This window comes from Streptomyces sp. NPDC006602 (assembly GCF_042870385.1).
Taxonomy (GTDB): domain Bacteria; phylum Actinomycetota; class Actinomycetes; order Streptomycetales; family Streptomycetaceae; genus Streptomyces.
Map to the genome: position 1 here is coordinate 227,485 of NZ_JBIAHG010000007.1, position 57,671 is coordinate 285,155.

At 70.8% G+C, this 57,671-nt stretch carries 46 protein-coding genes (2 of these 46 only partly in view); 32 read left to right on the forward strand and 14 right to left on the reverse strand.

What is annotated here, in order from left to right:
• Positions 1–335 carry the 3' portion of a hypothetical protein gene (locus tag ACFYO2_RS20930; RefSeq protein WP_388350913.1) on the forward strand. 202 nt of this gene lie to the left of the window's left edge, so the window shows 335 of its 537 coding nt (coding positions 203–537); its start codon lies off the left edge, out of view; the stop codon is at positions 333–335.
• On the opposite strand, the gene ACFYO2_RS20935 is transcribed toward ACFYO2_RS20930, so the two are convergent.
• Entirely contained in the window at positions 325–1,479 is a 1,155-nt protein-coding gene (locus ACFYO2_RS20935; RefSeq protein WP_388350916.1) for a serine hydrolase domain-containing protein, read from the reverse strand. The two genes, ACFYO2_RS20930 and ACFYO2_RS20935, sit on opposite strands and share 11 nt — an antisense overlap.
• A gap of 24 nt (positions 1,480–1,503) precedes the next feature.
• Between ACFYO2_RS20935 and ACFYO2_RS20940 the strand changes: the two genes are divergently transcribed.
• Positions 1,504–1,629, forward strand: a complete 126-nt coding sequence (locus tag ACFYO2_RS20940) for a hypothetical protein (RefSeq protein ID WP_388350919.1) — start codon at positions 1,504–1,506, stop codon at positions 1,627–1,629.
• Positions 1,630–1,790: 161 nt separating this feature from the next.
• Positions 1,791–3,446, forward strand: coding sequence for an RNA polymerase sigma factor (locus ACFYO2_RS20945; RefSeq protein ID WP_388350922.1), 1,656 nt, complete (start codon positions 1,791–1,793; stop codon positions 3,444–3,446).
• A gap of 60 nt (positions 3,447–3,506) precedes the next feature.
• Here the strand turns inward: ACFYO2_RS20945 and ACFYO2_RS20950 are convergent, their stop codons facing one another.
• Positions 3,507–4,193: a glycerophosphodiester phosphodiesterase gene (locus ACFYO2_RS20950; RefSeq protein ID WP_388350925.1), complete on the reverse strand. Its 687-nt coding sequence runs from the start codon at positions 4,191–4,193 to the stop codon at positions 3,507–3,509.
• An 18-nt stretch (positions 4,194–4,211) separates the two neighbouring features.
• Positions 4,212–5,369, reverse strand: a complete 1,158-nt coding sequence (locus ACFYO2_RS20955; RefSeq protein WP_388350927.1) for an adenosine deaminase — start codon at positions 5,367–5,369, stop codon at positions 4,212–4,214.
• 57 nt (positions 5,370–5,426) lie between these two features.
• Here ACFYO2_RS20955 and ACFYO2_RS20960 point away from each other — a divergent pair, with 57 nt between their 5' ends.
• Positions 5,427–6,317, forward strand: coding sequence for a DUF4190 domain-containing protein (locus ACFYO2_RS20960; protein ID WP_388350930.1), 891 nt, complete (start codon positions 5,427–5,429; stop codon positions 6,315–6,317).
• Between the two features lie 58 nt (positions 6,318–6,375).
• Here ACFYO2_RS20960 and ACFYO2_RS20965 read toward each other — a convergent pair whose 3' ends face one another.
• Complete coding sequence (locus tag ACFYO2_RS20965; RefSeq protein ID WP_388350933.1) at positions 6,376–6,942, reverse strand: NADAR family protein; 567 nt, start codon at positions 6,940–6,942, stop codon at positions 6,376–6,378.
• Positions 6,943–7,160: 218 nt separating this feature from the next.
• On the opposite strand from ACFYO2_RS20965, the gene ACFYO2_RS20970 reads away from it, so the two are divergent.
• From ACFYO2_RS20970 to ACFYO2_RS20995, 6 genes are all read left to right on the forward strand, one after another.
• Positions 7,161–8,699 (forward strand): gamma-aminobutyraldehyde dehydrogenase, encoded by a 1,539-nt coding sequence (locus ACFYO2_RS20970; protein WP_388350936.1) that lies wholly within the window; start codon positions 7,161–7,163, stop codon positions 8,697–8,699.
• 85 nt (positions 8,700–8,784) lie between these two features.
• Complete coding sequence (locus ACFYO2_RS20975) at positions 8,785–10,032, forward strand: PotD/PotF family extracellular solute-binding protein (protein ID WP_388350939.1); 1,248 nt, start codon at positions 8,785–8,787, stop codon at positions 10,030–10,032.
• The gene (locus ACFYO2_RS20980) at positions 10,029–11,219 is read left to right on the forward strand and encodes an ABC transporter ATP-binding protein (protein ID WP_388350942.1); all 1,191 of its coding nucleotides are present in this window, start codon (positions 10,029–10,031) and stop codon (positions 11,217–11,219) included. Before ACFYO2_RS20975 ends, ACFYO2_RS20980 begins: the two co-directional genes overlap by 4 nt.
• Positions 11,219–12,148: an ABC transporter permease gene (locus ACFYO2_RS20985; protein WP_388350945.1), complete on the forward strand. Its 930-nt coding sequence runs from the start codon at positions 11,219–11,221 to the stop codon at positions 12,146–12,148. Before ACFYO2_RS20980 ends, ACFYO2_RS20985 begins: the two co-directional genes overlap by 1 nt.
• Positions 12,149–12,949 (forward strand): ABC transporter permease, encoded by an 801-nt coding sequence (locus tag ACFYO2_RS20990; protein ID WP_388350947.1) that lies wholly within the window; start codon positions 12,149–12,151, stop codon positions 12,947–12,949.
• Between the two features lie 27 nt (positions 12,950–12,976).
• Positions 12,977–14,344, forward strand: a complete 1,368-nt coding sequence (locus tag ACFYO2_RS20995; protein WP_388350950.1) for an NAD(P)/FAD-dependent oxidoreductase — start codon at positions 12,977–12,979, stop codon at positions 14,342–14,344.
• 35 nt (positions 14,345–14,379) lie between these two features.
• On the opposite strand, the gene ACFYO2_RS21000 is transcribed toward ACFYO2_RS20995, so the two are convergent.
• Both ACFYO2_RS21000 and gabT read right to left on the reverse strand, forming a co-directional pair.
• Complete coding sequence (locus ACFYO2_RS21000; RefSeq protein ID WP_388350953.1) at positions 14,380–15,222, reverse strand: phosphatase PAP2 family protein; 843 nt, start codon at positions 15,220–15,222, stop codon at positions 14,380–14,382.
• 120 nt (positions 15,223–15,342) lie between these two features.
• Positions 15,343–16,677: a 4-aminobutyrate--2-oxoglutarate transaminase gene (gene gabT, locus ACFYO2_RS21005; protein ID WP_388350956.1), complete on the reverse strand. Its 1,335-nt coding sequence runs from the start codon at positions 16,675–16,677 to the stop codon at positions 15,343–15,345.
• 246 nt (positions 16,678–16,923) lie between these two features.
• Between gabT and ACFYO2_RS21010 the strand changes: the two genes are divergently transcribed.
• Positions 16,924–19,056: an ATP-binding protein gene (locus tag ACFYO2_RS21010; protein WP_388350959.1), complete on the forward strand. Its 2,133-nt coding sequence runs from the start codon at positions 16,924–16,926 to the stop codon at positions 19,054–19,056.
• Between the two features lie 118 nt (positions 19,057–19,174).
• Positions 19,175–20,860 (forward strand): PucR family transcriptional regulator, encoded by a 1,686-nt coding sequence (locus ACFYO2_RS21015; RefSeq protein ID WP_388350962.1) that lies wholly within the window; start codon positions 19,175–19,177, stop codon positions 20,858–20,860.
• A gap of 72 nt (positions 20,861–20,932) precedes the next feature.
• Here ACFYO2_RS21015 and ACFYO2_RS21020 read toward each other — a convergent pair whose 3' ends face one another.
• Complete coding sequence (locus ACFYO2_RS21020; protein ID WP_388350965.1) at positions 20,933–21,211, reverse strand: hypothetical protein; 279 nt, start codon at positions 21,209–21,211, stop codon at positions 20,933–20,935.
• Positions 21,208–21,978 carry a PspA/IM30 family protein gene (locus ACFYO2_RS21025; RefSeq protein ID WP_388350967.1) on the reverse strand — a complete coding sequence of 257 codons (771 nt, stop codon included), beginning with the start codon at positions 21,976–21,978 and terminating at the stop codon, positions 21,208–21,210. Before ACFYO2_RS21025 ends, ACFYO2_RS21020 begins: the two co-directional genes overlap by 4 nt.
• 417 nt (positions 21,979–22,395) lie before the next feature.
• Between ACFYO2_RS21025 and ACFYO2_RS21030 the strand changes: the two genes are divergently transcribed.
• From ACFYO2_RS21030 to ACFYO2_RS21045, 4 genes are all read left to right on the forward strand, one after another.
• On the forward strand, positions 22,396–22,863 hold the full coding sequence (locus tag ACFYO2_RS21030; RefSeq protein WP_388351289.1) for an SPW repeat protein: 468 nt from the start codon (positions 22,396–22,398) through the stop codon (positions 22,861–22,863).
• 57 nt (positions 22,864–22,920) lie between these two features.
• Positions 22,921–23,697: a YsnF/AvaK domain-containing protein gene (locus ACFYO2_RS21035; protein ID WP_388350969.1), complete on the forward strand. Its 777-nt coding sequence runs from the start codon at positions 22,921–22,923 to the stop codon at positions 23,695–23,697.
• 151 nt (positions 23,698–23,848) lie between these two features.
• Positions 23,849–24,931, forward strand: coding sequence for a YihY/virulence factor BrkB family protein (locus tag ACFYO2_RS21040; protein WP_388350972.1), 1,083 nt, complete (start codon positions 23,849–23,851; stop codon positions 24,929–24,931).
• Between the two features lie 193 nt (positions 24,932–25,124).
• Positions 25,125–26,570: an aldehyde dehydrogenase family protein gene (locus ACFYO2_RS21045; protein WP_388350975.1), complete on the forward strand. Its 1,446-nt coding sequence runs from the start codon at positions 25,125–25,127 to the stop codon at positions 26,568–26,570.
• A 116-nt stretch (positions 26,571–26,686) separates the two neighbouring features.
• Here the strand turns inward: ACFYO2_RS21045 and ACFYO2_RS21050 are convergent, their stop codons facing one another.
• Positions 26,687–29,524, reverse strand: coding sequence for a glycoside hydrolase family 3 C-terminal domain-containing protein (locus tag ACFYO2_RS21050; RefSeq protein ID WP_388350978.1), 2,838 nt, complete (start codon positions 29,522–29,524; stop codon positions 26,687–26,689).
• 397 nt (positions 29,525–29,921) lie between these two features.
• Between ACFYO2_RS21050 and ACFYO2_RS21055 the strand changes: the two genes are divergently transcribed.
• The 7 genes from ACFYO2_RS21055 (at position 29,922) to ACFYO2_RS21085 (ending at position 40,873) form a co-directional block, all read left to right on the forward strand.
• Positions 29,922–31,601, forward strand: coding sequence for an extracellular solute-binding protein (locus ACFYO2_RS21055; RefSeq protein ID WP_388350981.1), 1,680 nt, complete (start codon positions 29,922–29,924; stop codon positions 31,599–31,601).
• Positions 31,601–32,653 (forward strand): ABC transporter permease, encoded by a 1,053-nt coding sequence (locus ACFYO2_RS21060; protein WP_388350984.1) that lies wholly within the window; start codon positions 31,601–31,603, stop codon positions 32,651–32,653. Before ACFYO2_RS21055 ends, ACFYO2_RS21060 begins: the two co-directional genes overlap by 1 nt.
• Positions 32,650–33,576, forward strand: coding sequence for a carbohydrate ABC transporter permease (locus tag ACFYO2_RS21065; protein ID WP_388350987.1), 927 nt, complete (start codon positions 32,650–32,652; stop codon positions 33,574–33,576). The genes ACFYO2_RS21060 and ACFYO2_RS21065 overlap by 4 nt, the downstream gene beginning before the upstream one ends.
• A 126-nt stretch (positions 33,577–33,702) precedes the next feature.
• A complete protein-coding gene (locus tag ACFYO2_RS21070; protein WP_388350990.1) occupies positions 33,703–35,904 on the forward strand; it encodes a WD40/YVTN/BNR-like repeat-containing protein in 2,202 nt (733 codons plus the stop codon).
• The gene (locus ACFYO2_RS21075; RefSeq protein ID WP_388350993.1) at positions 35,904–37,886 is read left to right on the forward strand and encodes a beta-galactosidase; all 1,983 of its coding nucleotides are present in this window, start codon (positions 35,904–35,906) and stop codon (positions 37,884–37,886) included. Before ACFYO2_RS21070 ends, ACFYO2_RS21075 begins: the two co-directional genes overlap by 1 nt.
• Positions 37,883–40,102, forward strand: a complete 2,220-nt coding sequence (locus ACFYO2_RS21080; RefSeq protein ID WP_388350996.1) for a glycoside hydrolase N-terminal domain-containing protein — start codon at positions 37,883–37,885, stop codon at positions 40,100–40,102. The genes ACFYO2_RS21075 and ACFYO2_RS21080 overlap by 4 nt, the downstream gene beginning before the upstream one ends.
• A 45-nt stretch (positions 40,103–40,147) precedes the next feature.
• Positions 40,148–40,873 (forward strand): hypothetical protein, encoded by a 726-nt coding sequence (locus ACFYO2_RS21085; RefSeq protein ID WP_388350999.1) that lies wholly within the window; start codon positions 40,148–40,150, stop codon positions 40,871–40,873.
• A gap of 72 nt (positions 40,874–40,945) precedes the next feature.
• Here the strand turns inward: ACFYO2_RS21085 and ACFYO2_RS21090 are convergent, their stop codons facing one another.
• Entirely contained in the window at positions 40,946–43,006 is a 2,061-nt protein-coding gene (locus tag ACFYO2_RS21090) for a TIM-barrel domain-containing protein (RefSeq protein WP_388351002.1), read from the reverse strand.
• A 74-nt stretch (positions 43,007–43,080) separates the two neighbouring features.
• A complete protein-coding gene (locus ACFYO2_RS21095) occupies positions 43,081–44,097 on the reverse strand; it encodes a LacI family DNA-binding transcriptional regulator (RefSeq protein WP_388351005.1) in 1,017 nt (338 codons plus the stop codon).
• Between the two features lie 339 nt (positions 44,098–44,436).
• On the opposite strand from ACFYO2_RS21095, the gene ACFYO2_RS21100 reads away from it, so the two are divergent.
• The 8 genes from ACFYO2_RS21100 to ACFYO2_RS21135 all read left to right on the forward strand — a co-directional run bounded on the left by ACFYO2_RS21100 (position 44,437) and on the right by ACFYO2_RS21135 (position 54,868).
• Positions 44,437–45,246 (forward strand): endo-1,4-beta-glucanase, encoded by an 810-nt coding sequence (locus ACFYO2_RS21100; protein WP_388351008.1) that lies wholly within the window; start codon positions 44,437–44,439, stop codon positions 45,244–45,246.
• Between the two features lie 182 nt (positions 45,247–45,428).
• The gene (locus tag ACFYO2_RS21105; protein ID WP_388351011.1) at positions 45,429–47,360 is read left to right on the forward strand and encodes an acyl-CoA dehydrogenase family protein; all 1,932 of its coding nucleotides are present in this window, start codon (positions 45,429–45,431) and stop codon (positions 47,358–47,360) included.
• Positions 47,361–47,462: 102 nt separating this feature from the next.
• Positions 47,463–48,719 carry a 1-deoxy-D-xylulose-5-phosphate reductoisomerase gene (gene dxr, locus ACFYO2_RS21110; protein WP_388351014.1) on the forward strand — a complete coding sequence of 419 codons (1,257 nt, stop codon included), beginning with the start codon at positions 47,463–47,465 and terminating at the stop codon, positions 48,717–48,719.
• Between the two features lie 8 nt (positions 48,720–48,727).
• Entirely contained in the window at positions 48,728–50,020 is a 1,293-nt protein-coding gene (locus tag ACFYO2_RS21115) for a M50 family metallopeptidase (protein ID WP_388351292.1), read from the forward strand.
• A 214-nt stretch (positions 50,021–50,234) separates the two neighbouring features.
• Positions 50,235–51,392 carry a flavodoxin-dependent (E)-4-hydroxy-3-methylbut-2-enyl-diphosphate synthase gene (ispG, locus tag ACFYO2_RS21120; RefSeq protein WP_388351016.1) on the forward strand — a complete coding sequence of 386 codons (1,158 nt, stop codon included), beginning with the start codon at positions 50,235–50,237 and terminating at the stop codon, positions 51,390–51,392.
• 274 nt (positions 51,393–51,666) lie between these two features.
• Complete coding sequence (locus ACFYO2_RS21125; protein WP_388351019.1) at positions 51,667–52,515, forward strand: GNAT family N-acetyltransferase; 849 nt, start codon at positions 51,667–51,669, stop codon at positions 52,513–52,515.
• A 43-nt stretch (positions 52,516–52,558) separates the two neighbouring features.
• Positions 52,559–53,089: a GNAT family N-acetyltransferase gene (locus ACFYO2_RS21130; RefSeq protein ID WP_388351022.1), complete on the forward strand. Its 531-nt coding sequence runs from the start codon at positions 52,559–52,561 to the stop codon at positions 53,087–53,089.
• Positions 53,090–53,161: 72 nt separating this feature from the next.
• On the forward strand, positions 53,162–54,868 hold the full coding sequence (locus ACFYO2_RS21135) for a proline--tRNA ligase (RefSeq protein WP_388351025.1): 1,707 nt from the start codon (positions 53,162–53,164) through the stop codon (positions 54,866–54,868).
• A 203-nt stretch (positions 54,869–55,071) separates the two neighbouring features.
• Here the strand turns inward: ACFYO2_RS21135 and ACFYO2_RS21140 are convergent, their stop codons facing one another.
• The 3 genes from ACFYO2_RS21140 to ACFYO2_RS21150 are packed head-to-tail and all read right to left on the reverse strand — an operon-like array spanning position 55,072 to position 57,011.
• Positions 55,072–55,980 (reverse strand): aminoglycoside phosphotransferase family protein, encoded by a 909-nt coding sequence (locus ACFYO2_RS21140; protein ID WP_388351038.1) that lies wholly within the window; start codon positions 55,978–55,980, stop codon positions 55,072–55,074.
• A 27-nt stretch (positions 55,981–56,007) separates the two neighbouring features.
• The gene (locus tag ACFYO2_RS21145; protein ID WP_388351041.1) at positions 56,008–56,475 is read right to left on the reverse strand and encodes a ferritin-like domain-containing protein; all 468 of its coding nucleotides are present in this window, start codon (positions 56,473–56,475) and stop codon (positions 56,008–56,010) included.
• Positions 56,472–57,011 (reverse strand): hypothetical protein, encoded by a 540-nt coding sequence (locus ACFYO2_RS21150; RefSeq protein ID WP_388351043.1) that lies wholly within the window; start codon positions 57,009–57,011, stop codon positions 56,472–56,474. The genes ACFYO2_RS21145 and ACFYO2_RS21150 overlap by 4 nt, the downstream gene beginning before the upstream one ends.
• A 203-nt stretch (positions 57,012–57,214) precedes the next feature.
• On the opposite strand from ACFYO2_RS21150, the gene rimP reads away from it, so the two are divergent.
• A protein-coding gene (rimP, locus tag ACFYO2_RS21155) for a ribosome maturation factor RimP (protein WP_388351046.1) crosses the window boundary here: on the forward strand, positions 57,215–57,671 show its 5' portion. The gene runs 53 nt beyond the window's last position; 457 of the gene's 510 nt are visible here — the first part of the coding sequence; its start codon is at positions 57,215–57,217; its stop codon lies beyond the right edge, outside the window.

Sequence of the window (57,671 nt, forward strand, 5' to 3'; positions counted from 1 at the left end):
TGGTCGACGCCGAATACCCCTTCGTGCTGTACGGCACGGACTGGCTGGCCTTCGCGCACCTCGTCATCGCGGTCGCCTTCTACGGCCCCTACCGCGACCCGGTCCGCAACATCTGGGTCGTCGAGTTCGGGATGATCGCCTGCGCCGGGATCGTGCCGCTCGCGCTGATCTGCGGACCGATCCGGGGGATCCCCTTCTGGTGGAGCCTGATCGACACGGCGTTCGGGGTCTTCGGGGTGGTCCCGCTGTATGTCGTGCGCAAGAGGATCAAGCGGCTGGAGGCGCTGACGGCCGCGGTGCCGGCAGCGCCTGCCGGTGCCGTCGTCAGCGGTTGAACGCAGGGAAGGCGAAGCGTCGGGCGATGGCCTCGCCGTCGCCCCGCGCGTCGGTCGAGTTGACGGAGTAGACCACGGTCCGGGACAGGTCGCGGGTGGCCGCGACGACCGTGTGGTAACCGGGACGGGATCCCGTCTTGGCCCAGACGGTCCGGCCGTTCAGCTTGAACGGCGAGAACGGCGCGCCCATCGTGGCGCCCGGCACGTCCGGCACCGCGAACATCTCGTTCAGCTGCGGCTCGGGCACGACACGCCCGCTGAACACGCCCACCAGCAGCCGTTCGAGGTCCGCGGTCGTCGAGATCATGTCGCCGGCCGCCCACCGGTCGGACATGTTCCAGTCGGTCACGTCCACCAGCTCGCCGTCGATCCAGTCGTATCCGCGGTTGTGCGGTCCGTGCACGCGGGGGTCGGGGCCGTCGGGGAACGTCGTGTGCCGCATGCCGAGCGGCCGGAAGATCCGCACGTCCGCCTGGTGGGCGTACGAGTCGCCGGTGATCTTCTCGATCAGCATGCCGAGCACGGTGTAGTGGATGTTGCCGTACTCCTGCCGTTCGCCGGGTGCGTGGTCGGGATCCGGGCCCTTGGCGACCGACGCGGCCACGACCTTCTCGGGCGTCAGCGTCTCGAAGCGGTGCGGGTACATCTCCTCGGTGCTGTCGCCGAGGGCCGCCCCGGGCCGCAGGCCGCTCGTGAAGTTCAGCAGCTGCCGCACGGTGATGGGCGCGAAGTCCTCGGTGAGCAGGCCGGGCAGGTACTGCTGCACCGTGCCGTCCAGGGAGATCCGCCCCTCGGCGGCGAGTCGCAGCACGATCGCCGCGGTCACGACTTTCGTCGTCGATCCGGCCCGGAACCGCGCGTTCTCCAGCGCGGGCGCCCCGGTTCGCAGGTCGCGCACCCCGGCTGTCCCACGCCAGCTCCCCTTGCCGCCCACCCGCACGAGGGCCGCGGTGGCGTCCTGGTCGGGGAGGCCCTCGATCGCGGCCTCCAGGGCTTTGGTGTCCGGGCCGGCCGGCGTGGTGTGCGCCAAGGCCGGTAAGGAGGCCGGTCCGGACGCGGCGAACGCGGGGGCTGCCAGGGGGACGGCGCTCAGGGCGAGGACGAGAGAGGCGGCGAGGACGGTCGTACGGCGGCGGGCGCGCATATGTTGCTCCAGAGGTCGACGTATGTGTTTGTGATCATCCTGCGGGCGTACGACGACCTCTGGATCGTCTCCGAGGAGGGCGCCCTCCCCTGGTCGAACCCCGAGCAAGTGCCGTGCAAGGGGAGGGAGTTGTCAGGGGAGGCCCCCTAGGGGGACCGGCCGCGAGCAAAAACTGTTATCCCCGCGGCCTTCACGCCGTCTCCGCACTGTGATCCCGGACATAGCCAACAGCCCCGGCCTGCCTGAGAGGGTGCGTGCAGAAGACCACTGACCTCAGCCGTCACTTAAGTCACCGCCACCGAAAGGGCCCCGTGGACACCCAGCACTGGCGCTCCACCATCGCCGCCGCCCAGGCCGGCGACCGGCGGGCGCTGGACGAGCTCGTCGCGGGCTGGCTGCCGCTGGTGTACAACATCGTCGGCCGGGCCCTGAACGGTCACGCCGACGTCGACGACGTCGTCCAGGAGACGATGCTGCGGGCCGTTGACAACCTCGGCTCGCTGCGCGACCCGGACAGCTTCCGGTCCTGGCTGGTGGCGATCGCCATGCGGCAGATCCGGGACCGGGCCCGCCGCAGGACCACCGACCGGCTGGACGAGTCGGCACCCCAGGACGCCGCCGACTTCGCCGAACTGACCGTCCTCAGGCTCCAGTTGGAGGGGCAGCGGCGCGAGGTCGCGGAGGCGGTGCGCTGGCTCGACGACGAGGACCGCCAGCTGCTCTCCCTGTGGTGGCTGGAGGTCGCCGGCGAACTGACCCGGCGCGAGCTCGCCGCGGCCGTCGGCATCAGCCGGCAGCACGCCGCCGTGCGCGTCCAGCGGATGAAGGAGCGCCTGGAGACCTCGCGCGGCATCGTGCGCGCCCTCGACGGGGCCTGCCCGGACCTGCGTGAACGGACCGCCCGCTGGAACGGCCGCCCCGACTCGGTCTGGCGCAAGCGGCTGGCCCGGCACCTGCGGGGCTGCGGCTACTGCGGCGACGCCCGTGAGCCGGTCGTACCGGCGGAGCGCCTGCTCGTCGGGATCGCGCTCGTCCCGGTTCCCGTCGGCTTCACCCTCGCGCTGGCCTTCGGCGGCAAGACGGCGGCCGCCGCCACCGCCGCGAGCACCTCCGTCGGCTGGTCCGCCAAGGTGCTGGGCGCGCTCACCAAACCGGCCGTCGCCATGACGGCGAGCGCGACCATCGTCGCGGGCGGCGCGTACGTCGTCACGCAGAACCCCGACCCGGTACCGCCGCCGCGCGCGGCCGTCACCAGCTCCGCCCCGGCGGCCACCTCCGCCCCGCCGCCCGTTCCGGCCACCCCGTCCCCCTCCCCGTCGGCGACGAAGAAGGCCGACCTGTACGGCACCGTCGTCGACGCCGTGGACCAGGCACCGGACCCGGACGCCAAGCCCGCGGAGCTGCCGCACCGGCCCGAGTCCGGGATCACCAGCACGGGCGGGCGGCAGGCCGTGATGCAGCACCGCGGCGACGGCGTGACGCTCAGCGGCCAGGGGTACGTGCTGGTCCGTTGGCAGATATCGCCGCACTCACGGCCGGGCTCGCTGGTCATGCCGACCTGGACCGGCCTGAAGGGCAAGCTCTTCCACGTCGCCTCGGGCGGCGGCCGCCGCATGGACGATCCCCTCCCCGGCAGCCCGGGCGGCTATGCCACCGGCATGGGCGGCCCGGACATCGGATACGCGGTCCTGCCGGACGGCACGCAGCAGATGTGGCAGAACGAGTACTTCTACGTCGACGGCAGCGTCACCCTCACCGTGAACGAGCGGGGCGCCGACTACGGCCTGAGCGTCTTCCCGACGACCTGGGACAAGGTGACCGAGGACATCACGGCCGGACCTCCCCAGGGCGTGATCCGCTACGGGCTGGTCCGCGACACCGGCGAGGACGACACCCCCGTACCCCAGTACGTCACGCGCGAGACCCCGGCCGACCCGGCGACCGTCCCTCAGGAGTCGCGCGTGTAGCGCCCCGCGTGCCGGCCGGGCGCGTGTAGCGCCCCATGTGCCGGCCGCGCTCCTGCGAGGTCAGACGCCGTCCCGCAGGGCGCACAGGAGCTCGACGCGGTTGGTGGTGATCGAGTCGACGCCGATGTCGATGAGGCGGCGCATGGAGCGGCGGGTGTCGGGGGTCCAGACGGAGAGCAGGTAGCCGTCGGTGTGGACGCGTTCGGCGAGGGCGCGGTCGACCAGTGTGAAGCGGTAGTTGAGCCAGCGCGGCCGGACCGCGTCCAGCAGCGCGGGCCGCGGCGGCGCCAGGGTCGTCCAAGTCAGCGCGATCTCGGCGGCCGGGTCGGCGGCGCGCACGGCGAGCATGGCCGTGGCGTCCGCGCAGTAGTACACGCGCTCCTCGGCCCCGCACTCGCGCACGACGTCCACGACCCGTCGCGCCACCCGCACGTCGCGCGTTCCCGGCAGGTCGAGCATCACCCGGCTGTCGCCGGTCGCGGCCAGCGCCCGGGCCAGCGTCGGCACCTTGTCGTCGGTGAGCCCGCGCACCTCGTCCGACGACAGTGACAGCAGCGGGCGGTCGTGCTCCCACAGCCGCTTCAGCGTCTCGTCGTGCAGCAGTACGGGCACGCCGTCCCGGGTGAGCCGTACGTCGATCTCGACCGCGTCCGCGCCCAGTCGAAGTGCGGAACGCAGCGAGTCGATCGTGTTCTCACGGACGCGGTAGGGGTCGCCGCGGTGGGCCACGGCGGTCAGCTTCTGCATGCGCCCATTGTGCTGGGATCAGGGAGCGAGCCACGCCCCGGTGTAGGTGTCGATCTCGTCCTTGATACGGGCCTTGCCGGCCGCGTCCAGGAAGGACGCCTCCACCGCGTTCTTGGCCAGGTCGGCCAGGCCCCGCTCGTCGAGCTCCAGCAGCCGGGCGGCGACGGCGTACTCGTTGTTGAGGTCCGTACCGAACATCGGCGGGTCGTCGGAGTTGATCGTGACCAGGACGCCGGCCCGCACGAACTCCTTGATCGGGTGCTCGTCGAGGGTGCGGACCGCGCGCGTGGCGATGTTGGAGGTCGGGCACACCTCCAGGGCGATCCGCTGCTCGGCGAGGTGGGCGAGAAGCTTCTCGTCCTGCACGGAACTGGTGCCGTGCCCGATCCGCTCGGCGCGCAGATGGGTCAGCGCGTCCCACACCGTCTCGGGTCCGGTGGTCTCGCCGGCGTGCGGCACCGACCGCAGGCCCGCGGCGATCGCCCGGTCGAAGTACGGCTTGAACTGCGGCCGCGCTACGCCGATCTCGGGCCCGCCGAGCCCGAACGACACCAGCCCCTCCGGCCGCACCCGGTCCTCGGTGGCCAGCCGCGTCGTCTCCTCGGCGGCCTCGAGACCAGCCTCGCCGGGAATGTCGAAGCACCAGCGCAGTACGGTCCCGAAGTCGGCCTCGGCCGCCTTGCGGGCGTCTTCGATCGCCTCCATGAAGGCGCCCTCGTCGATACCGCGCCGGGTCGAGGAGAACGGCGTGAGGGTCAGCTCGGCGTACCGCACCTGCTGCCGGGCGAGGTCCCGGGCCACCTCGTACGTCAGCAGCCGTACGTCCTCCGGGGTGCGGATCAGGTCGACGACCGACAGGTACACCTGGATGAAGTGGGCGAAGTCCGTGAACGTGAAGTAGTCGACCAGGGCCTCGGGGTCGGTGGGCACCTTGGAGTCGGGGTGGCGGGCGGCGAGCTCCGAGACGATCCGCGGGGAGGCGGAGCCTACGTGGTGCACATGCAGTTCGGCCTTCGGCAGCGACGCGATGAAGGCGTGCAGGTCGCGCGGGACACGGGGGTCGATGAGGCGGTCGGTCAAGGTTCCTCCCCGGGAACGGCGCCCTGGGCCGGTGTGCGGCGGGACGCGGGTGATCGGCTGATCGATGACTCGGGGATCATCGTAGGCCGGGGTCACGCCGGACGGGTCCGGGCCTTAACATGACGGCACGTTCATACAGAGGGGGGCCCGCGCATGTCCGACGACGCGCAGACGCCGGAAGCGCAGGGAAATGCCGCTCCGGGGCCGACGCCGAGCGGTGGGAGCGGTGAGCCCGCCGACGCCGTCCCCGACCCGTGGGCCGCGCCGGCCGACCAGCAGCCCGACCGGCCCGATGCCGGGTCGAAGCCGTGGCCGACCCCGCCGCAGGACTCTCCCGCCGGCCCCGGTGCCACCGTCGCCGACACGGGGTCCCTGACCCCGCCGACGGTCTCGTCGACCTCCTCCGTGCACGATCAGCAGACGGTCACGTCGATGCCGCCCGTCGGCGGCCCCGAAGCGCCCAAGCCCTGGTCCTCGCCCTTCACCCCGGCGGCCTCGTCGCCGGGCCAGGGGAACGGCTCGGACAACCCCTTCGCCCCGCCCAACCCGACCGCACCCGTGCCCCCCGGCCCTGCGGGCGCCTTTCCCGCCCCGGCCCCCGTCGCCTCCTTCCCGGCCGCTCCCCACGGACAGGAGCAGGTGCCCCCGCCGCCCATCGCTCCCGGCGGACCGGGCCAGGCCCCGTACGGCTACCCCGGCGGCTACGGCCACCCGGCCCCGCCCGGACCCGGCTACGGCGCGCACGCCCCGTATTCCCAGGGCCCCGGCGCCTACTACGGCTGGCCCGGCATGCCGCCCACCCCGAACAACGGGATGGGTACGGCCTCGCTGATCATCGGCATCATCTCCGCCGTCGGCTTCTGCATGTGGCCGATCGCCATCGTCGGCGGCATCGTCGCCGTGGTCCTCGGCGTGCTCGCCCGGCAGAAGGCGCGGCGCGGCGAAGCCACGAACGCCGGCCAGGCCCTGGCCGGGATCATCTGCGGCTCGGTGGGTCTGGCCCTGGCCATCGGGATGATCGCGGTACTGGTCTTCGTGTCCTGAGCCCAGCCGCGCGGGAGGGAGCCCATTTCCGCCGCCGGCCCGACGCACCCGACCAGCGCTACGTCCGCAACCGCTCCCGCGCCTCCATCAACGCGAACCCCAGCAGGTTCGGCCCCCGCCACAGCTCCGGGTTCCCGGCCCGCTCGTCGTCCGCCGCGAGTCCGATGCCCCAGATGCGGTCCACGGGGCTGGCCTCGACCAGTACCCGGTTCCCGGTGCGCAGCAGGAAATCCCGCAGATCGGTGTGTGCGGCGAACTTGTGGACGCTGCCCTCGACCACGATCCGGTACCGCTCGCGCTCCCATACGGTGTCGTCGAATCCGCGCACGAGCCGCCCGGCCTTCTTGGCCTGGGCCGGGCTCCGCGCCTCGACTGCGGCGCGTTCGGCCTCCGGGTCGCCGAAGAGGCGCGCCTTGGACGCCATCATCCAGTGCTCGGCCGTCCGGTACGCCACGCCGTCCACGGTGAACGGCGACGGCCACCACTGACTCAGGCAGCTCGCGCCCACCTGGCCGTCCGGGCGCGGCCGATGCCCCCAGAAGTGCAGGTACTTCACCTTCGCCCCGGAACGGACTTTCCTCGTCAGGGCCTCCCGGGAAGTGATCTCCCCCGTCGTTCTCTCCATGCACCCGAGTCTGGCAGCCACCACGGACACTCCGTCCTGCCTTTTCCATGTCGACTCGACACCCGGTCGACAGATTCCGTCGCGTAACCAAAAGGCAACAACGGAATCACTTGTTGAGTGCCCTTAGCTCTGTCAGGATCGGCACTCAAATCGAGCTGGAGCTACGCCACCCGCCTCCGACGAAGCGCGGGGCGACGGCGGAGGAGAGCGAGAGCGACATGCACAACCCGGGCAGTGCCACCCCGGAACGATTTCCGGCCCAGGACCGCTTCGTGGACGGCGCGCAGTTCATCGCGGGGCGCCTGACCAAGGGCACCTCCGGCCGTACCCACGTGGTCGTCGACCCGTCGACCGGGGAGGACGTGTACACGTACGAGCTGGCGGGCGCCGCCGACGTGGACGCGGCCGTCGCCGCCGCCCGCGCGGCGTTCCCCGGCTGGTCCTCGGCCACCCCGGGTGAGCGCTCCGACGCCCTGCACCGCTTCGCCGCGGTGCTCGCCGAGCGCGCGGAGGACTTCGCCCGGGCCGAGTCCCTCCAGTGCGGCAAGCCGCTCAAACTGACCCGCGAGTTCGACGTCCCGGGCACCATCGACAACACCGCCTTCTTCGCCGGTGCCGCCCGCCACCTCCAGGGGCAGTCGGCCGGCGAGTACTCCGGCGACCACACCTCCTATGTGCGCCGTGAACCCATCGGCGTCGTCGGCTCCATCGCGCCCTGGAACTACCCCCTCCAGATGGCCGCCTGGAAGATCCTCCCGGCCATCGCCGCGGGCAACACGATCGTCCTGAAGCCCGCCGAGCTCACCCCGCTCACCTCGCTGCTCTTCGCCCAGGCGGCCACCGACGCCGGGATCCCGGACGGCGTGATCAACATCGTCACCGGCACCGGCAAGGAGGCCGGCGAGCACCTCGTCGGCCACCCGGACGTGGCCATGACCTCCTTCACCGGCTCCACCGCGGTCGGCAAGCGGGTCGCCGAGGTCGCCACCGCGACCGTCAAGCGCCTCCACCTGGAGCTGGGTGGCAAGGCACCCTTCGTGGTCTTCGACGACGCCGACCTGGAGGCGGCCGTCCACGGCGCGGTCGCGGGCGCGCTCATCAACACCGGGCAGGACTGCACGGCCGCCACGCGCGCGTACGTACAGCGGCCCCTCTACGAGGCGTTCGTCGAGCGGACGGCCGCCCTCATGGAGACCGTCCGGCTGGGGGACCCGTTCGCGCCGGGCACCGACCTCGGCCCGCTGATCTCGCACGCGCAGCGCGACCGGGTCGCCGGATTCGTCGACCGGGCGCGTGCCTACGCGCGCGTGGTGACCGGCGGTAAGGCCCCTCAGGGGGATCTCGAGAACGGCGCGTACTACCGCCCGACCCTGGTCGCCGACGCCGCCCAGGACAGCGAGATCGTCCAGTCCGAACTCTTCGGGCCGGTCCTCGTCGTCCTGCCCTTCGACAGCGACGACGAGGGGATCCGGCTGGCCAACGACACCCCGTACGGGCTCGCCGCCTCCGCGTGGAGCCGGGACGTGTACCGGGCGAACCGCGCCACCCGCGAGATCAAGGCGGGCTGCGTATGGGTCAACGACCACATCCCGATCATCAGCGAGATGCCCCACGGCGGATACAAGGCGTCCGGCTTCGGCAAGGACATGTCCGCGTACTCGTTCGAGGAGTACACCCAGATCAAGCACGTCATGTTCGACAACACGGCGGTGCCGCGCAAGGACTGGCACCGCACGATCTTCGGGGACCGGCAGTAGTCGATTTCCGGCTACCGCCGGGTGGCACACCGAAGGCCGCCTGACCCGCGGCCGCTCACCATCCTCCCGAAAGGGCACCACGCGCATGGAGCAGTACGAGCCCGACCGCCTGTCCCCGGCCCAAGTGGCCGCCATGCGGCGCAGCTTCAGGAACGGCAGGGCCTCCCTCACCCGCCGTTCACTGCTGCGCGCCTCCGCGGGCGGCGCGCTCGCGGTCGGCGGAATGGGCGCGCTGAGCGCCTGCGGCATCCCCGCGGCGGGCAAGACGCAGGGCGGCGTCTCCGCCGACGACCACTCGGCGAAGGAGAAGACCGTCGACTTCTCCAACTGGACCGAGTACATGGACGTCGACGACAGCGGCAAGCACCACCCGACGCTGGAGGCGTTCACCAAGCGGACCGGTATCAAGGTCAAGTACGCCGAGGACATCAACGACAACAACGAGTTCTTCGGCAAGATCAAGCCACAGCTCGCCGCGGGCCAGGACACCGGCCGCGACATCATCGTCCTCACCGACTGGCTGGCCGCCCGCCTGATCCGCCTGGGCTGGGTCCAGAAACTCGACCCGTCCAACCTCCCGCACGCCTACGCCAACCTGTCGGCTCAGTTCCGCGACCCCGACTGGGACCCCGGCCGCGCCTACTCGTACGTCTGGCAGGGCATCTCCACCGTCATCGCCTACAACAAGAAGGCGCTGGACGGCGTCGAGGTGAAGTCGGTCTCCGACCTCCTCGACAACCCCAAGCTCAAGGGGCGTGTCGGCTTCCTGTCGGAGATGCGCGACAGCATCGGCATGACGCTGCTGGACATGGGCAAGGACCCGGCGAACTTCACCGCCGACGACTACGACGCGGCCATCGCCCGCATCCAGAAGGCCGTCGACAAGGGCCAGATCCGCCGCTTCACCGGCAACGACTACACCTCCGACCTGACCAGCGGCGACTTCGCCGCCTGCATCGCCTGGGCCGGGGACGTCGTACAGCTGAAGGCGGACAGTCCCGACATCGACTTCCTGATCCCGGACAGCGGTTACATGACGTCGACCGACAACCTGCTGGTCCCCAACAAGGCGCGTCACAAGACGAACGCCGAACGGCTCATCGACTACTACTACGAGCCGAAGCCGGCCGCCGAGCTCGCCGCGTACATCAACTACGTGTGTCCCGTCGACGGTGTGAAGCCCGAGCTGGAGAAGATCGACAAGGATGCGGCGAACAACCCGCTGATCATCCCCGACAAGGCCATGGCCGAGAAGTCCCACGCCTTCCGCTCTCTGAGCTCGAAGGAAGAGACGGCCTTTGAAGAGAAGTTCGCGAAGCTGACTGGGGCGTGATCACCGTGACGACGAACAAGACGGACAAGACGGGCAGCGGCGGCGACGTCCGCCTCTCGGGCATCAGCAAGACCTACGGCTCCTTCACCGCCGTACACCCGCTCGACCTGACCGTGCCGCAGGGCTCCTTCTTCGCCCTGCTCGGCGCCTCCGGCTGCGGCAAGACGACCACCCTGCGCATGATCGCGGGCCTGGAGGAACCTTCCTCCGGCACCGTCTTCCTCGGCGACCAGGAGGTGACCAACCTGCCGCCGTACAAGCGGCCGGTGAACACGGTCTTCCAGTCCTACGCCCTCTTCCCGCACCTCGACATCTTCGAGAACGTCGCCTTCGGCCTGCGCCGGCGGGGCATCAAGTCGGTGAAGAAGCAGGTCGAGGAGATGCTCGACCTCGTCCAGCTCGGCGAGCAGGCCCGCAAGAAGCCGCACCAGCTCTCCGGCGGCCAGCAGCAGCGCGTCGCGGTCGCCCGCGCCCTGATCAACACCCCCAAGGTGCTCCTCCTCGACGAACCCCTCGGCGCCCTCGACCTCAAGCTGCGCCGTCAGATGCAGCTGGAGCTCAAGCGCATCCAGACCGAGGTCGGCATCACCTTCGTCCATGTCACGCACGACCAGGAGGAGGCCATGACCATGGCCGACACGGTCGCCGTGATGAACGCGGGCCGCGTCGAACAGCTCGGCTCACCCGCCGACCTCTACGAGAACCCGAACACCACCTTCGTCGCCAACTTCCTCGGCACCTCCAACCTCATCGAGGCCGAGGTCGACTCCAAGAGCGGCGGCGAGATCGTCCTCAAGGCGGGCGGCGGCAAGCTGGTGCTGCCCGAGGCGCGCTGTTCGGCGCCGACGCAGACCGGCGGCAAGGTGCTGGTCGGCGTCCGCCCGGAGAAGATCTCCCTCACGCACGCCGACGAGGCGGGCGAGGTCCCGGTCGGCCGCAACCGCATAACCGGCAAGATCGCCGACTCCAGTTTCATCGGCGTCTCCACGCAGTACGTCATCGACAGCCCGGTCTGCCCCGAGTTCGAGGTGTACGCCCAGAACATCGACCGCGACGCCCGGCTGGTGCCCGGCGCCGACGTGGTCCTGCACTGGAGCCCGGCCCACACCTTCGGCCTGGACGCCGCCCAGTCCCTGCTTGCTGGGACAGCGGGCTCCGCGGGCATCGAAGAAGAGGCGGCGGTCTGATGGCGACCCTCACCGAGGCGCCCCCGCCTCTCGCGCCCGCCGCGCCCGAGAAGAAGCCCCCGCGCAAACGCGGCCGCCTCGTCCCGTACTGGCTCCTGCTGCCCGGCATCCTCTGGCTGATCGTTTTCTTCGCGCTGCCGATGATCTACCAGGCCTCCACATCCGTGCAGACGGGCTCCCTGGAGGAGGGCTACAAGGTCACCTGGCACTTCGCCACCTACTGGGACGCGCTGTCCGAGTACTGGCCGCAGTTCCTGCGCTCGATCGCCTACGCCGCCGCCGCGACCGTCCTGTGCCTGCTGCTCGGCTACCCGCTGGCGTACCTCATCGCCTTCCGCGCGGGCCGCTGGCGGAACCTGATCATGGTCCTGGTGATCGCGCCGTTCTTCACCAGCTTCCTGATCCGTACGCTCGCCTGGAAGACGATCCTCGCGGACGGCGGCCCGGTCGTCGGCGCCCTCAACACGCTGCACGTCCTGGACGTCACCAGCTGGCTCGGCTGGACCTCGGGCGACCGCGTGCTGGCCACGCCACTCGCCGTCGTCTGCGGACTGACGTACAACTTCCTTCCGTTCATGATCCTGCCGCTGTACACCTCGCTGGAGCGCATCGACGGACGCCTCCACGAGGCGGCGGGCGACCTGTACGCGCGGCCGTGGACCACCTTCCGCAAGGTGACCTTCCCGCTGTCGATGCCGGGCGTGGTCTCCGGCACGCTGCTGACCTTCATCCCGGCGGCCGGCGACTACGTCAACGCGGACCTGCTCGGCTCCACGGACACCCGCATGGTCGGAAACGTCATCCAGAGCCAGTTCCTGCGGATCCTCGACTACCCGACGGCCGCGGCACTCTCCTTCATCCTCATGGCCGGGATTCTCGCCATGGTCACGGTCTACATCCGCAAGTCCGGCACGGAGGATCTGGTTTAAATGACCTTCGTCAACTGGCTCAAGCGCCATCTCGTCGTCGTCGCGGGACTGCTGACGCTCGGATATCTCCTGCTGCCGAACGTCGTCGTCACGGTGTTCTCCTTCAACAAACCGAAGGGGCGCTTCAACTACGAATGGCAGCAGTTCTCCACGGACGCCTGGAAGGACCCGTGCGGGGTCTCCGGCCTGTGCGGTTCGCTGTCGCTCAGCCTCCAGATCGCCCTCTGGGCGACGCTCGGCGCGACCGCCCTCGGCACGGCGATCGCCTTCGCGCTGGTCCGCTACCGGTTCCGAGCGCGGGGTGCCGTCAACTCGCTGATCTTCCTGCCGATGGCGATGCCCGAGGTCGTCATGGCGGCCTCGCTGCTCACCCTGTTCCTCAACATGGGCGCGCAGCTGGGCTTCTGGACGATCCTCATCGCCCACATCATGTTCTGCCTCAGCTTCGTCGTGACGGCGGTCAAGGCGCGCGTGATGTCGATGGACCCGCGGCTGGAGCAGGCGGCCCAGGACCTGTACGCCGGCCCGTTCCAGACCTTCGTCCGGGTCACCCTGCCGATCGCGGCACCGGGAATCGCGGCGGGCGCGCTGCTCGCCTTCGCGCTCTCCTTCGACGATTTCATCATCACGAATTTCAACGCGGGCTCGACCGTCACCTTCCCCATGTTCGTCTGGGGTTCGGCGCAGCGCGGAACACCCGTTCAGATCAACGTCATCGGTACGGCCATGTTCCTGGTCGCCGTCCTGCTCGTCCTGACCTCGATGGTCATCGGAAATCGCCGCACCAAGCAAAAGGCGTAGACGGAACACATGTAGGGAGTTGAAATCATGGCCCCAAGCGCCATGAGCCGTTGGACCACGTCCCTTTCCGACGCCCAGCCGGTCCCGTACTGGCTGGACGACCCCGGCAAGCCCCACCCCGAGCCCGCGCTCACCGGTGCCGAGACCTGCGACCTGCTGGTCGTCGGCGGCGGCTACAGCGGATTGTGGACCGCGCTCCTCGCCAAGGAGCGCGACCCGCGGCGGGATGTCGTCCTGCTGGAAGGCCGCGAGGTGGGCTGGGCCGCCTCGGGCCGCAACGGCGGCTTCTGCGCCGCCTCCCTCACCCACGGCCTGCCCAACGGCCTCGCCCGCTGGCCGGACGAGATCCACAAGCTCCAGGAGCTGGGCGCCCGCAATCTGGACGAGATGGAGAAGGCGGTCGCCCGGCACGGCCTCGACTGCGAGTTCGAGCGCACGGGCGAGATCGACGTCGCGACCGAGCCGTACCAGGCGCGTGAACTGCGCGACTGGTACGAGGAGATGGAGCGCGAGGGCCTTGCCGACGGCGTCGAGTTCCTGGACACGGAAGCCGTACGGGAACAGGTGGACTCACCGACCTTCCGGGCCGGCCTCCACGACCGCCGGGGCGTGGCCATGCTCAACCCGGCCAAGCTGGCCTGGGGGTTGAAGCGGGCGTGCCTGCGGCTCGGCGTCCGCGTCTACGAGCACACGCCCGCGCTCACGTTGAAGCCGTACGGCGCCGGGATGGCCGTACGCACTCCGTACGGCTCGGTCCGCGCCCGCGAGGTCGCGCTCGGCACGAACGTCTTCCCGAACCTGGTCAAGCGGGTGAGGGCGTACACCGTCCCGGTCTACGACTACGCGCTGATGACCGAGCCCCTGACCGCCGACCAGTTGGCGTCGATCGGCTGGAAGAACCGCCAGGGCCTCGGCGACTCGGCGAACCAGTTCCACTACTTCCGCCTGTCCGCGGACAACCGCGTCCTCTGGGGCGGCTACGACGCGGTCTACCCCTACGGCGGCCGGGTGCGTGCCGAGTACGACGACCGGCCGGAGACGTACGCCAAGCTCGCCGAGCACTTCTTCACCTGCTTCCCGCAGTTGGAGGGAGTTCGTTTCACGCACGCGTGGGGCGGCGCGATCGACACCTGCTCGCGCTTCTCGGCGTTCTACGGCACGGCCCACCACGGCAAGGTGGCCTACGCGGCGGGCTATACGGGCCTGGGCGTCGGCGCCACCCGATTCGGCGCCGACGTGGTCCGCAAGAAGCCGCTGCCCTTCCCGCCGGAACCCTTCGCCTGGACCGGCATCGCCCTCACCAAGTGGTCGCTGGCGCGGGCGGACGCGCACGGCGGGCGGCGCAACCTGTGGCTGCGGACGATGGACAGATTCGGTCTCGGCTTCGACAGCTGAACTGCCGTGCGGCCGGCGCGGAAGGCTTCTCCCACCTACTGCTTCGGCTCTTCGTCGGGCGTCTCCCGCCCGAGGAACAGCCACAAGGACGAGAGCAGCACCGCACCCAGACACCAACTGGCCACCACATCCAGTGGCCAGTGGTAACCGTGGCGGATCAGGCCGAAACCGACGCCGAGGTTGACGGCCGCGCAGGCGATGAGGAGTTCCCGGCGGGCGTAGGCGGTGCGCAGCCACGGGAGGAGGAGCAGGGTCGCGCAGCCGTACGCGACGGCGGCCGTGGCGGTGTGGCCGGACGGGTAGTAGCCGACGCTCGGGGGCATGATCGGGGTGCCGTGGCGGGCCGTGAGTTCCTTGAGCGGGATGACCAGCGCCGGTACCAGGGCCATGACGAGGACCGCCGCGGTGGGCGGGAGCCACCAGCGGTCTGTACCACTGTGCAGGGCCCGCCAGGCGACGTACGCCAGGACGGCGGCGAGGACGGGGATCGCGAGCCGGACGTCGCCCAGGTCGGAGAGGCCGTCGGAGAAACGGTCCGGGGAGACCAGAGCGCGGCTGACACGCTCGTCCACGCGCAGCAGGGGGCCGTCGGCCACGACCTGCCAGGTGATCAGCGCGAAGAGAAGGGCTGGAAGAAGCCCGAAGAGGAGGAAGAAGGAGGCCGGCCGCCCCGGAACAGGGGGGGTGGTTCCGGGGCGGCCGATCAGATCGGATGGTCGCGCGCCCCGGGGGGTTTGGGGCGGGCGACTGTCCGATCGGTGAGGAGATCCGGAGCCGGAGGCACCGGTTGTGTGCGCGAGGGCACGACCAGGTCGAAGCTGGGGAGGCCACGGCCTGATGTCGCCCACAGTCCCCTGTGGGCGGCGTGTATCTCTCATCTGGATAGAACCTACGTCAGGGGACGGGTCCAAGACAGGCTGAATCGACTCCTGTCATCTACCCCGCACAGCTTCTTCACACGGCCTACCGCTGGCGGAATCACCTGTGCGGCTCACCCGTCAGATGCGCGCGAAAGCCTGCTCGATGATGTCGAGGCCCTCGCGCAGGAGGTCCTCGCCGATGACCAGCGGGGGCAGGAAGCGCAGCACGTTGCCGTAGGTGCCACAGGTCAGGACCAGCAGGCCCTCCTGGTGGCAGGCCTTGGCGAGGGCGGCGGTCGCCTCCGGGTTCGGCTCCTTGGTGGCGCGGTCCTTGACCAGCTCGATGGCGATCATCGCGCCGCGGCCCCGGACGTCACCGATGATGTCGAACTTCTCGGCCATGGCGGACAGCCGGGCCTTCATCGTCACCTCGATCGCCTTCGCCCTGGCGTTGAGGTCGAGCTCCTTCATCGTCTCGATGGAGCCGAGCGCACCGGCGCAGGCGACCGGGTTGCCGCCGTAGGTGCCGCCGAGGCCGCCCGCGTGCGCGGCGTCCATGATCTCGGCGCGGCCGGTGACGGCGGCGAGCGGCAGACCGCCCGCGATGCCCTTGGCGGTGGTGATCAGGTCGGGGACGATGCCCTCGTCCTCGCAGGCGAACCACTGGCCGGTGCGGCAGAAGCCGGACTGGATCTCGTCCGCGACGAACACGATGCCGTTGTCCGAGGCGAACTTCCGCAGCGCGGGCAGGAAGCCCTTGGCCGGCTCGATGAAGCCGCCCTCGCCGAGCACCGGCTCGATGATGATCGCTGCCACGTTGTCCGGGCCGACCTGCTTGGTGATCTGGTCGATGGCCTGCGCGGCGGCCTCCGGGCCGGCGTTCTCCGGGCCGGTCGGCCAGCGGTAGCCGTAGGCGACCGGGACCCGGTAGACCTCGGGCGCGAACGGGCCGAAGCCGTGCTTGTACGGCATGTTCTTCGCGGTCAGCGCCATCGTCAGGTTCGTACGGCCGTGGTAGCCGTGGTCGAAGACGACGACGGCCTGGCGCTTGGTGTACGCGCGGGCGATCTTCACCGCGTTCTCGACGGCCTCGGCACCGCTGTTGAACAGGGCGCTCTTCTTGGCGTGGTCACCCGGCGTGAGCTCCGCGAGGGCCTCGGCGACCTCGACGTAGCCCTCGTACGGCGTGACCATGAAACAGGTGTGGGTGAATTCGGCGAGCTGGGCGGAGGCCCGGCGTACGACGGCCTCGGCGGAGGCGCCGACCGAGGTGACCGCGATGCCGGAGCCGAAGTCGATCAGACGGTTGCCGTCGACGTCCTCGATGATCCCGCCGCCCGCGCGCGCGGTGAACACGGGCAGCACGGAGCCCACCCCCTGCGCGACCGCGGCGACGCGGCGGGCCTGCAGCTCCTGCGACTTCGGGCCGGGGATGGCGGTGACGACGCGGCGCTCCTGCGGAAGTGCGGTCATGGGGGGCTCCTGGGGTTTTGCTCGTGCCGACGATTGCCTTCTCTTTTCTCGCAGGCTAGGGCGGGGACCGGGGGGTGGGCATGCTCCATGTGGGCGTTCTCGCCGATACGGCTTGTCCGTCTTGGACATAGCGGTGTGTGGCCCGCTCGATGCGGGCCCGGCCGCGTAAGCGGTGAACTACCCAGGCGGGGGCGTTAGATTGACTCGCTGACGGTGGACGGAACGGCTGGTCAAGGGGCGAGGGCGATGGACAGCGACGGGACGCGGGACGCGCGGGGTACGCATGCGAACCCTGTGCCACGTCCGGCGGGGCCCCCTCAGGTCCCGGCGATGCCGCCGCGGCCTTCCGCGGCGCCGGCGCCGGGTGTGCCGCCGATGCCGGACGGGTCGGGCTTCCTCGCGTGGCTGCGGACGCCCCGGCCGGAGGCGGCACCGGGCGTGTGGCGGTTCGGGCACAAGGCCCGACCCGAGGAGGAGCCCGAGAGGATCCCGACGCGGCAGCTGCTCAGCGGCGCGGTGATCGCGTTCCTCGTCGGCTGGCTGATCTGGTCGCTCCTGTGGAACGGCTACCTCGGCGGCTGGTGGGTCCTGCCCCTCGAACTCTTCACGCCGGATTCCTGGCGCCACAACAACGACCGCGTCGGCAACGCCGTCCTCTGGTACAGCTACTACACGTTGATCGCCCTGGCGATCATGTTCGCCGTCGGGCGTCTCGGCCGCTGGGGCGAGGTCTGGCGCCGGTTCGGACCGCCCGCCTGGCGCCGGTCCGCGCCGGTGACCGAACGGCCGCCCACCCCCGAGCAGGACCCCGCCGAGTGGCCCCAGCTGCGGGCCGCCGGGGCCGCCGACGCCGCCGAGCGGCTCGCCGCCGAGGCCCGTGCCGGGCTGATGCGGGACGTCGACCACGCCCGGATCGACCGCGCCTGGCAGGGGGTCCGCAGCGGCCGGCACAGTCTCGCCGCCTTCACCGGTGCCGTGCTCCAGGAGGGCGCCGCCGCCTGTCTGCACCCCTCCGGCGAGCGTGACCTGCCGACCCGCATCGCCCGGCACGACCTGGTCACCGGCCAGGTGCGCCTCGGCACCACGGCCGACGACGCCCGCAACCCGTACGCCTACCGCGGCACCGGCCTCGGACTCGGCCCCGATCTGCTCGGCACCTCGCTGCTCGCCGTCGGACCGCCCGGCTCCGGCAAGACCGGCACCGTCGTGAACCCGCTCGCCGAGTCGCTGTGCCTGCACGCGCTCGCCGGTCGGGCCGCCGTCGTGGTGCTCGGCGCGGCGGGCGCCGGGCTCGGTCCGACCGACGCCTACGACGTCGTCGTACGCATCGGGAATCCGGAATCGGTGTACGACCTCGACCTGTACGGCGGGACGACGGACCCGGACGAGGCGGCGGCCGTGCTCGCCGAGGCGCTCGTCGGCGACCTCGCGGAGCCGCACCAGGGTGGCGACACCCGCCGCTCCACCACCGTCCTCGCCCAGCTCCTCGGGCCGTTCCGGGCGGTCCACGGACGTTTCCCCTCCGTACCGGAGCTGCGGCAGCTCCTCGACGGCGCGCCCGCGCCGCTGGCCGCGTTGCGCAAGGGCCTCGAGGACTCCGGGCAGGAGGCACTGCTGCGCGAACTGGACGCGCGGGAGCGGCAGCTGGGACAACCGGGGGACGTGGGCGGGGTGCTCGCGGATCGGGTGGCGCTGCTCGACCGGCCGGCCTTCGCGGGCTTCTTCGACACCTCCGGACAGTCGCGTCCCTTCTCGCTGAAGGCACTCGACCATCCCGTGCGGGTGCGCATCGACCTCCCCCAGCGCGGCCACGCCGACGCCTCGCGGATGCTGGCGCGGCTGGTGCTCGCCCAGTTCACGGCGAGCGTGGCGGTACGGGAGGACCGGTCGCTGTTCGCCTGCCTGATCCTGGACGACGCCACGGGCGTGGTGACCCCCGAAGCCGTACGGGGCATCCAGCGGCTGCGGTCGGGCAACGCCGGGGTCGTGCTGACGCTGCGCACCCTGGACGACGTACCGAGGCCGCTGCGCGGGCCGCTGCTCGGGGCCACCGGGTGCCGGATGGCGCTGTCCGGGCTGACGCCGTGGGACGGGCAGGACTTCGCCGAGGTGTGGGGCAAGGAGTGGATCGAGGCGAGGGACGTCACCGACCGGCAGATCATCGCCGAGACACCGGCCGGCAAGGTGCTTCACGCGGTACGGCGCGTGATCACCGGCAAGGCGCCGACCGCGCGGGCGGTGACCGTCCGGCAGGTCGAGCGGGAGCGGTGGTCCGCGTCCGAGCTGGCACACGGGGTGCCGCCGGGGCACGCGGTCCTCTCACTGACGAATGTGAAGGGGGAGCACGCGCCGCCGCTGCTGGTGGATCTGCGCGGTTGAGGTGACGTGCGGACCGTACGGTGAGGCAGAATCGGCACAGGTCGTTCGTGCGGTTCGGCCAAAAGATCACAAAGATCACGACGGTCACGCCTACCTGTCTCGCACACCTGAAGGCCTCATGCCCCCGACGCTCGCCTCGCTCATCCACCACTCCGCGCTGAAGCTGACCGTGCGGGCCGGCGAGGACCGCCTGGACGTGCCGGTCCGCTGGGCGCACGTCAGCGAGCTCGCCGACCCCGTGCCCTACATGGAGGGCGGGGAACTGCTGCTGATCACCGCGTTGAAGCTGGACGCGGAGGACCCCGAAGCGATGTCACGCTATGTGAAGCGGCTGGTGGGCGCGGGGGTCGTCGGGCTCGGCTTCGCGGTCGGGGTCAACTACGAGGAGATCCCCAAGGCGCTCGTCGACGCCGCCGAGCAGGAAGGGCTGCCGCTGCTCGAGGTGCCGCGCCGCACACCCTTCCTCGCCATCAGCAAGGCCGTGTCCGCGGAGATCGCCGCCGACCAGTACCGGGCGGTGACCGCGGGCTTCGCGGCGCAGCGAGAACTGACCAAGCAGGCGCTGACGGACGGCCCGGAGGGGTTGCTGAGTTCCCTCGCCTCGCAGGTCGACGGGTGGGCGGCGCTCTACGACGCCTCGGGCGCCGTCGTCGCCACCGCGCCGGAGTGGGCGGGCCGCCGGGCCGCCCGGCTCACGGCGGACGTCGAGCGGCTGCGGGAGCGGCCCGCGCCCGCCTCGTCGGTCGTGGGCGGCCCCGAGCACGAGGACCGGGTCGAGCTGCACTCGCTGGGCACGGGCCGCCGCCCGCGGGCCGCGCTGGCGGTCGGGACGGCCGCGGCGCTCGGTACGGCCGAGCGGTACGCCGTCCACTCGGCCATCGCGCTGCTGACCCTCACCACCGAGCGCTCGCGGTCCCTGCACGCGGCCGAGCAGCGGCTCGGCGCGGCGGTGCTGCGCATGCTGCTCGCGGGGGAGCCGGACCACGCCCGGGCGGTGGCGGGGGACCTCTACGGGGGATTGCTGGACGCGCCCTTCCGGATGATCGTCGCGGAGTCGGCCTCGGCCACGTCGGCGGCCCGGGTGCAGCCCGACGGCCACACGCCGGCGCCGCCCGCCAAGTCCACGGCCGCGACGCTGGCCGCCGCCGACACCCACGGCGATCCGCTGAGCGCGCTGGCCGACGTACTGGAGTCGGCGGCGGCACGGTCCGGGGAGGCGGTGCTGGTCGTGCCCGAGGGGGAGCGGCTGGTGGTGCTGGCCGCGGACAGGGGAGCGGCGGTGGCCGCGTGCGGGGAGTACGCGGCGGCGCTGGAGGCGGGGCGAAGCGGGGAGGCGGCAGGGGAGGAAGTGGGGGCGGGCGGAGCTTCCCTGGCCGAGGCCGAGCTGGTCGTGGGACTGTCGGCACCGGCCGGGCCGATCGCGGCCGCCGCCGCGTACAAACAGGCCAGGCAGGCCCTGTCGGTGGCGCGGCGGCGGGGGCGGGTGTGTGTCGAGCACGAACAGATGGCGGCGGGCTCGGTGCTGCCGCTGCTCGCCGACGACGCGGTCAAGGCCTTCGCGGACGGGCTGTTGCGCCCCCTGTACGAGCACGACGCACAGGGCCGCGGCGACCTGGTGGCCTCGCTGCGGGCCTGGCTGTCACGGCACGGCCAGTGGGACGCCGCAGCGGTGGACCTCGGGGTGCACCGCCACACGCTCCGCTACCGGATGCGGCGCGTGGAGGAGATCCTGGGACGCTCGCTGGACGACCCGGACGCGCGGATGGAGCTGTGGCTGGCGCTGAAGGCGACGTCCGCGGAGTAGGGGGCGGGCGTGGGCATGGTCATCGCCCCGCCACGCCCACCCCTGCGCGCGGCGACCCGATGCGGATGGCGTTCACCCAGGGATCAGGCCCTCGTCGGACAGCAGCGCCCGTACCTCGCGCAGGCTTGTGTCCTCGTCGGGGAGCACGAGGTCCGACGGTGTGATCGCTTCGTCCGGGATCTGTGTGCCCAGTCGGCGTACGGTCTCCAGGAGAGCGTTCAGTGCGGTGTGGAAGGCCGCCTCGTCGTCGGCGTCAGCCGCGGACTGCAGGGCGGAGTCGGGCTTGTTGAGCTCGTCGAGGTGGTCATCGGTGAGGTCGTACTGGCCCTCGCCGAGAATCCGGATGATCATGGTGCCTCCTGTTGCGGCGGACGGTCGGTGCTGCCGCCTTCCACGGCCGCCGGTCGGCCGGCGGCCGGGAGCCGGGCCTTCATCCGGGCCAGCTCCTGCTCGATCCCGCTGTCGGCGCTGAGGGCCTCCAGCTCTGCCTGGATGTCGTCGCGGCCGGCGGGGAGGGTGGCGTCCGACAGGACCCCGGAGTCGATCAGTTCGTCCAGGGCGCCGGAGCGCGCCTGCATCTGCTCGGTCTTGTCCTGGGCGCGCTGCATCGCCAGGCCGACGTCGCCCAGCTCCTCACTGATGCCGGTGACGGCCTCGGTGATGCGGGTCTGGGCCTCGGCCGCCGTGTAGGTGGCCTTCATGGTCTCCTTGCGGGTACGGAAGGCGTCCACTTTGGCCTGCAGGCGCTGCGAGGAGACGGTGAGCTTGTCCTCATCCGCCTGCAACGCCGCCTGCTGGCTCTGCAGTTCGGCGAGCTGGGCCGTCACCGCGCCGCGCCTGGTCAGCGCCTCGCGGGCGAGGTCCTCGCGGCCTGCGGCGAGCGCCTGCTCCGCCTGGGCCTGCAGCTTCGCGGCGTACTGCTGCAGCTGCACCAGTTGCAGATCCACCCGCTTGCGGCTGGTGGCCACGTCCGCCACACCACGTCGCACCTTGTGCAGCAGCTCCAACTGCTGGGTGTAGGAGTAATCCAGCACCTCACGGGGATCCTCGGCCTGGTCCAGGGCCTGGTTCGCCTTGCTCCGGAACAACAGGGTGACGCGGTCCGCGATGCTGCTCATCGGGCCCGCCTCCTCTCCCTCGGTCGAAGGGCGTACTTCTCTCAGGCTCCGTCCCGCCGCGCTGTGCCGCAAACCTTCCCTGGCCGACCCCTGCCGACTCCGGTGCGGACGGCACGCGACGGAGCAAGACAGATTTAATCCTATTTGGTGGCGTATTTACTGTTTTGGTCCTCGGGTAGCGGTTAACCGGACGGGGCGAGAGCGGGACCGCGTAACTGCCAGGGGCGGGCGCCTGAGCTGGGGCACCGGCCGGGGGTGGCGCACAGATGGGGCACGCGGCCCGGACCGTAGAACGCCGCTGCACGGACAGACACCAGCTGCCGTCCGTGCAGCGTGCCCACACCGCAACGGCGAACATCACGCCCTTTTCAATCACCGGAGGTGATCGGAGTGACCTCACCCAGCTCCGGGTCGACGATGGAAACCCATCCCGACCTTGTCGGAACGCGCGAGCGCCATGCGCTGGCCGAGCGCGCCGCAACGACCCCGCGGGCCCAAGCCATCGAGATGATGGCGCTGGTCACGGGCCTCTACCTCGCGGCCTCCCCCTGGATCGTCGGGTTCAACGGCGGCGGCTTCTCCAGGCTGGCCATCGTCAACCTGATCACGGGGCTCGCCTACGCGCTGCTCATGAGCGGCGGCTTCGGCCGTGCCTACGACCGCACCCACAGCATGGCGTGGGCCGCGTGCGCCCTGGGCGCGTGGACGATCATCGCTCCGTGGGTGGTGGCAGGCAATGTCGACACCACACGGACCGTCGTCAACAACGTCATCACCGGGATCGTCGCCCTGCTGCTGGCCCTTGCCGCAAGCGCGGCAGCCCGCGCGCGCAGCGGACGCCAGGACCAAGGCGCGTACGGGGGCGCATACGGTGCCGGCCGCTGAGAGAGCGGGTTCCGCGACGTGGGGGGAAGACCGGTCAGTCACCGAAGGAGAACCAAGATGATCACCCGAGAGCAGCTACCCGCCGTGCTGGACCACCCGGTCCACGACTCGAGCGGCAACAAGATCGGCGACGCCCGGCACGTCTTCCTCGACGATGCCACCGGCCAGCCCGAATGGGTCAGCGTGAAGACCGGCATGTTCGGCACCAGTGAGTCGTTCATCCCCATCCACGACGCCAGCATCGTCGAGGACCACCTCGAGGTGCCGTACGCCAAGGACCAGGTCAAGGACGCGCCCAACGTCGACGTCGACGCCGGCGGTCACCTGTCCGAGCAGGAGGAGCACCGTCTGTACGAGTACTACGGCATCGACTGGGACGCCGCCTGGCAGCAGGCCACGTCACAGGCGCCCATGGCGGACACGCCTCAGGCACCCACGGCTGACGACGCGATGACCCGCTCCGAAGAGGAGATGCACGTCGGCGTCGAACGCCGCGAGGCCGGCCGCGCGCGGCTGCGGAAGTACGTCGTCACGGAGGAGCAGCAGTACACGGTTCCCGTGAGCCACGAGGAGGTCCGGGTCGAGCGTGAGCCGATCACGGACGCGAACGTCGACGCGGCCCTGTCCGGCCCGGAAATATCCGAGGACGAGCACGAGGTGATCCTCCACGAGGAGACGCCGGTGGTCGAGACCAGGGTCGAGCCCAAGGAACGCGTCCGCCTGTCCACCGATGAGGTCACCGAGGAAGAGACCGTCACGGGAGAGGTCCGCAAGGAGCGCATCGAGGCCGAGGCCGAGGAGACCGGCGAAGGCGGCGGGCGCCCCCGCCGCTGATCCATCCCCGGGGCGCCCGGCCAGGGACGGGACGGCCCTCGCCGGGCACCCCGGGGACCCACTCCTGTCATGGTGCGCGCTCCGATGCATACGGCCGCCGCCGCCCTCCGGGTCCGGAGCGCGGCGCCCCGTGCGTGAGGAGTGGTCAGTCATGAGACTCGTGCACAGGCGGGACGACACCCGCCATGGCCGGGGCCCGGAGAACGGCGAGCGGCAGCGGCGGGACGCCGAGGCGTACGGCCGCGAGGACGACCCGGAACGGTTCGGCCCGGAGCCGGAGGTGGAGCGCAAAGCACCGCAGGCCCTCACCCACATGCCGAAGACGTCCTGGTGGGCGGTGTCGCGCGGGACGCTCAAGGAGTTCATGGACGACGAACTCATCGACCGGGCAGCGTCCCTGACCTACTACGGCATCCTTTCGATGTTCCCGGCGCTGCTGGTGCTTGTCTCGTTGCTGGGGATCGCCGGACAGTCGGCGACGAAGGTGCTGGCCAACGTGGAGCAGCTGACCCCGGGGGCCGCCCGCGACGTGATCCGCAACGCGGTCCAGCAATTGCAGGGCCACGGCCGCATCGGCTCGGTCATCGCGATCGGCGGCCTCGTCCTGGCGGTGTGGTCGGCATCCGCCTACGTGGCGGCGTTCATCCGGACCTCCAACGCCGTGTACGACATTCCCGAGGGCCGCCCCGTGTGGAAGGTGATGCCGCTGCGGCTCGCCCTCACCGTCCTGCTGATGATCCTGGCGGTGGTCAGCGCGCTGATCGTGATCTTCACCGGCTCCCTGGCCCAGCAGGCGGGCAAGGTGCTGGGGATCGAGGACACGGTCATCACGGTGTGGTCGATCGCGAAGTGGCCGGTGCTGGCGTTCCTGGTCTCCCTCATGATCGCGATTCTGTACTGGGCCAGCCCCAACGCGAAGGTGCGCGGCTTCAGGTGGATCACTCCCGGCAGCTTCCTGGCCTTGGTCATCTGGTTGATCGCCTCTGCGGGCTTCGCGCTCTACGTGGCCAACTTCGCCTCCTACAACAAGACCTACGGCTCCTTCGCCGGCGTGATCGTCTTCCTGGTGTGGCTGTGGATCACCAATATCGCCATCCTGCTCGGCCTGGAGTTCGACGCCGAGACCTCACGCCAGCGCGCCGTCGTCGGCGGACACCCGCCGCGGGAGGAGCCGTACGTCAACCCGCGCGACACGAGGAAGTGGGACGAGGACGACCGCCGCCGCCTTGAATGACGGGCGGCGGATCCCTCAGCCCGACCGGCGGCGCAAGCCCGCGGGCCAGCGACGCACCGCACCGGTCCGGCCTACTCCGCACCCCGACTTCTACGACTCGGACAAACGCCCTCCCGGTCACTCCGCGCATACCGTGGACCCCGACAGCCAAGACCAGGATCATCCCCCAACGCGGAAGGGCCGGGACTCGACTATGACTTCCACCCACGCCTTCTGGCTCGCCGGCCGCCAGGTCACCGGCGAGGACAGCTTCGACGTCACCTCGCCCTGGGACGGTCGCCCCGTCGGCAAGGTCGCCGTGCCGACCGACGCGCAGATCGAGGAGGCCGTGGCCGCCGCGTACGCCGTCCGCGACGAGTTCGCGGCCACCCCCGCCCACCTCCGCGCCGCCGCCCTCGACCACGTGAGCCGACGGCTGATCGAGCGTACCGAGGAGATCGCGCAGCTCATCTCCGCCGAGAACGGCAAGCCGATCAAGTGGGCCCGCGGCGAGGTCGGCCGGGCCGTCTCCGTGTTCCGGTTCGCCGCCGAGGAGGCGCGGAGGTTCAACGGCGGTGAGGCGCAGCGCCTCGACACCGACGCCGGCGGTCAGGGCCGTCTCGCCCTCACCCGCCGCTTCCCGAAGGGCGTAGTGCTCGGCATCGCCCCGTTCAACTTCCCGCTGAACCTGTGCGCCCACAAGATCGCCCCGGCGATCGCGGCCGGCGCGCCGATCATCCTGAAGCCGGCGCCCGCCACCCCGCTCTCCGGGCTCGTCATCGGCGAGCTGCTCGCCGAGACCGACCTCCCGGCCGGCTCCTGGAGCATCCTCCCGGTGCCCAACGACCGTATGTCCGCCCTCGTCCAGGACGAGCGACTGCCGGTCATCTCCTTCACCGGTTCCGAGAAGGTCGGCTACGCGATCATGGACTCGGTGCCGCGCAAGCACTGCACCCTGGAGCTGGGCGGCAACGGCGCCGCCGTCGTCCTCGGGGACTACGCCTCCGACGCCGACCTCGACTGGGCCGCCACCCGCATCGCCACCTTCTCCAACTACCAGGGCGGCCAGTCCTGCATCTCCGTGCAGCGGGTCATCGCGGACGCCTCCGTGTACGACCGTCTGCTGCCGCGCATCGTCGCCGCCGTCGAGGCCCAGGTCACCGGCGACCCGAGCGACGACACGACCGACGTCGGACCGCTGGTCAGCGAGGACGCCGCCCGGCGCGTCGAGACCTGGGTGCAGGAGGCCGTCGAGGCCGGCGCCCAGCTGCTCACCGGCGGCAAGCGCGACGGCGCCTCCTACGCGCCGACCGTCCTGACCGACGTACCGGCGAGCACCACCATCTCCTGCGAGGAGGTCTTCGGGCCGGTCCTCACCGTGCGGAAGGTGGACGGGGAGGCGGCTGCCTTCGCAGCCGTCAACGACTCCAAGTACGGCCTCCAGGCAGGTGTGTTCACGCACGACCTCCAGGCAGCCTTCCGCGCCCACCGCGCGCTCGAGGTCGGCGGTGTCGTCATCGGCGACGTGCCCTCCTACCGCGCCGACCAGATGCCGTACGGCGGTGTCAAGCAGTCCGGAGTGGGCCGCGAGGGCGTGAAGTTCGCGATGGACGACTACACGTACGAGCGGGTGCTGGTACTGACCGGACTCGCCCTATAGCTCATGGGAACCATTTTCAGCTAGAGTCGCGGTCATGCGGCTCACGCCGTCTCGAAGGGGCCCGGCACCGATGCCTTCCGGTGCCGGGCCCCTTCTCTGCCGACCTCTCCGGACCCTCAGCCGGAGAAGCCGACGTGCGCGAGCCGCAGCGGGCCGCGCAGCCTGAGGTGGACGTCGTGCACGCCGTCGGCGACGATCCCGGCGCCGAGCGTGGCGTAGGCGTACGGCCCGGAGTCGGACGCGTCCGACGTCAGGGTCGCGAGCGCCGGCCCGCCGTCCAGGGCGATCTCGACGACTCCCTCGCCCGTCACCGACACGCTCACCCGCGTGGCGCCGGCGCCGAAGTCGCAGTTCCGGTAGACCAGTTCACCGGCCCGGTGCTGCGCCGCCGTCACCGCGTCGCCCGACACCTTCGTGCGGTCGACGATCTCGACGCCGCTCTGGTCGTCGAAGTCGGCCGCGTCCAGGCCGCGTTCGAGCACCGGACGCGGGGCCGAGGGCTCGCCGTTCAGCAGCAGGGTCGTGCGAAGGCGGACATCCTCGCTGGAGGCGCCGGCCAGCAGCTCGTACCGGCCCGGCTCCAGGCGCGGGCGGCCCTGTGTCACGTCCCAGAACTCGAAGGAACGCAGGGGCACTTCGAAGGCCAGCTGCGTCCGGTCGCCCGGCGCGAGCGTCACGCGCCGGTGCGCCAGCAGCTCGCGGCGCGGGCGTGGGACCGCCGGGTCCACGACGCGGGTGTAGAGCTGGGCGACCTCGTCGGCCGTGACGTCGCCGGTGTTCGTGACCGTGAAGGAGACGTGCAGGGTCTCCTCCTCGACCCGGGTGTCGAGATCGCCGTACGAGAAGGTGGCGTACGACAGTCCGTGGCCGAACGGGAACAGGGGCGTGCCCTCGAAGTAGAGGTACGTCTGGCGGCTGCCGATCACGTCGTAGTCGAGGAGGTCGGGCAGGTCGGAGTCGTGGGCGTACCAGGTCTGCGGGAGGCGGCCGGCGGGGGAGACGTCGCCGGCCAGGACGCGGGCGAGGGCGGTGCCGGCCGCCTGGCCGCCGTGGGCCGTCCACAGCACCGCCCGGAGGTCGGCGGTGTCGACCGCGTACGGGTAGGCGGAGGTCAGCGCGAGCACGGTGTTCGGGTTGGCGGCGCGGGCGGCGCGCAGCAGACGCTCCTGCTGGGCCGGCAGGCGCAGGGTCGTGCGGTCCTCGGTCTCGCGGCCGTTGATGTGCGGGTCGTTGCCCGCCACCACCAGGACCACGTCGGCCTCCGACGTGACCCGGGCCACCGCGTCCTCGCCGCGTTCGACGATGATCAGCTCGAACGTTTCCGGGTTCTCGTCGGCAACCTTTGCTCCGTCGGCGGCGACCGACACGGGGCGACCCGTACCGACATGCCTGAGGAGGTGTCCGTTCCCGTGCGGTTCCAGCCGGAACGTCTCCTGGACGACCCAGCCTCCCGGCTGGTCGGCGGAGGCGCGTACGTAGCCGTCCTCGGCGACCGAGAGGTAGCGGCCGTCGGGCGCGCGCAGGGTCAGTACGCCCTCGCCCCAGTCGACGAGCGCGAGTTCGGTGCCGACGGCGTTCGTGGTGAGCGGGGGCAGGTCGGTGCGGCCCGCGAGCAGGGCCGGGTCGAGCGCACCCTCGGCGCCGCGCGCCTCGTCGGTCACTCCGTCGACGGAGGGCACCTGCAGGAACGTCCCGTCAGAGGTCTTGAGCAGAACCCGGTCCACGCCCTCCGCGAACTCCACCCGCTCCGCGCCGAACCGTTCGTACAGCCCCTCCAGCGGGGTCGAGCGGTGGAGGAGCGTGCCGCTGTACCAGTCGAGCTTGCACTCGTCGGCGAGCGGGCCGACCACGGCGATCCGGGTGTCCGGGGCCAGCGGCAGTACGCCGTCGTTCTGGAGCAGGACGACGGCCTGCTCGGCGGCCTCCTGGGCGAGCGCGCGGTGCGCCGGGGTGTCGAAGTCCCTGGTGTCGGCGTGCGGGTCGTAGTGCGGGTCGAACTCGCCGAGCCGGAAGCGCACCGAAAGCTGACGGCGGACGGCGGTGTCGATGTCGGCCTCGGTCAGCAGGCCCTGCTCCAGCGCACCTCGCACCCGCTGGATGATCTGCGAACTGTCCGTCCCGTGGTCGGTGAAGCTGTCGACGCCGGCGAGGATCGCGGCCGCGGTGGCCTCCTCGTGGGTGTCGAAGTAGTGCTCGGAGTCGACCAGGTTGGAGGGCGCGCCCGCGTCGGAGCAGACCAGCAGGTCCTCGTCGGTCCAGGCGCGCAGCTGCTCGCGCAGATGCGGCGAGACGTGGTTCGGGCGGCCGTTGACCAGGTTGTACGCCGGCATCACCCCGGCCGTGGCGCCCGCCTCGACGGTCTCGCGGAAGGCGCGCAGGTCGTACTCGTGCAGCACCCGCGGGCGGACCGAACTCGACGAGGTGTCCCGGTCCGTCTCGTTGTTGTGCGCCAGCCAGTGCTTGAGGACCGGCGCCGTGCGCCAGTACGTCGGGTGGTCGCCGCGCAGTCCGTGCGTATAGGCGGTGGCGATGGCCGAGGTGAGCTTCGGGTCCTCCGAGTAGCCCTCCTCGTTACGGCCCCACAGCGGATGCCTCAGCAGGTTCACCGTCGGCGACCAGACGTTGAGGCCGACGCGGTCGTCGCGGGCGCGCATCGCGCGGGTCTCCTTGGACACCGCCTCGCCGACCCGTCGTACCAGATCGGTGTTCCAGGTCGCGCCGAGGCCCACGGCCTGCGGGAACACCGTGGCCGGGCCCATCCACGCCACGCCGTGCAGGGCCTCCTGACCGGTGCGGAACTCGGCGATGCCGAGGCGTTCGACGGCGGGCGCGAACTGGTGGAGGAAGCCGACCTTCTCGTCGAGGGTCAGCCGCGACAGCAGGTCGTCGATGCGCTTCGCGAACGGCAGGCGCGGATCGCGGAAAGGCGTCGTAGGCGGCGTTTGTGCGGTCACGTGGGGATCCCCTTGCGATGGAGCGGCGAAGCGCTTTCGAAGCGCTTCGATGCTCATTCGATCCGGGGGTGGGTGTCAAGACACCACCGGGCAACAACTCCGACTCCTGACCGACATTTCAAGTCGCGTAAGAGGCCGCTTCGTTCCTCCACACCGCGGAGGAATCTTGGAACCGGGCCTTGTGCACCCCTGGGTGTTCACTTAACCTCGCAGCAACATCGAAGCGCTTCGACTACTTCGACTACTTCGACAACGAGGACTGCCGCCGGGACAGGCGCGCATTCCCCCGAAGGCCCGAGGTTCCCAGAACCGCTTCAGCTCAGCCAGTTCCACACATGACACCGCAGCCGACGGCTCCACCGCCGGGTGTCCTGGTGCGCCACGAAGGGTTGACGCAATGACGCCGAACGCCGCTTCCGCCTCCTCCGGGCCCAGCCGGAGAAGCTTCCTCGCCTCCACCGCGGTCGCCACCGCGGCGGTAGCGGGCGGGATGCCGCTGCTCTCCGCCTGCGGCGGTTCGGACAGCGGGTCGCGCGAGGGAACCACATCGGGCAAGGCCGCGGACAAGCTGCTCCCGGCGTTCGTCGCCAGCGCGGTCGCCAAGCCGGACCTGCCGTCGAAGAACGGTTCGGCTTCCGGATACACCGGCAAGGTCGACCTCGCGGCCCTCGAAACCTCGGTCCCGGAGAAGCTCGGCACCGGCACCCCCTTCAAGATCATGTCCCCGTTCTGGGGCTCCCCGCCGAAGCCCGGCTGCGCCTACTACACGGCGCTCGACGCCGCGGCGGGCACCAAGATCACCTGGCAGAACCAGGACGGCAACACCTACGGCCAGAAGCTCGGCGCCGTCCTGGCCTCCAGCTCCATACCGGACATGGTGGTCGTGCCGAGCTGGGAACTGGTCGGCAAGATCTCGAACGCGGTGACCGCGAAGTTCATGGACCTCGGCCCCTACCTGGCGGGCGACAAGGTCAAGAAGTACCCGAACCTGGCCGCGATCCCCTCCGACGCCTGGCGCATGGGCATCTTCGGCGGTGCGCTGCGCGGCATTCCGATGCCGGCCGCCACCGCGAACTGGATCACGCAGTTGTACCGCAAGGACATCTTCGACAAGAAGGGCTACTCGGTACCCAAGTCGCCCGACGAGTTCATGAGCTGGGCCAAGGAGGCCACCAGTTCCAAGGCCAAGGTGTGGGCCTGTGGCGACATGTCCTGGAGTGCCTTCAACATCTTCGGCGTCCGCGGCTCCGGGTCGATCGGCTGGGACATCGGGTCCGACGGCAAGCTGACGTACCGCGTCGAGCAGCCCGAATACCTCGAAGCCCTGGAGTGGGTCCGCAAGCTGTTCGACGCGGGTGTGGTCCACCCCGACGACAAGGCGCGCTCGGGCGATCAGGGCCAGCGGTTCACCGCCGGACAGATCCTGGTCTACAACACCAACATCGCCGACTGGTACGGGAAGACCGCCGAACAGGCCCAGTCGAACCCGGACCTCCAGATCGACGCCATCGACATCTTCGGCGCGGACGGCGGCGACCCGACGCTGTACGCGTCCCAGCCCGCCACCATCTGGTCGCTGATCCGCAAGGGCGCCTCGAAGGCGACGATCGAGAACGCGCTGGCCGCCGCCGACTTCTCGGCCGCGCCCTACGGCACCAAGGAGCGGATGCTCGTCGACTACGGCGTCGAGGGCACCCACTACACGGTCAAGGACGGCGTCCCGGTCAAGAACGACCTGGGCAACTCCGAGGTGCTCAACGCCTGGGTGATGCTCGCCGCACCAGCCGCCTACTTCGCCCACCCCGACTTCCCCGAAGTCGCCCGCAAGCAGGTCGAGTGGCAGCAGCGGATGGGCGCCTTCATGAAGAAGACATCCACGTACGGCATGAACATCGTCGAGCCGACCCGCTACGCGAACCTCTCCAGCCAGTTCGAGCAGTTGGAGATCGACTACGTGCGCGGCAACCGGAAGCTGTCGGACGTCCAGGCCGCCATCTCCACCTGGAAGTCCTCCGGCGGCGACAAGCTGCGCGACTGGTACAAGCAGCTCATCGACAAGAACGGCAGCGGCAACTGATGTCCATCACGGCCGGGAGCAGGCCCGACGGGACCCGTCCCCCCGCGGCCGTCGAGGAACCGGCGGCCGCGGTCGCCGCGGCAGTGGCGAAGAAGCGGGTGTCACCCAAGGCGGCGAGGGCGGGCAAGGTTCCCTTCCGGGTCCGGCTGCGCCGCGACCGCACGCTCATCCTGATGACGCTGCCCGTCATCCTCCTGCTCCTGCTCTTCAACTACGTCCCGCTGCTCGGCAACGTCGTCGCCTTCCAGGACTACGACCCCTACGTCTCCAGCAACGGCGTCACGGCGATCTTCCACAGCCCCTGGGTCGGGGTGGAGCAGTTCTCGCGGATGGTCGACGATCCGCTGTTCTGGAGCGCGGCGAAGAACACCATCGTCCTGTTCTCGCTCCAGCTGGTGCTGTTCTTCCCGATCCCCATCGCCCTCGCGCTGGTCATCAACAGTGTGATCCGGCCCCGGGTGCGGGCCGTGGCGCAGGCGATCATGTATCTGCCGCACTTCTTCTCGTGGGTCCTCGTCGTCACCGTCTTCCAGCAGATCCTCGGCGGCGCCGGCATCATCGCGCAGACGCTCGAGGACCACGGCTGGAGCGGCTTCGACCTGATGACCAACGCGAGCCTGTTCAAGTACCTCGTCACCGCGCAGGCCGTGTGGAAGGACGCCGGCTGGGGGATCATCGTCTTCCTCGCCGCGCTGGCCGCCGTCAGCACCGACCTGTACGAGGCCGCCGCCATGGACGGCGCGGGACGCTGGCGGCGCATGTGGCACGTGACGCTGCCCGCGCTGCGCCCGGTGATCGCGCTGCTGCTGGTCCTGCGGGTGGGCGACGCGCTGAGCGTCGGCTTCGAGCAGTTCCTGCTCCAGCGGTACGCGGTCGGCGCGGGGGCCAGCGAGGTCCTCGACACCTACGTGTGGAACATGGGTATCCAGAACGGCGACTTCAGCTATGCGGCCGCGGTCGGCCTGGTCAAGGGAGTCATCGGAGTGTGTCTCGTCCTGGGCGCGAACAAGGTCGCGCACCTGCTCGGCGAGCAGGGGGTGTACCAGAAATGAGCCTCAACACACAGCTCGTCCGCAGTCTCAAGGCCCCCGCCCGACCCGCGTGGGAGGAGGAGCCCGGCAAGGCCGGACTCACCGCCAAGAGCGGCTTCCTGCTCCTGTGCTGCCTGGGGGTGCTCGGGCCGCTGTGGATCGTGATCGTCACCAGCCTCTCCCCGAAGCCGGTGATCGACCGGGTGGGCGGCCTCGTCGTGATCCCCCAGGGCATCACCTTCGTCAACTACACCGAGCTGCTCAGCGGCGGCCAGGTCAGCCGGGCGATCATGGTCTCACTCGGCGTCACACTCTTCGGCACACTCTTCTCGATGACGGTGTCGGTACTCGCGGCCTACGGCCTGTCCCGGCCGGGCAGTCTCGGTCACCGGTTCTTCCTGATGACCATGATGGCGACCATGTTCTTCGGGGCCGGCCTCATCCCGACGTATCTGCTGGTGCAGTCGCTGGGTCTCACCGACACCTATCTGTCGCTGATCCTGCCGAGCGCGGTCAGCGTCTTCAACATCCTCGTCCTGCGGGCCTTCTTCATGGGGATCTCGCCCGAACTCACCGAGTCCGCGCGCATCGACGGGACCGGTGACCTGCGCATCCTGCTGACCATCATCATGCCGCTGTCGCGGGCGGTGCTGGCGGTCATCTCCCTCTTCTACGCGGTCGGGTACTGGAGCGCCTGGTTCAACGCCTCCATCTACCTCACCGACCAGCAGATGATGCCGCTGCAGAACGTGCTCATCCAGCTGGTCCAGAAGAACACCGAAGCGCCGACCGGCCTCCAGCAGGCGGTTCGCACCGGGCAACTCTCCGCCCTGGGACTCCAGATGGCCGTTATGGTCCTTGCCCTGATCCCCGTCGCGGTCGCATCGCCCCTCGTCCAGCGGCACTTCAAGAAGGGCATGCTGACCGGCGCGGTGAAGGGCTGACGCCTGCGCCTTCCCAACGGGGGCTTCTGCCGGTCGATGGCTGCGGGTCTGTGGTGGCCGGTCGCGCCGTTCCCCGCGCCCCTGCCTTGCGTAACCTCCCCTTTCCCAAACAGCGAGGTATGTGTCATGTGCGCGTCCGGGCCTAGTCGTCGTGCCGTTCTTGGTGGGGCTGCGGCCGCTGCCGCGTTCACCGTCGTTCCGTCCTTCCAGGGGCGTGCGGAGGCCGCTGTCTCGGCCACCCCCGCCTACCGCTGGCGCACCGCCGTCATCGGCGGTACCGGATTCGTCACCGGCGTGCTGTTCCACCCGTCCGTACGGGGTCTGGCCTATGCCCGGACCGACATCGGCGGCGCCTACCGCTGGGACGACCGGACCGCCCGCTGGACTCCGCTGACCGACCACCTCGGGTGGGACGACTGGAACCTCCTCGGCGTCGAGGCGATGGCCGTCGACCCCGCTCACCCCGACCGCGTCTACCTGGCCCTCGGCACCTATGCGCAGTCCTGGGCGGGCAACGGAGCCGTCCTGCGCTCCGAGGACCGGGGCGCGACCTGGAGCCGCACCGACCTCACCGTGAAGCTCGGTGCCAACGAGGACGGGCGGGGCACGGGGGAGCGGCTCCTGGTGGATCCGCGCGACAGCGACACCCTGTGGCTGGGTACCCGGCACGACGGGCTGCTCAAGTCCACCGACCGGGGCGCCACTTGGAAAGCGGCGGGCTTCCCCGCCACCGCCACCGGCCAGGGCGTCACCCTCCTCGTCGCCGCCGGCCGCACCCTCTACGCCGGCTGGGGCGACTCGGACGGGACGGCGGCCAACCTGTACCGCACCGCCGACGGCACCACCTGGAAGGCCGTCCCCGGGCAGCCCTCCGGCACCTCCGCCAAGGTCCCGATCCGCGCCGCGTACGACAAGACCACCCGCGAGCTGTACCTGACGTACGCCAACGCCCCCGGCCCCAACGGCCAGTCCGACGGCAGTGTGCACAAACTGCGCACCACGGACGGGAAGTGGACCGAGGTCACCCCCGTGAAGCCGGGCGGGACCACGAGTGACGGCTCCGCCGACACCTTCGGCTACGGCGGCGTCGCCGTCGACGCCTGTCGCCCGGGCACCGCCGTCGTGTCCACGAACAACCGCTGGGCGGCGATCGACACCCTGTACCGGACCACCGACGGCGGCCGTACCTGGACGTCCCTCAAGGACGCCGCGGTCTTCGACGTGTCCGAGACTCCCTTCCTCAAGTGGGGCGCCGACCAGCCCAAGTTCGGCTGGTGGATCCAGGCGGTCGGCATCGACCCGTACGACTCGAAACACATCGTTTACGGCACCGGCGCCACCCTCTACGGCACCCGGGACCTGAAGAACTGGGCCCCGCAGATCCGCGGCCTGGAGGAGACGGCCGTGCGCCAGCTGACCTCGCCCCCGGTCGGGGAGGCGCACCTGATCAGCGGGCTCGGGGACATCGGTGTGATGTACCACGAGCGGCTCACGGCCTCGCCCTCGCGCGGCATGGCGTCGAACCCCGTGTTCGGGTCGGCGACGGGACTCGCGCAGGCCGCGGCCAGACCGGCGTACGTCGTCCGCGCGGGCTGGGGCGACAACGGCAACGGCGCCCACTCGAACGACGGCGGTCAGACCTGGGCGCCCTTCAAGGCACAGCCCGCCATCGCCAAGGACGCACCGGGACCGATCGCCACCAACGCCGACGGCAGCGTGGTGCTGTGGTCCTTCGTGCACTGGGACGGCACGAAGTACCCGGCCCACCGCTCGGCGGACAACGGCGCCACCTGGACCGAGATCCCCTCCTTCCCGAAGGGCGCCACGCCGGTCGCCGACCCGGCCGACCCGACGCGCTTCTACGCATACGACACCGATACGGGAACGCTACTCGCCAGCACTGACAGTGGCCTCTCGTTCACAGCGCGTGCGACCGGACTCCCCTCCGGCGACAGTCAGTTCGAGCTGGTCGCCGCGCCCGGCAGGTCGGGTGACCTGTGGCTCTCCACCAAGACCAACGGCCTCTACCGGTCCACCGACGGCGGGGTCACCTTCGCCAAGGCCGACAGCTGCCGGGCCTCGCACACCCTCGGCTTCGGCAAGGCCGCCGACGGTGCCGACTACCCGGCGATCTACCTGGTCGGGGCCACCGAGGCCATCACCGCCGTCTACCGCTCCGACGACGAGGCCAAGACCTGGGTCCGGATCAACGACGACCAGCACCAGTGGGGCTGGATCGGCGAGGTGATCACCGGTGACCCGCGCGTGTACGGCCGTGTCTACCTCGCCACCAACGGACGCGGCATCCAGTACGGGGAGCCCGCCTGATGCCCACCGAAAACAAGCCGGGGCTGCACGATACGACCCGCGGCCGCATCCTCTACGGCGGCGACTACAACCCGGAGCAGTGGCCCGAGGAGACCTGGCTCGACGACGTCCGCCTGATGAAGGACGCCGGCGTCAACTCCGTCACCCTCGGCGTCTTCTCCTGGGCGAAGCTCGAACCACGGCCCGCAGAGCGGGACTTCGGCTGGCTGGACCGGCTGATGGACCTGATGCACGCGAACGGCATCGGGGTCGTCCTCGCCACCCCCACCGCCTCGCCCCCGCCCTGGATGGGCCACCGCCACCCCGACACCCTGCCCGTCGACCAGGACGGCCGTACCGAGTGGTGGGGCGGCCGTCAGCACTTCTCGCACTCCAGCGCCACCTACCGCCGCTACGCCGCCGCCATCACCGAGGACCTCGCCGCCCGCTACGGCACCCACCCGGCCCTCACCATGTGGCACATCAACAACGAGTACTGCACGTACGACTGGGGCGACGAGGCAGCCGTCCGCTTCCGCGGCTGGCTGCAGGGCAGGTACGGCACCCTCGACGCCCTCAACGAGGCATGGGGCACCGCCTTCTGGAGTCAGGGCTACGGCGACTGGGCGGAGATCCACACGCCCCGCCGCGCCCACTACCTGAAGAACCCCACCCAGGTGCTGGACTTCAAGCGGTTCACGTCCGACATGCTCCTGGAGTGCTACGTCGCCGAGCGGGACATCGTCCGCCGGGCCACCCCGACCATCCCCGTCACCACCAACTTCATGCCGCTGTGGGTCGGCCAGGACGCGTGGCGCTGGGCCGACGAGGAGGACGTCGTCTCGGTCGACCTCTACCCCGACCCCCGCGACCCCTTCGGCGCCCAGAACGGCGCCCTCGTCCAGGACATGACCCGCTCCCAGGCACGCGGCCCCTGGATGCTGATGGAGCAGGCGGCAGGTCCTGTCAACTGGCGGGGCGTCAACCACCCCAAGCCGCACGGCCTCAACCGCCTCTGGTCCCTCCAGGCCGTGGCGCGCGGGGCCGACGCCGTCTGCTACTTCCAGTGGCGGCAGTCCCGGCAGGGCGCGGAGAAGTTCCACTCCGGGATGGTCAGCCACGCGGGGGAGGAGGGCCGGACGTACCAGGAGGCCAAGCAGCTCGGTGCCGAACTCGCCCGGATCAGCCCGGAGGTGACGGGCAGTCACTCGCCCAGCGACATCGCCGTCCTGCACGACTGGCACGCCTGGTGGGCCGGCGCCCAGGACGGCCGTCCGTCCACGCGGGTCGACTACCCCGACCTTCTGAGAGCCTGGCACCGAGCGTTCTGGGAAGCGCACCTCACCACCGACTTCGCCCACCCCGAGCACGACCTGAGCGCGTACAAGCTCGTCGTCGTCCCCCAGCTGTACGCCCTCACCGACGCGGCGATCGAGAACCTCCTCGCCTACGTCCGTGGCGGCGGCACCCTCGTCTCCGGCTTCCTGACCGGCGTCGCCGACGAGGACGACCGGGTACGGCCCGGCGGCATGGACGCCCGGCTGCGCGAGCTGCTGGGCATCCGCACCCTGCACGAGTGGTGGCCGCTGGACGCGGGCGAGAACGTCGAGTGCGGCGGCTTCCGCGGCACCCTGTGGTCGGAGGAGATCGAGAAGGCCGAGGACGGCGAGGTCGAGTCCGCGTACAAGGGCGGGGAACTCGACGGGCTGCCGGCCGTGCTCCGCAAGGGACGTGCCTGGTACGTCTCGACGCTCCCCGAGCCGGACGCGATGCGCGACCTGCTCGCCCGGGTCGCAGCCGAAGCAGGCGCCCGGCCCGTGCTCGACGCCCTCCCCGCCCAGGTGGAGGCGGTCCGCCGCGGTGACCTGCTGTTCCTCCTCAACCATGGGCGCGAGTCCGTGACGCTCGGGGTCCCGGGCACCCGTCGCGACCTGCTGACGGGGGCGACCGTCCAGGACGAGCTCACCCTCGGCCGCTACGGAGTGGCGGTGCTGAAGCCATGAGCGCCGGTCCCGTCCACGGCACCTGGGAGCCACGGCCCGCCGCCCGCTGGGAGGACGCCTTCCTGAGCGGCAACGGCCGGCACGGCGCCATGGTGTTCGGGGATCCGAACGACGAGCGCATCGTCGTCACCCACCACACCCTCGTCCGCCCGAACGGCGCCGAGTACGCCCGCCCGCCGGAGCTCGCCGCCCAACTACCCGCGCTCCAGGACCGGTTGCTCGCCGGGGAGCTGAGTGCCGCCAAGACCTTCACGGATGGCCGAGCCCTCCAGTGGGTGCAACCCTTCCATCCCGCCTTCCAGATACGGCTGCGGAGAGCACCCTCCACAGAACCGCACCACTACCGCCGATCCGTCGACTTCACCACCGGCGTCGCCGCGGCCGAGTGCGCGGGCTGGACCAGCCGGGTCTTCGTCTCCCGCGCCGACGACGTCCTTGTCCAGCAGGTCACCACCCCCGACCTGGACATCTCCCTCGACCACCGGCTCCCGGGCGCACCCCGCGACCTCGCCGTCGGCCACGGCGCCGTCCTCACCCCCGAGGGTGCCCTGCTCACCCTCCGCGCCCGCTACCCCGGCAGCGACCGCGCGTACACCGGTGTGACGCTGATCGTCGTCACCGGCGGCCGTACGACGCTCACGCCTCCCGGTCTGCGGATCACCGGCGCCGAGTCCGTCCTGTTGCTCACCCGCGTCCTGCGTCACACCGGCGACCCGGGTGCCCCGGACACCGACGATCGGGACGCCCTCGCCCAGGCCCGCGCCCTGGGCGACCTGATCCAGGACGAGGAGGACCCGTACACCCGCCTCCTGGACCACCACACCGAGCCGCACCGCACGGCCTACGAGCGCGTCACCCTCGATCTCCTGGCGGACCCCGCCGAACGCGCCCTGCCGGGCTCGGAGTTGCTGGCCCGACCCGACAGCCCCGCCTGCCTGGAACGCCTCTTCGCCGCGGGCCGCTACCACCTCCTCTCCGCCGCCGGGATGTTCCCGCCCCGCCTGACAGGCCTGTGGACCGGCGACTGGAACACGGCCTGGTCGGGCGCGTTCACCAACGACGCCAACCTCAACCTCCAGACCTCGTCCGCCGCGGCCGCAGCCCTCCCTGAAGTCACCGAGGCCCACGCTTCCCTGATCCACCGTCAGTTGGGGGACTGGGCCGACAACGCCCGCGCGATCTTCGGCGCCCGCGGTGTGGTCGCCCCGCCGCACAGCGACGGCGAGTCCGGGCTGACGTACCACTTCAGCCGCGAATACCCGCTCCACCTGTGGACCGCCGGCGCCGACTGGCTGCTCAAGCCGCTCGTCGACCACGACGAGACCCGCGGCGAACGCGACCCGCGCACCGCCCACGCCCTCGCCCAGGTCGCCCTGTTCTACGAGGACTTCCTCACCCGTACGGACGCGGACGGCCACTTGATCGTCGTCCCCTCGTACTCGCCGGAGAACCGCCCGGCGAACGCGAGCTGGGGCGCGATCAACGCGGCCATGGACCTCTCGGCCGCCCGCCACGCCCTCCTCACCGCCGCCGACTACCACCCGGAGCGGGCGGAAGGGTGGCGTGCCCTGGCCGACCGGCTCCCGCCGCACCGGATCAACGCCGACGGCGCGCTCGCCGAGTGGGCCTGGCCCGGCCTCGACGACACCTACGACCACCGCCACCTCAGCCATCTCTACGGCGTCTGGCCGCTCGACGAGATCAACCCGTACGACACCCCGGACCTCGCGGCAGCCGCGTACCGGGCCCTCGAACTGCGCGGCGCCGAGAACGACTCCGCGCACGGCCATCTGCACCACGCCCTGATCGCGGCCCGCCTGCGCGACGGCGAACGGGTCGCGCACGCCCTCGGCCAGGTGCTCAAGGGGGACTTCTTCCACGCCTCCCTGATGAGCGCGCACTACCCGAACCGGGACGTCTACAACGCGGACGCGGCGCACACCCTGCCCGCCGTGCTCCTCGAGATGCTGGTGCAGTCGACGCCGGACCGGCTGGTCCTGATGCCCGCGCTGCCGACGGCGTACCCGACGGGCCGACTCCTGGGCATCCGCACCCGGTTCGGGGCGGAGCTCGACCTCACCTGGAACCAGCACGAAGCGACCGCGGTGATCCGCCCCACGCGCACGCACCGCGTCGAACTCCGCACTTCCTCCGGTGCCGAGCCGCTCGACCTCGTCGCCGGAGAAGACCGCGTCCTCACCCTGGGGACGTGGTAATCCCCTCAATCCCCCGCATTTCCCCCCACCCATGGAAGGGATCCCATGGCAACACGCACCCGCACCCGCATCCTCAGCAGGATCGGCAAGGCCCTGCTGCCCCCGGCCCTCGCGCTCGGGGCCACCGTCGGCCTCGCCTCCGCCCCCGCCTCGGCCGCCGTCTGGAACTCCTGCGACCAGTGGGGCAACACCAGCCTGGGCGGCTACACGCTCTACAACAACATCTGGGGCTCCGGCGCCGGCAGCCAGTGCATCTGGGCCAACTCCGGCACCAACTGGGGCGTGTGGGCCGACCACCCCAACACCGGCGGCATCAAGTCCTACCCCAACTCCAAGAAGGTGATCAACAAGTCGATCACCTCGCTGGGCTCGCTCTCCAGCAGCTACAACGTCTCGGTCCCGTCGTCCGGCGCGTACAACACGTCGTACGACATCTGGGACACGGACTACGACTACGAGATCATGCTCTGGGTCAACAAGACCGGAGCCGTCGGCCCGCTCGGCACCTCGCAGGGCAACGTAACGCTCGGCGGCCACACCTGGACCGTCTACAAGGGCACCAACGGCGCCAACGAGGTCTTCTCCTTCATCCGCACCTCCAACTCCAGCTCCGGCACCGTGAACGTCCTGCCGATCCTGAAGTGGATCAAGGACACCAAGGGCTGGATGGGCAACGAGACCATCGGTGACGTCCAGTTCGGCTACGAGATCACCTCGTCGTCCGGCGGTCTGAACTTCACCACGAACAACCTGACGGTCAGCAGCAGCTGAACCGCATGAGCCCATGAAAGTGCGGCCGGTCCCTCCCCCACGGGACCGGCCGCACATCCGCGCCCGGGGCGGCTACCGCGCCACAGGCAGCCGCGCCCCGTCCCGCAGGAACAGCGGGATGCGGTCCAGCGGGGCGTCGACCGTCACGGTCGTACCGCCCTCGTACGTCTCACCGGTCCACGCGTTGGTCCAGGTCGCGCCCGCCGGGAGGTACGTCGTGCGGGCCGTGGCGCCCGCCGTGAGCACCGGGGCGACCAGCAGGTCCGCGCCGAACAGATAGGCGTCGTCGACCGTCCAGGTCGCCTGGTCCTCGGGGAACTCCAGGAAGAGCGGGCGCATCACCGGCAGGCCCTCCTCGTGGGCCTCGCGCATCACCTTCAGGACGTACGGCTTGAGGCGCTCGCGCAGGCGGAGGTACTGCTCCATGATCGCGCCGGCCTCCTCCCCGTACGACCACACCTCGTTGGGGCCGCCCGTCATGGCCGGGCCCAGGGGCATGCCCGGGTCGCGGAAGCCGTGCAGGCGCATCAGCGGGGACAGGGCGCCGAACTGGAACCAGCGGACCATCACCTCGCGGTACGCCGGGTCGTCCGGGTCGCCGCCGTGGAAGCCGCCTATGTCGGTGTTCCACCAGGGAATGCCGGACAGGGCGGTGTTCAGGCCGGCCGCGATCTGGCTGCGCAGGGTCGCGAAGTCGGTGCCGATGTCGCCCGACCACAGGGCGGCGCCGTAGCGCTGACTGCCCGCCCACGCCGAGCGGTTGAGGCTGATGATCTCTTCCTCGCCGGTCGCGCGCAGGCCCTCGTAGAAGGTGCGGGCGTTCTCGGCCGGGTAGCTGTTGCCGACCTCCAGGCCGGGGCCGGCCCAGTAGCGCAGGTTCTCCTGGAAGCCCGGCTTCAGCTCCGGCTCGCAGGCGTCCAGCCAGAAGGCCGTGATGCCGTACGGCTCCAGGTAGTTCTGCTTCACCCGCGACCAGACGAACTCCCGGGCCTCCGGGTTGGTGGCGTCGTAGAAGGAGACCTGGACGGTGGAGGCGACCTCCTTGTCCGGCCAGTCGGCATGCGCCATCGGGCCGTACTGGGTGCCGATGAAGTAGCCGCGCTGCTCCATGAGTTCGTGGTTCTCGGAGAGGGGGGACACGGACGGCCAGACGGAGACGACGAGCTTGATGCCGAGCTCGTCCAGCTCGCGGACCATCGCCGCCGGGTCAGGCCACTCCTTGAGGTCGAATTTCCAGTCGCCCAGGTGCGTCCAGTGGAAGAAGTCGCAGACGATCACGTCGATGGGCAGGCCCCGGCGCTTGTACTCCCGCGCCACGGCGAGGAGTTCGTCCTGAGTGCGGTAGCGCAGCTTGCACTGCCAGAAGCCCGCCGCCCACTCCGGCAGCATGGGCGTACGGCCGGTCACCGCGCTGTAGTGCCGCTGGGCGTTGGCCGGGGCGCCCGCGGTGATCCAGTAGTCGAGCTGGCGGGCCGAGTCCGCCACCCAGCGGGTGCCGTTGCCGGCCAGCTCCACGCGGCCGATCGCCGGGTTGTTCCACAGCAGTGTGTAGCCGCGGCTGGAGGTGAGGACCGGGATGCCGACCTCGGCGTTGCGCTGGACCAGGTCCAGGACCAGGCCCTTCTGGTCCAGCCGGCCGTGCTGGTGCTGGCCGAGGCCGTACAGCTTCTCGTCGTCGTAGGCGGCGAAGCGCTGCTCCAGACGGTGGTAGCCGTTGCCGACGGCGGTGTACAGGCGCGGGCCCGGCCACCAGAAGTGGGCGCGCGCCTCGGACAGGAGCTCCGAGCCGTCGTCCGTACGCAGAAAGCGGATCAGTCCCTCGGCGTTGACCTCGACGGTCAGCGAGCCGACGGTCAGCACCCCCTGCCCGCCCTCGATCTTCACGGTGGAGCCGGTGCCGGGCGGTTCGTGGAGCAGCGCGCCCGGCAGCCCCTCCAGGATCGGACCGCCGAGCCGCGCCCGGACCCGGACCGCGTCCGGACCCCACGGCTCGATGCGCACGGTCTCCTGGCGGCCGCTCCACTCCAGCGCGCCGTCCCGCTCGCGGAAGGTGCCGACGGTGGGTGACGACTGCGCGAGGCCGACCTGGGGCTGGTCCCCGGCCGGGGGCTGGGTTTCGGCAGGCTGATTCACTTGGATGGCTCCTTGAAGGAGGGCGGGCATGGCGGTGCCCTGGCGGGGCACCGCGTGAGGAGGAAGGTCGGGGGTCAGGAGGTGACGGCCGGGGCGGGCCCCGTGCTCGTCCGTACCGTCAGCTCCGGGGCGATCAGCACGACTTCGTCGATCCCGTGGCCGTCGAGCTTGGCGACCAGACGCTCCACGGCGTGCCGGCCCATCTCCTGCGCGGGGATGGCGACCGACGTCAGCCGCACCGAGGCCTGGACGGCGACCTGGTCGGGGCAGATCGCGACGACCGACACGTCCTCGGGGATGGCCCGGCCCTGCTGGCGGAGCAGGGCGAGCAGCGGCTCGACCGCCGACTCGTTCTGTACGACGAACCCGGTGGTGCCCGGGCGCTCGTCGAGGACCCGGGCGAGGGTCACGGCCATCGCGTCGTACCCGCCCTCGCACGGCCGGTGCAGCAGGCGTACGCCCAGCTCCTGGGCGCGAGAACGCAGTCCGTCGAGGGTGCGCTCGGCGAAGCCGGTGTGCCGTTCGTAGACGGCCGGGGCCTCACCTATGACAGCGATGTCTCGGTGGCCGAGCTTCGCGAGGTGTTCGGCGCACAGCGCGCCCGTCGCCCTGAAGTCGAGGTCGACGCAGGTGAGACCGGAGGTGTCGGCGGGCAGTCCGATCAGCACGGACGGCTGGTCGGTGCCGCGCAGCAGCGGCAGCCGCTCGTCGTCCAGTTCGACGTCCATCAGGATCATGGCGTCGGCGAGTCCGCTGCCGGTGACGCGGCGCACGGCGTCGGGACCCTCCTCGCCGGTGAGCAGCAGCACGTCGTAACCGTGCGTGCGGGCCGTGGTGGCGACCGCGATGGCGATCTCCATCATCACCGGCACGTACATGTCGGTGCGCAACGGGATCATCAGCGCGATGATGTTCGACTTGCTGCTGGCCAGGGCGCGGGCGCCCGCGTTCGGGTGGTAGCCGAGCTCGCGGATGCTCTCCTCGACCCGCTGCCGGGTGGCCCCGGAGATGGACCGCTTGCCGCTGAGGACATAGCTCACCGTGCTCGCCGAGACTCCGGCGTGCTGGGCGACCTCGGCGAGGGTGACCATCCAGCTCTCCAAGCTTTGTGAAGCGCTTCGACAGTGCGCGTTGCGAATAATGGCGGGTGAGGGTGGTTCGACAGTAGCTCCACCGGGGGTGGGTGTCCATAGGTTGTCGAAGCGCTTCGACAGAGACTTGCGAATGTGGGGCCGTGTGGGCGCTGTCCGTGGCCGGCCCGGTGTTTCCCCGGGTGTGGGTTCCTGCCTACCACGCCCGGCCGTGGCGGGCCATGGAACACGGGCGGCGGCCGTGAAGGCGCCGCATGCCCGCCCACCGGTCCGACGGCAACCTTTCGCCGGCCGGCGGCCACTGGCAGGGGATAGCAGGAACCGCTCGGAAGGACCCCCATGCAGCACCGTCGTCCCCGCCTGTCCAAGAAGGCGACGACCCTCGTCGCCACCACGGTCGCCCTCGCGGCCGCGGCCGGCATCACCGTCGCCCAGGCGGACGAGGCCGGCAAGAAGTGCACGGACTTCGACACGATCACGCTCGGTAAGTACTACGTGAACAACAACGTCTGGAACAGGGAGAAGGTCACCGGCACCCAGTGCGTCTGGGACAACTCCCGGTCGGGATCGACCATTTCGTGGGGGACGAGCTACAGCCTGGCCAACAGCGGTGCGGGCAAGGACTACGACGTGAAGTCGTACGCGAGCACCGTCCTTGGCTGGCACTGGGGCTGGAAGGTCGACAAGGCGTCCACCGGCCTGCCGATCCGGGTCGGCGACCGCAAGCCGGTGAGAACCACCTGGGAGTTCTCGCTGAACTCCACCCCCGGCACCATGAACGTCGCCTACGACCTGTGGCTGCACTCCAAGAACACGGCCGACTGGCAGGACCAGCCCACCGACGAGGTCATGATCTGGCTCAACCGGCAGGGCGGTGCGGGCCCGCTGGGCACGAAGTACGGCAGCGTCAGCCTCGGCGGCGCGATGTGGGACATCTACCGGGGCGACATCGGCTGGAACGTGTACTCCTTCGTCCGCCGGGCCAACACCACGAAGGCGTCGTTGAACCTGGACGACTTCACCCAGGCCCTGGTTCGCCGCGAACTCCTGAGCAACGACAAGTACGTCTCGGGCATCGAGTCCGGCACCGAGGTCTTCAAGGGGACGGGCCGCCTGGACACCAGGGCGTACTCGGTCGACATCGGCTGAACGGCCACGGGAGGGCCTGTCCGGCCCATTCCCGTCGTTCCCCAGGCAGGCAGGCAGGCGGGAATGGGCCGGACAGGCCCTAGGGGTGGTGGGGTCGGACGGGATCGGGTAAATACGATCGGGTAGAACCCGTTGGTAACCATACGGTCCCAAGATCCCGATTCGCGGCGAGGTGAGCCTCAATGTCCGCAGCACCCACCCAACCCACCGTCACCGAGCGTGAAGCACGCCAGGTGGCGGAGGCAGCCCGGGAACAGGTCTGGCGCAAGCCCAGCTTCGCCAAGGAACTGTTCCTCGGCCGCTTCCGGCTCGACCTCGTCCACCCCCACCCGATGCCGCCCGACGAGGACGCCCAGCGTGGCGAGGAGTTCCTCACCAAACTGCGCGACTTCTGCGAGACGAAGATCGACGGGGCCGTGATCGAGCGCGACGCCAGGATCCCCGACGACGTCATCAACGGGCTCAAGGAGCTCGGCGCCCTCGGCATGAAGATCGACACCAAGTACGGCGGTCTGGGCCTCACCCAGGTGTACTACAACAAGGCGCTGGCTCTGGCGGGCTCCGCCAGCCCGGCGGTCGGGGTGCTGCTGTCGGCGCACCAGTCGATCGGCGTACCCCAGCCGCTGAAGCTGTTCGGCACGCCCGAGCAGAAGGAGACGTTCCTGCCGCGGTGCGCCCGCACCGACATCAGCGCCTTCCTCCTCACCGAACCGGACGTGGGCTCCGACCCGGCGCGGCTCGCGACGAGCGCGGTGCCCGACGGGGACGAGTACGTCCTCGACGGGGTGAAGCTGTGGACCACCAACGGCGTCGTCGCCGACCTGCTGGTCGTGATGGCCCGGGTGCCGAAGAGCGAGGGCCACAAGGGCGGCATCACCGCCTTCGTCGTCGAGACGAACTCGCCCGGCGTCACCGTCGAGAACCGCAACGCCTTCCTGGGCCTGCGCGGCATCGAGAACGGCGTCACCCGCTTCCACCAGGTCCGCGTCCCCGCCGCCAACCGCATCGGCCCTGAGGGCGCGGGCCTGAAGATCGCCCTCACGACCCTCAACACGGGCCGGCTGTCGCTGCCGGCGTCCTGCGTGGCCGCCGGCAAGTGGTGTCTGAAGATCGCCCGCGAGTGGACAGCGGCCCGCGAGCAGTGGGGCAAGCCGATCGCCCACCACGAGGCGGTCGGATCGAAGATCAGCTTCATCGCGGCGACGACCTTCGCCCTGGAGGCCGTACTGGACCTGTCGAGTCAGATGGCCGACGAGAACCGCAACGACATCCGTATCGAGGGCGCGCTGGCCAAGCTGTTCGCCTCCGAGATGGCCTGGCTGATGGCCGACGAACTGGTCCAGATCAGGGGCGGCCGGGGCTTCGAGACCGCGGAGTCGCTGGCGGCCCGCGGCGAACGCGCGGTCCCCGCCGAACAGGTCCTGCGCGACCTCCGCATCAACCGCATCTTCGAGGGCTCCACCGAGATCATGCACCTGCTGATCGCCCGTGAGGCGGTCGACGCCCACCTGTCGGTCGCGGGTGACCTGATCGACCCGGAGAAGTCCCTTTCGGACAAGGCGAAGGCGGGCGCCCAGGCCGGCGTCTTCTACGCCAAGTGGCTGCCCAAGCTGGTCGCGGGACCGGGTCAACTCCCGAACTCCTACAACGAGTTCAAGCGCGAGGTGGACCTCTCCACGCACCTGCGCTACGTGGAACGCACCGCCCGCAAACTCGCCCGCTCCACCTTCTACGCCATGTCCCGCTGGCAGGGCCGGATGGAGACCAAGCAGGGCTTCCTCGGCCGGATCGTCGACATCGGCGCCGAGCTGTTCGCGATGAGCGCGGCCTGCGTGCGCGCCGAACTCCTCCGCTCCACCGAGGACCACGGCCGCGAGGCCTACCAACTGGCCGACGTCTTCTGCCGCCAGTCCCGCATCCGCGTCGAGGAACTCTTCGGCCGCCTGTGGACCAACACCGACGACCTCGACCGCAAGGTCGTCAAGGGCGTGCTCTCGGGCACGTACGAGTGGCTGGAGGAGGGCATCGTCGACCCGTCGGGCGAGGGACCGTGGATCGCGGACGCGACACCGGGACCCAGCAAGAAGGAGAACGTCCACCGCCCGATCCGCTGACCGGCCCACGACAGGGAGTCAGTCCTCCCCCTCGTCGCCGCGTGCGGGGGACGAGGGGGACTCCCTGTCCTCACACACCGTCCTTACGGCCACAATGGAGGGATGACGGACAGTCCAGCCCCTCTCGCCGACCCGCACCTCGTCTACGACCCGGTCGCGGGCGACGGGCCGAAGGACGTGGTGATCCTCGGTTCCACCGGCTCGATCGGCACTCAGGCCATCGACCTCGTGCTGCGCAACCCCGACCGGTTCCGGGTCACCGGGCTCTCGGCCAACGGCGGCCGGGTCGCCCTCCTCGCCGAGCAGGCGTATCAGCTGCGGGTGCGGACCGTCGCGGTCGCCCGCGAGGACGTCGTACCGGTGCTGCGCGAGGCGCTCAGCGCCCAGTACGGGACGGGCGAGCCGCTCCCCGAGATCCTCGCCGGGCCCGACGCTGCCACCCGGCTCGCCGCCTGCGACTGCCACACCGTCCTGAACGGCATCACCGGCTCCATCGGCCTCGCCCCGACCCTCGCCGCCCTGGAGGCGGGCCGCACCCTCGCGCTCGCCAACAAGGAGTCGCTCATCGTCGGCGGCCCGCTGGTCAAGGCCCTCGCCAAGCCCGGGCAGATCATCCCGGTCGACTCCGAGCACGCGGCGCTCTTCCAGGCGCTCGCGTCCGGCACCAGAGTGGACGTACGCAAGCTCGTCGTCACCGCCTCCGGCGGTCCCTTCCGCGGCCGCACGAAGGCCGAGCTGGCCCAGGTGTCGGTCGAGGACGCCCTCGCGCACCCCACCTGGGCCATGGGCCCGGTGATCACCATCAACTCCGCGACCCTCGTCAACAAGGGCCTGGAGGTCATCGAGGCACACCTCCTCTACGACATTCCCTTCGATCGGATTGAGGTGGTCGTACATCCCCAGTCGTATGTCCACTCGATGGTTGAGTTCACGGACGGATCCACGATCGCGCAGGCGACGCCCCCCGACATGCGCGGGCCGATCGCCATCGGCCTGGGCTGGCCCGAACGCGTCCCCGACGCGGCGCCCGCCTTCGACTGGAGCAAGGCGTCGACCTGGGAGTTCTTCCCGCTCGACAACGACGCGTTCCCGTCGGTGAACCTGGCGCGACACGTGGGCGAGCTCGCGGGCACGGCCCCGGCGGTGTTCAATGCCGCCAACGAGGAGTGCGTGGAGGCCTTCCGGGCCGGCGCGCTGCCGTTCGACGGGATCATGGACACCGTGACCCGGGTGGTGGACGAGCACGGCACCCCGCGCACGGGAACCTCGCTCACCCTCGCGGACGTCCTCGAAGCGGAGACCTGGGCGCGGAACCGGGCCCGACAACTGGCGGCACAGACGGCGGAGGCCCGTGCATGACGACCCTGATGTTCATCCTCGGCATAGTGGTCTTCGCGTTCGGCCTGCTGGTCTCGATCGCGTGGCACGAGCTGGGGCACCTGTCCACCGCCAAGCTCTTCGGCATCCGCGTGCCGCAGTACATGGTCGGCTTCGGCCCGACCGTCTTCTCGCGCAAGAAGGGCGACACCGAGTACGGCATCAAGGCCATCCCGTTCGGCGGCTACATCCGCATGATCGGCATGTTCCCGCCGGGGCCCGACGGCCGCCTGGAGGTGCGTTCCACCTCGCCCTGGCGCGGCATGATCGAAGATGCCCGCTCGGCCGCCTTCGAGGAACTCCGCCCCGGTGACGAGAGCCGCCTCTTCTACACCCGCAAGCCCTGGAAACGGGTCATCGTGATGTTCGCGGGCCCGTTCATGAACCTGATCCTCGCGGTGGCGCTGTTCCTCACCGTCCTCATGGGTTTCGGCATCTCCCAGCAGACCAACACGGTCAGCTCGGTCTCCCAGTGCGTCATCGCCCAGAGCCAGAACCGCGACGAGTGCAGGAAGTCCGACCCGGCCTCCCCGGCCGCGGCCGCCGGCCTGAAGGCGGGCGACAAGATCGTCGCCTTCGCCGGCGTCAGGACCGACGACTGGAACCGGCTCTCCGACCTCATCCGCGCCAACCCGGGCAAGGAGGTGCCGATCGTCGTCGACCGCAAGGGTGAGGAAGTCACCCTGCACGCGAAGATCGCCTCCAACCAGGTCGCCAAGAAGGACTCCAGCGGCCAGTACGTCCAGGGCGAGTACGTCACCGCCGGCTTCCTCGGCTTCAGCGCCGCCACCGGCATCGTCAAGCAGGACTTCGGCGACTCCGTGACCTGGATGGGCGACCGCGTCGGCGACGCCGTCGACTCCCTCGCCGCCATCCCCGGCAAGGTCCCCGCCCTGTGGGACGCGGCCTTCGGCGACGGCCCGCGCGAACCGGACTCCCCGATGGGCGTCGTCGGCGCGGCCCGTGTGGGCGGCGAGATCTTCACGCTCGACATCCCCCCGACCCAGCAACTGGCCATGGCCCTGATGCTGGTCGCGGGCTTCAACCTCTCGCTCTTCCTCTTCAACATGCTCCCGCTGCTGCCCCTCGACGGCGGCCACATCGCGGGCGCCCTGTGGGAGGCCCTGCGCCGCAACGCGGCGAAGGTGCTGCGCCGGCCGGACCCCGGTCCGTTCGACGTCGCGAAGCTGATGCCGGTCGCCTATGTCGTGGCGGGGATCTTCATCTGCTTCACCCTCCTCGTCCTGGTCGCGGACGTCGTCAACCCGGTGAGAATCTCCTAGCCATACGGAGTTCACGGCGGCCTGGAAGGCTCTCTTCCGGGCCGCCTTCCGTTTCGGCTCCCTTCGAGTGTGTTTGCGGCCGATGGGGTCCCCCCGCCGAGTGCATCCGAGGTGCGGGAGTGCTCGTGCCCAGGCACGTGCCGTAATCTCGAAGCCTGGAGCCCGCCGCTGACGGGACCGGGACCTTGATCCACGACTTGGGGTTGCACAGCAGATGACTGCGATTTCTCTCGGCATGCCGTCCGTTCCGACCAGGCTCGCCGAGCGCCGGAAGAGCCGGCAGATCCAGGTCGGAACCGTGGCGGTCGGCGGCGACGCCCCGGTGTCCGTGCAGTCGATGACCACGACCCGTACGTCCGACATCGGCGCCACGCTCCAGCAGATCGCCGAGCTCACCGCCTCCGGCTGCCAGATCGTCCGCGTGGCCTGCCCGACCCAGGACGACGCCGACGCCCTCGCGACCATCGCCCGCAAGTCGCAGATCCCGGTCATCGCCGACATCCACTTCCAGCCGAAGTACGTCTTCGCGGCCATCGAGGCCGGCTGCGCCGCGGTTCGGGTGAACCCCGGCAACATCAAGCAGTTCGACGACAAGGTCAAGGAGATCGCCAAGGCGGCGAAGGACCACGGCACCCCGATCCGCATCGGGGTGAACGCGGGCTCGCTGGACCGGCGCCTGCTCCAGAAGTACGGCAAGGCGACCCCCGAGGCGCTGGCGGAGTCCGCCCTGTGGGAGGCGTCCCTCTTCGAGGAGCACGACTTCCGGGACATCAAGATCTCGGTGAAGCACAACGACCCGGTCGTCATGGTCGAGGCGTACCGCCAGCTCGCCGCCCAGTGCGACTACCCCCTCCACCTCGGTGTGACGGAGGCCGGCCCCGCCTTCCAGGGCACCATCAAGTCGGCGGTGGCCTTCGGCGCGCTGCTCTCCCAGGGCATCGGCGACACGATCCGGGTGTCCCTGAGTGCTCCTCCGGTGGAGGAGGTCAAGGTCGGCAACCAGATTCTGGAGTCGCTCAACCTCAGGCAGCGCGGCCTGGAGATCGTCTCCTGCCCGTCCTGCGGCCGCGCCCAGGTCGACGTCTACAAGCTGGCCGAGGAAGTCACCGCCGGCCTGACCGGCATGGAGGTCCCGCTCCGCGTCGCCGTCATGGGCTGCGTCGTCAACGGCCCGGGCGAGGCCCGCGAGGCCGACCTCGGCGTCGCCTCCGGCAACGGCAAGGGGCAGATCTTCGTCAAGGGCGAGGTCATCAAGACCGTCCCCGAGTCGAAGATCGTCGAGACCCTCATCGAGGAGGCCTTGAAGCTGGCCGAACAGATGGAGGCGGACGGCGTCGCCTCGGGCGAGCCGTCGGTCGCGGTAGCGGGCTGACGGGCTTTCGGGCGCCGCAGGAGACTTCACCTCGCAACGCCGGTCAGGCGAATCCAGCCCGTCGTGGGGGTCCCCCCGCTCGAGCGAAGCCGAGAGTGGGGGAGTTTGAGGACGAGGCCCTTTCGGGCCGACGCGGGGTCTGGGGCGGCAGCCCCCAGGGACGGGACGGGCAGCCGAGGGGTCGCCCACAAGCGAGCGGCACCACAGGGCGGCGCCGCTCAGCTTCCGCAGGTACAGTGCGGAGATCAGCAGACCCCAGTGTGAGGCCCCGCCCGTGTTGACCCAGACCACCTCCCGGGTCCTCGAACCGAGCGACCTGGATGCCGCGCTCGCCGTCCTCGACCGTGAGCCGGTCGCGAACGCCTTCGTGACGTCCCGGGTGCAGGTCGCGGGACTCGACCCATGGCGGCTCGGCGGCGAGATGTGGGGCTGGTACGAGGACGGCATGCTCACGTCCCTGTGCTACGCGGGCGCCAACCTGGTCCCGATCTGTGCGACTCCGAGGGCCGTGCGGGCCTTCGCCGACCGCGCCCGCAGGGCCGGCCGCCGCTGTTCCTCCGTCGTCGGCCCGGCCGAACCCACCTCCCTGCTCTGGCGGTTGCTGGAACCGAGCTGGGGCCCGGCCCGTGAGGTCCGCCCCCACCAGCCCCTCATGGTCACCGACCGCGTGTCCACCACGATCGCCCCGGATCCCTATGTCCGCCGCATCCGCAAGGACGAGATGGACACGATCATGCCGGCGTGCGTGGCGATGTTCACCGAGGAGGTCGGCGTCTCGCCGATGGCGGGTGACGGCGGGCTGCTGTACCAGGCCCGGGTCGCCGAACTCGTCGCCGCCGGCCGCTCCTTCGCCCGCCTCGACGCGGACGGCAAGGTCGTCTTCAAGGCCGAGATCGGTGCCGCGACAGACCGCGCCTGCCAGATCCAGGGCGTGTGGGTCGCCCCCGAGTACCGGGGGAGGGGTCTGGCGGCTCCGGGCATGGCGGCGGTACTGCGCTACGCGCTGGCGGACGTGGCCCCGGTGGTGAGCCTGTACGTCAACGACTTCAACACGGCGGCGAGAAGGACGTACCGGCGAGTGGGCTTCCAAGAGGTCGGCGAGTTCATGAGTGTCCTGTTCTGACCGGCCCCACCTCCGCCGAAACCCCCCCTGTAGGCTCCCCGACATGGACCTCGTCATCGGCCCCTTGGACCTCTCCATCCACGTGGACGAGGCCCTGGCCGTCCAAGCCCTGGCCTTCGGTCTCGGCCCCGACGAGGTCGCCGTACGCCGCCAGATCGTCCTGCGCCACATGACCTACCCGGGAGCAAGGGCCTTCGGCGCCACGGTCGCAGGCCGCCTCGCCGGATTCGTGTACGGCATGCCCAACGACCGCACCCACTGGTGGTCGACCGTCGTGGAGCCGTACCTCCGCGCCAGACACTGCGACGACTGGCTCGACAACTCCTTCGTGATCACCGAGCTGCACGTCCATCCGCACCACCAGAACCGTGGCATCGGCCGCGCCCTGATCACCACGATCACCGACACCGCCGCCGAACCCCGTTCGATCCTCTCCGCGATCGACCAGCACAGCCCGGCCCGCGGCCTCTACCACTCCCTCGGCTACCAGGACCTCGCCCGCCAGGTCCTCTTCCCCAGCGCCCCCAAGCCGTACGCCGTGATGGGCGCCCCCCTGCCGCTGCGCCGCCGCTAACCGATTTCCACCGGCATCGGCCTCCCGGCTAACCTCCTGGCATCACCCTTACGCAGCAGGAGTACGAGAACCATGGCGAACGCACCGGTCCAGCGCATGTCCCAGTTGATGGCGAAGACGCTGCGCGACGACCCGGCGGACGCCGAGGTCCTCAGCCACAAGCTGCTCGTCCGCGCCGGCTACGTCCGCCGCACCGCGGCCGGCATCTGGAGCTGGCTGCCGCTGGGCAAGAAGGTCCTCGCCAACGTCGAGCGGATCGTCCGCGAGGAGATGGACGCGATCGGCGCCCAGGAGGTGCTGCTCCCCGCGCTGCTGCCGCGTGAGCCGTACGACGCGACCGGCCGCTGGGACGAGTACGGCCCGGAGCTGTTCCGCCTGAAGGACCGCAAGGGCGGCGACTACCTCCTCGGCCCGACCCACGAGGAGATCTTCACGCTGATCGTGAAGGACCAGGCGTCCTCCTACAAGGACCTGCCGGTCATCCTCTACCAGATCCAGCACAAGTACCGCGACGAGGCCCGCCCCCGCGCCGGCATCCTGCGCGGCCGCGAGTTCCTGATGAAGGACTCCTACTCCTTCGACACCGAGGACGAGGGTCTCGCCCGGTCGTACGCCCTGCACCGCCAGGCCTACCAGAAGGTCTTCGAGCGTCTCGGCCTCGACTACCGCATCTGCGCCGCCACCGCGGGCGCGATGGGCGGCTCGAAGTCGGAGGAGTTCCTCGCCCCGGCCGACGCCGGCGAGGACACCTTCGCGGACTGCCCGAACTGCGACTTCGCGGCGAACACCGAGGCGATCACGTACGAACTCCAGGAGCGGGACAGCTCCGAGGTTCCGGCCGCCGAGGAGATCCCCACCCCCGACACCCCGACCATCGAGACCCTCGCCGCCTCCCTCGGCGTCCCGGCCTCCGCCACGCTCAAGAACCTCCTCGTGAAGGTCGACGGGGAGATCGTCGCTGTGGGCGTCCCCGGCGACCGCGAGGTCGACCTGGGCAAGGTCGAGGCGCACTTCGCCCCGGCCACCGTCGAGATGGTCACCGAGGCGGACTTCGCGGGCCGTCCGGACCTGGTCCGCGGCTACGTCGGGCCGCTGGGCCTGGAGAAGGTCAGGTACATCGCCGACCCGCGCGTGGCGCCGGGCACCGCGTGGATCACGGGCGCCAACAAGGAGCACACGCACGCGAAGAACGTCGTCGCGGGCCGCGACTTCCAGGTCGGCGAGTACGTCGACGTCGTGGTGGTGCAGGAGGGCGACCCCTGCCCCAAGTGCGGCACCGGCCTCAAGCTGGACCGTGCCATCGAGATCGGCCACATCTTCCAGCTGGGCCGCAAGTACGCCGACGCCCTCAAGCTCGACGTCCTCGGCCAGCACGGCAAGCCCGTCCGCGTGACCATGGGCTCCTACGGCATCGGCGTCTCCCGCGCGGTCGCCGCCCTCGCCGAGCAGACCGCCGACGACAAGGGCCTGTGCTGGCCGAAGGAGGTCGCGCCCGCCGACGTGCATGTCGTCGCCGCGGGCAAGGCCCTGCAGACCGAACTCGCCCTCGACGTCTCCGGCAAGCTGGCGGCGGCGGGCCTCCGCGTCCTGGTGGACGACCGCGCCGGTGTCTCCCCGGGCGTGAAGTTCACGGACTCCGAGCTGATGGGCGTACCGCAGATCCTGGTGGCCGGCCGGCGGTCCGCCGAGGGCGTGCTGGAGCTGAAGGACCGCCGGACCGGTGAGCGCGAGGAGCTGACGGTCGAGGAGGCGATCGCCCGCCTGACCGCTACCGCGTGATTCGGAGGCGCCTGATTCAAAGACACATCTCGGCGGCCGCCGGGGCGGCGGTCACGCTCGCGTCGGCGGCCGGCGTGTTCGCGTCGAACTGGGGCCCGGATGAAGCGCCCGAAGGGGCGCGGGGTACTGCGCGACCAGCCAGGCCGTAGCCGCAGCGACAGGATGGCCGGCACCGCGCCGAAACCACTCCTCGCCGCACCGACCTATAGCCACCCGGCGAACTCCAGCAACAGCTCGGCATCCCTCGGCCGCCCCACGCGCAGTGCCCGCACCCCCGACTCCACCGCGCGGAACAGCGTCCAGCCGCGCAGCCGTTCCTGGTCCACGTCCAGCGACTCCGCGAGCCGCTTCACCCGCCGCCGGGTCGTCGCCGCCCCCGAGGGTGAGGCGATCAGATCCTCCACGCGGTCCCGCACCAGCCGCGCCAGATCGAAGGCGCACTCGCCGACCACCGGGTCCGGCCCCACGGCCAGCCACGGCGTCCTCTCACCGGCGAGTACCTTGCTCTGCCGGAACGTCCCGTGCAGCAGCCGGTCCTCGGGCGGCGCGGCCAGCAACTCCTCCCGGGCGCCGAGCGCCGCGTCCACGAGGGCCACCAACTCCGCGTCGGCGCCGGCACTCGCCCGCATCGCCTCGGCCTGCCGCCCGGTCCGCTCGGCCACCGTCTCGAAGACATGCGCGTCCGCGTCGGCGGGCGGCTCCACCCACAGCCGCCGCAGCGTCCCGGCAGCCTCCAGCAGCGCCTTCGCCTCCGGCAGCGACCGCACCGAAACGTCCGGACTCAGCCGCTCCAGAAGCAGCACACCCTCAGCCGTGAAAGGTTCGAGGAGGTGTACGGCGCCCCGACCGCCCCAGTGCGCGAGCGCGGCCCGCTCACTCTCCGGGCGGGCCCTGGGCGGGGCCAGCTTGAGCACGGCGGGCGTCCCGTCCGGTCGCCGCACCAGCATCACCAGGCTGCTGCGCCCACCGGGCAGCTGCACCCGCTCGACGGTCAACTCGCGCAGCGCGACGGCCTGTCGGGCCGCCTCGGGCAGCTTCTCCAACCAGTCGTCACCGTCCGGTGCCGTCTCGCCGAGCGCCCTCACCAGACGCTGCGGCGGTTCGAAAGCCATGCGCGAGTCGTTTCCTTCCAGTACGCGTTACGCGGTCGGCGTCGCCGATGCCGAGCCCGGTGCCGACGCCGTCGCCGCCCGCTCGGCGAGCCCAGGGAAGGCTACGCTCTCGCCGCGCCAGCGCACCGCCCGCACCGCCGCCTCCCGCAGCGCCTCGGCCGCCGTGCCCCGCCGCTCGTCCCCGGCCGCCCGCACCAGGTCGGAGTAGACCCCGGCCACCCGGTCCTCCAGCTCGGCGGCCAGCCGCAGGGCCGCGGCCGAGTCCGGCACCGGGAAGGGCAGCGCGTACGCCGCCGCCGCGGCCACCGGCGTGCCGCCCTGGTCCCGCACCTCGCGCGCCAGCGCGTCACGCCGGGCCCGATGGGCGTCGTACGCCGCCTTCGCCTCCGTACGACGGCCCTCGTGGATCCGGCCGCCGACGACCCCGTAGCCGTACACCGCCGCGTGCTCGGCGGCCAGCGCGGCCTGGAGGGCCGTCAGTTCCGCTTCCTTCACTTCGCACTCTCCGTCAGCAGATAGGCGTGCGCCGCCCCGGCCGCCGCCACCGAGGCCAGCAGCCGTGCCAGCTCACCCGGCAGGTCGAGCAGCGCCTTCGCCCGCCGGTCCGCGAGGGTCCGCTCGGCGGCGGCCAGGTCGGCGAGGGCGTCCTTCTCGTCCACCGGGACAGCCGCCGACGGGGAGGCGGCGGTGGGTGACCCCGAAGGGGAGGTCTCCGAGGTCCGGGGGGATGCCTGCCGGGTGCTCCCGAACGCCTCCGCATGCCGTACGGCCTCCGCGCGCAGCGGTCCCAGCCGCTGCGCCAGCGCGGGATGTACGGCGATGACGGCGTCGTAGCGTGCCACCAGATCCGTACTCTCGCCGGCCGCACGCGCGCGTGCCCGTTCGACGACCGACGGACTGCCGCCCGTCCCGCCGTCGGAGTCCTCCGTCCCGGTGGAGCAGCCCACCAGCAAGGCGGCCCCGGCGGCGGAGGCGAGCAGCGTTCTTCTGCGCGGCCCCGAGGGGGTGCGCGGCGGTGGGGGGTACGGCACGGCAGACGTCCTCGGAGAGCTCGTACGAACACGCGGGCGGGAGGGCGGCCCCGCAGGTGATCACGGTACCCGCGCACCGGTTCGCCGCCACTCAGCGGCACCGTCCCCGCGCAGGTGGACGGCAACACCCCCCTGGACCCGATACCCTTTGACCAGACACGCGCCCTACCCACAACAGCACACGCGGCCGAGGAGTCACCCGGATGAGCACCACCCAGAGCGAGAGGCTGCGAGAGCTCCTGGAACCGCTCGTCACCTCCCAGGGCCTGGATCTCGAGGAGATCGCGGTGGACTCGGTCGGACGCAAGCGTGTGCTGCGCGTGGTCGTCGACTCCGACACCGGCGCCGACCTCGACCAGATCGCCGATGTGAGCCGCGAGCTCTCGGCGAAGCTCGACGAGACGGACGCGATGGGGCGGGGCGAGTACACCCTCGAGGTCGGAACCCCCGGCGCGGAGCGCCTCCTCAAGGAGCACCGGCACTACGTACGCGCCACGGACCGGCTGGTCAGGTTCCAGCTGACCGACGGCGACGAGCTGGTCGCCAGGATCCTGCGGGTCGACGACGAGGGCGTCGACCTCGAAGTGCCCGGTGTGAAGGGCCGCAAGGCCACCGCCCGCAGACTCGCCTTCGGGGACATCGACCGGGCTCGCGTCCAGG

Coding starts and splice junctions, on each gene's coding strand:
- ACFYO2_RS20935 (WP_388350916.1), bottom strand. CDS start 1,479: ATGCGCGCCCGCCGCCGTACGACCGTCCTCGCCGCCTCTCTCGTCCTC.
- ACFYO2_RS20950 (WP_388350925.1), bottom strand. CDS start 4,193: ATGCAGAAGCTGACCGCCGTGGCCCACCGCGGCGACCCCTACCGCGTC.
- ACFYO2_RS20960 (WP_388350930.1), top strand. CDS start 5,427: ATGTCCGACGACGCGCAGACGCCGGAAGCGCAGGGAAATGCCGCTCCG.
- ACFYO2_RS20965 (WP_388350933.1), bottom strand. CDS start 6,942: ATGGAGAGAACGACGGGGGAGATCACTTCCCGGGAGGCCCTGACGAGG.
- ACFYO2_RS20970 (WP_388350936.1), top strand. CDS start 7,161: ATGCACAACCCGGGCAGTGCCACCCCGGAACGATTTCCGGCCCAGGAC.
- ACFYO2_RS20975 (WP_388350939.1), top strand. CDS start 8,785: ATGGAGCAGTACGAGCCCGACCGCCTGTCCCCGGCCCAAGTGGCCGCC.
- ACFYO2_RS20985 (WP_388350945.1), top strand. CDS start 11,219: ATGGCGACCCTCACCGAGGCGCCCCCGCCTCTCGCGCCCGCCGCGCCC.
- ACFYO2_RS20990 (WP_388350947.1), top strand. CDS start 12,149: ATGACCTTCGTCAACTGGCTCAAGCGCCATCTCGTCGTCGTCGCGGGA.
- ACFYO2_RS20995 (WP_388350950.1), top strand. CDS start 12,977: ATGGCCCCAAGCGCCATGAGCCGTTGGACCACGTCCCTTTCCGACGCC.
- ACFYO2_RS21000 (WP_388350953.1), bottom strand. CDS start 15,222: ATGAGAGATACACGCCGCCCACAGGGGACTGTGGGCGACATCAGGCCG.
- gabT (WP_388350956.1), bottom strand. CDS start 16,677: ATGACCGCACTTCCGCAGGAGCGCCGCGTCGTCACCGCCATCCCCGGC.
- ACFYO2_RS21010 (WP_388350959.1), top strand. CDS start 16,924: ATGGACAGCGACGGGACGCGGGACGCGCGGGGTACGCATGCGAACCCT.
- ACFYO2_RS21015 (WP_388350962.1), top strand. CDS start 19,175: ATGCCCCCGACGCTCGCCTCGCTCATCCACCACTCCGCGCTGAAGCTG.
- ACFYO2_RS21020 (WP_388350965.1), bottom strand. CDS start 21,211: ATGATCATCCGGATTCTCGGCGAGGGCCAGTACGACCTCACCGATGAC.
- ACFYO2_RS21025 (WP_388350967.1), bottom strand. CDS start 21,978: ATGAGCAGCATCGCGGACCGCGTCACCCTGTTGTTCCGGAGCAAGGCG.
- ACFYO2_RS21030 (WP_388351289.1), top strand. CDS start 22,396: ATGGAAACCCATCCCGACCTTGTCGGAACGCGCGAGCGCCATGCGCTG.
- ACFYO2_RS21035 (WP_388350969.1), top strand. CDS start 22,921: ATGATCACCCGAGAGCAGCTACCCGCCGTGCTGGACCACCCGGTCCAC.
- ACFYO2_RS21040 (WP_388350972.1), top strand. CDS start 23,849: ATGAGACTCGTGCACAGGCGGGACGACACCCGCCATGGCCGGGGCCCG.
- ACFYO2_RS21045 (WP_388350975.1), top strand. CDS start 25,125: ATGACTTCCACCCACGCCTTCTGGCTCGCCGGCCGCCAGGTCACCGGC.
- ACFYO2_RS21055 (WP_388350981.1), top strand. CDS start 29,922: ATGACGCCGAACGCCGCTTCCGCCTCCTCCGGGCCCAGCCGGAGAAGC.
- ACFYO2_RS21060 (WP_388350984.1), top strand. CDS start 31,601: ATGTCCATCACGGCCGGGAGCAGGCCCGACGGGACCCGTCCCCCCGCG.
- ACFYO2_RS21065 (WP_388350987.1), top strand. CDS start 32,650: ATGAGCCTCAACACACAGCTCGTCCGCAGTCTCAAGGCCCCCGCCCGA.
- ACFYO2_RS21070 (WP_388350990.1), top strand. CDS start 33,703: ATGTGCGCGTCCGGGCCTAGTCGTCGTGCCGTTCTTGGTGGGGCTGCG.
- ACFYO2_RS21075 (WP_388350993.1), top strand. CDS start 35,904: ATGCCCACCGAAAACAAGCCGGGGCTGCACGATACGACCCGCGGCCGC.
- ACFYO2_RS21080 (WP_388350996.1), top strand. CDS start 37,883: ATGAGCGCCGGTCCCGTCCACGGCACCTGGGAGCCACGGCCCGCCGCC.
- ACFYO2_RS21085 (WP_388350999.1), top strand. CDS start 40,148: ATGGCAACACGCACCCGCACCCGCATCCTCAGCAGGATCGGCAAGGCC.
- ACFYO2_RS21095 (WP_388351005.1), bottom strand. CDS start 44,097: ATGGTCACCCTCGCCGAGGTCGCCCAGCACGCCGGAGTCTCGGCGAGC.
- ACFYO2_RS21100 (WP_388351008.1), top strand. CDS start 44,437: ATGCAGCACCGTCGTCCCCGCCTGTCCAAGAAGGCGACGACCCTCGTC.
- ACFYO2_RS21105 (WP_388351011.1), top strand. CDS start 45,429: ATGTCCGCAGCACCCACCCAACCCACCGTCACCGAGCGTGAAGCACGC.
- dxr (WP_388351014.1), top strand. CDS start 47,463: ATGACGGACAGTCCAGCCCCTCTCGCCGACCCGCACCTCGTCTACGAC.
- ACFYO2_RS21115 (WP_388351292.1), top strand. CDS start 48,728: ATGTTCATCCTCGGCATAGTGGTCTTCGCGTTCGGCCTGCTGGTCTCG.
- ispG (WP_388351016.1), top strand. CDS start 50,235: ATGACTGCGATTTCTCTCGGCATGCCGTCCGTTCCGACCAGGCTCGCC.
- ACFYO2_RS21130 (WP_388351022.1), top strand. CDS start 52,559: ATGGACCTCGTCATCGGCCCCTTGGACCTCTCCATCCACGTGGACGAG.
- ACFYO2_RS21135 (WP_388351025.1), top strand. CDS start 53,162: ATGGCGAACGCACCGGTCCAGCGCATGTCCCAGTTGATGGCGAAGACG.
- ACFYO2_RS21140 (WP_388351038.1), bottom strand. CDS start 55,980: ATGGCTTTCGAACCGCCGCAGCGTCTGGTGAGGGCGCTCGGCGAGACG.